Annotated in this window: 52 protein-coding genes (2 of these 52 running past the window's edge); 33 read left to right on the top strand and 19 right to left on the bottom strand. The window is 69.4% G+C overall.

All coding sequences use genetic code 11. The features are described from left to right. From AC0HS0_RS16830 to AC0HS0_RS16805, 6 genes are all read left to right on the top strand, one after another. Positions 1–579, top strand: the 3' portion of a protein-coding gene (locus AC0HS0_RS16830) for a hypothetical protein (RefSeq protein ID WP_472965287.1). 105 nt of this gene lie to the left of the window's left edge; only the last 579 of its 684 coding nucleotides appear in the window; its start codon lies off the left edge, out of view; its stop codon occupies positions 577–579. Further along, positions 579–6,755: an RHS repeat-associated core domain-containing protein gene (locus AC0HS0_RS16825; protein ID WP_472965286.1), complete on the top strand. Its 6,177-nt coding sequence runs from the start codon at positions 579–581 to the stop codon at positions 6,753–6,755. Before AC0HS0_RS16830 ends, AC0HS0_RS16825 begins: the two co-directional genes overlap by 1 nt. A gap of 3 nt (positions 6,756–6,758) precedes the next feature. Beyond that, positions 6,759–7,211: a hypothetical protein gene (locus tag AC0HS0_RS16820; RefSeq protein ID WP_472965285.1), complete on the top strand. Its 453-nt coding sequence runs from the start codon at positions 6,759–6,761 to the stop codon at positions 7,209–7,211. A gap of 44 nt (positions 7,212–7,255) precedes the next feature. After that, complete coding sequence (locus AC0HS0_RS16815; protein WP_472965284.1) at positions 7,256–7,888, top strand: hypothetical protein; 633 nt, start codon at positions 7,256–7,258, stop codon at positions 7,886–7,888. A gap of 338 nt (positions 7,889–8,226) precedes the next feature. After that, complete coding sequence (locus AC0HS0_RS16810) at positions 8,227–8,985, top strand: TM2 domain-containing protein (RefSeq protein WP_472965283.1); 759 nt, start codon at positions 8,227–8,229, stop codon at positions 8,983–8,985. Positions 8,986–9,782: 797 nt separating this feature from the next. Beyond that, on the top strand, positions 9,783–10,304 hold the full coding sequence (locus AC0HS0_RS16805) for a hypothetical protein (RefSeq protein ID WP_472965282.1): 522 nt from the start codon (positions 9,783–9,785) through the stop codon (positions 10,302–10,304). A gap of 174 nt (positions 10,305–10,478) precedes the next feature. On the opposite strand, the gene AC0HS0_RS16800 is transcribed toward AC0HS0_RS16805, so the two are convergent. Continuing rightward, positions 10,479–11,486: a glycosyltransferase family 2 protein gene (locus AC0HS0_RS16800; protein WP_472965281.1), complete on the bottom strand. Its 1,008-nt coding sequence runs from the start codon at positions 11,484–11,486 to the stop codon at positions 10,479–10,481. A gap of 84 nt (positions 11,487–11,570) precedes the next feature. On the opposite strand from AC0HS0_RS16800, the gene AC0HS0_RS16795 reads away from it, so the two are divergent. The 5 genes from AC0HS0_RS16795 (at position 11,571) to AC0HS0_RS16775 (ending at position 17,081) form a co-directional block, all read left to right on the top strand. Continuing rightward, positions 11,571–12,509 carry a glycosyltransferase gene (locus tag AC0HS0_RS16795; protein WP_472965280.1) on the top strand — a complete coding sequence of 313 codons (939 nt, stop codon included), beginning with the start codon at positions 11,571–11,573 and terminating at the stop codon, positions 12,507–12,509. 181 nt (positions 12,510–12,690) lie between these two features. After that, on the top strand, positions 12,691–13,911 hold the full coding sequence (locus AC0HS0_RS16790) for a DUF1972 domain-containing protein (RefSeq protein WP_472965279.1): 1,221 nt from the start codon (positions 12,691–12,693) through the stop codon (positions 13,909–13,911). Further along, positions 13,908–14,678, top strand: coding sequence for a CDP-alcohol phosphatidyltransferase family protein (locus AC0HS0_RS16785; RefSeq protein ID WP_472965278.1), 771 nt, complete (start codon positions 13,908–13,910; stop codon positions 14,676–14,678). The genes AC0HS0_RS16790 and AC0HS0_RS16785 overlap by 4 nt, the downstream gene beginning before the upstream one ends. Then, positions 14,675–15,409: a hypothetical protein gene (locus tag AC0HS0_RS16780; RefSeq protein WP_472965277.1), complete on the top strand. Its 735-nt coding sequence runs from the start codon at positions 14,675–14,677 to the stop codon at positions 15,407–15,409. Before AC0HS0_RS16785 ends, AC0HS0_RS16780 begins: the two co-directional genes overlap by 4 nt. A gap of 115 nt (positions 15,410–15,524) precedes the next feature. Further along, a complete protein-coding gene (locus AC0HS0_RS16775) occupies positions 15,525–17,081 on the top strand; it encodes a tyrosine-protein kinase domain-containing protein (protein ID WP_472965276.1) in 1,557 nt (518 codons plus the stop codon). A gap of 108 nt (positions 17,082–17,189) precedes the next feature. Here AC0HS0_RS16775 and AC0HS0_RS16770 read toward each other — a convergent pair whose 3' ends face one another. The 4 genes from AC0HS0_RS16770 to AC0HS0_RS16755 all read right to left on the bottom strand — a co-directional run bounded on the left by AC0HS0_RS16770 (position 17,190) and on the right by AC0HS0_RS16755 (position 26,043). Then, on the bottom strand, positions 17,190–18,536 hold the full coding sequence (locus AC0HS0_RS16770; protein WP_472965275.1) for a hypothetical protein: 1,347 nt from the start codon (positions 18,534–18,536) through the stop codon (positions 17,190–17,192). Between the two features lie 17 nt (positions 18,537–18,553). Next, positions 18,554–19,762: a glycosyltransferase gene (locus AC0HS0_RS16765; RefSeq protein ID WP_472965274.1), complete on the bottom strand. Its 1,209-nt coding sequence runs from the start codon at positions 19,760–19,762 to the stop codon at positions 18,554–18,556. Continuing rightward, positions 19,759–24,459, bottom strand: a complete 4,701-nt coding sequence (locus AC0HS0_RS16760; protein ID WP_472965273.1) for a PKD domain-containing protein — start codon at positions 24,457–24,459, stop codon at positions 19,759–19,761. The genes AC0HS0_RS16765 and AC0HS0_RS16760 overlap by 4 nt, the downstream gene beginning before the upstream one ends. Positions 24,460–24,525: 66 nt before the next feature. Next, the gene (locus tag AC0HS0_RS16755; RefSeq protein WP_472965272.1) at positions 24,526–26,043 is read right to left on the bottom strand and encodes a sugar transferase; all 1,518 of its coding nucleotides are present in this window, start codon (positions 26,041–26,043) and stop codon (positions 24,526–24,528) included. Positions 26,044–26,456: 413 nt separating this feature from the next. On the opposite strand from AC0HS0_RS16755, the gene AC0HS0_RS16750 reads away from it, so the two are divergent. Continuing rightward, positions 26,457–27,161, top strand: coding sequence for an SOS response-associated peptidase (locus tag AC0HS0_RS16750; RefSeq protein WP_472965271.1), 705 nt, complete (start codon positions 26,457–26,459; stop codon positions 27,159–27,161). A gap of 21 nt (positions 27,162–27,182) precedes the next feature. On the opposite strand, the gene AC0HS0_RS16745 is transcribed toward AC0HS0_RS16750, so the two are convergent. From AC0HS0_RS16745 to mgrA, 3 genes are all read right to left on the bottom strand, one after another. After that, the gene (locus tag AC0HS0_RS16745; RefSeq protein WP_472965270.1) at positions 27,183–28,277 is read right to left on the bottom strand and encodes a hypothetical protein; all 1,095 of its coding nucleotides are present in this window, start codon (positions 28,275–28,277) and stop codon (positions 27,183–27,185) included. 25 nt (positions 28,278–28,302) lie between these two features. Next, positions 28,303–29,898, bottom strand: a complete 1,596-nt coding sequence (locus AC0HS0_RS16740) for a hypothetical protein (protein WP_472965269.1) — start codon at positions 29,896–29,898, stop codon at positions 28,303–28,305. 332 nt (positions 29,899–30,230) lie between these two features. After that, entirely contained in the window at positions 30,231–31,268 is a 1,038-nt protein-coding gene (mgrA, locus tag AC0HS0_RS16735) for an L-glyceraldehyde 3-phosphate reductase (protein WP_472965268.1), read from the bottom strand. Between the two features lie 125 nt (positions 31,269–31,393). Between mgrA and AC0HS0_RS16730 the strand changes: the two genes are divergently transcribed. Further along, entirely contained in the window at positions 31,394–31,759 is a 366-nt protein-coding gene (locus tag AC0HS0_RS16730; protein WP_472965267.1) for a hypothetical protein, read from the top strand. Between the two features lie 15 nt (positions 31,760–31,774). Here AC0HS0_RS16730 and AC0HS0_RS16725 read toward each other — a convergent pair whose 3' ends face one another. After that, the gene (locus AC0HS0_RS16725; RefSeq protein ID WP_295122218.1) at positions 31,775–31,933 is read right to left on the bottom strand and encodes a hypothetical protein; all 159 of its coding nucleotides are present in this window, start codon (positions 31,931–31,933) and stop codon (positions 31,775–31,777) included. Between the two features lie 123 nt (positions 31,934–32,056). On the opposite strand from AC0HS0_RS16725, the gene AC0HS0_RS16720 reads away from it, so the two are divergent. Together AC0HS0_RS16720 and AC0HS0_RS16715 are read left to right on the top strand one after the other, a co-directional pair. After that, complete coding sequence (locus AC0HS0_RS16720; protein ID WP_472965266.1) at positions 32,057–32,278, top strand: hypothetical protein; 222 nt, start codon at positions 32,057–32,059, stop codon at positions 32,276–32,278. A 153-nt stretch (positions 32,279–32,431) separates the two neighbouring features. Next, a complete protein-coding gene (locus tag AC0HS0_RS16715; RefSeq protein ID WP_472965265.1) occupies positions 32,432–33,370 on the top strand; it encodes a helix-turn-helix domain-containing protein in 939 nt (312 codons plus the stop codon). Here AC0HS0_RS16715 and AC0HS0_RS16710 read toward each other — a convergent pair. The 4 genes from AC0HS0_RS16710 to AC0HS0_RS16695 form a co-directional block, all read right to left on the bottom strand. Continuing rightward, positions 33,360–34,097, bottom strand: a complete 738-nt coding sequence (locus AC0HS0_RS16710; protein ID WP_472965264.1) for a GAF and ANTAR domain-containing protein — start codon at positions 34,095–34,097, stop codon at positions 33,360–33,362. The genes AC0HS0_RS16715 and AC0HS0_RS16710 overlap by 11 nt on opposite strands. Then, entirely contained in the window at positions 34,094–34,813 is a 720-nt protein-coding gene (locus AC0HS0_RS16705) for a GAF and ANTAR domain-containing protein (protein ID WP_472965263.1), read from the bottom strand. Before AC0HS0_RS16705 ends, AC0HS0_RS16710 begins: the two co-directional genes overlap by 4 nt. Before the next feature lie 168 nt (positions 34,814–34,981). Next, on the bottom strand, positions 34,982–35,932 hold the full coding sequence (locus AC0HS0_RS16700; RefSeq protein WP_472965262.1) for a helix-turn-helix domain-containing protein: 951 nt from the start codon (positions 35,930–35,932) through the stop codon (positions 34,982–34,984). Positions 35,933–36,032: 100 nt separating this feature from the next. Then, positions 36,033–36,230: a hypothetical protein gene (locus tag AC0HS0_RS16695; protein WP_472965261.1), complete on the bottom strand. Its 198-nt coding sequence runs from the start codon at positions 36,228–36,230 to the stop codon at positions 36,033–36,035. Positions 36,231–36,438: 208 nt separating this feature from the next. On the opposite strand from AC0HS0_RS16695, the gene AC0HS0_RS16690 reads away from it, so the two are divergent. From AC0HS0_RS16690 to AC0HS0_RS16675, 4 genes are all read left to right on the top strand, one after another. Then, positions 36,439–37,206 carry a GntR family transcriptional regulator gene (locus AC0HS0_RS16690; RefSeq protein ID WP_472965260.1) on the top strand — a complete coding sequence of 256 codons (768 nt, stop codon included), beginning with the start codon at positions 36,439–36,441 and terminating at the stop codon, positions 37,204–37,206. Next, positions 37,203–37,865 carry a GntR family transcriptional regulator gene (locus tag AC0HS0_RS16685; protein ID WP_472965259.1) on the top strand — a complete coding sequence of 221 codons (663 nt, stop codon included), beginning with the start codon at positions 37,203–37,205 and terminating at the stop codon, positions 37,863–37,865. The genes AC0HS0_RS16690 and AC0HS0_RS16685 overlap by 4 nt, the downstream gene beginning before the upstream one ends. Positions 37,866–37,975: 110 nt before the next feature. Further along, the gene (locus AC0HS0_RS16680) at positions 37,976–38,419 is read left to right on the top strand and encodes a hypothetical protein (protein ID WP_472965258.1); all 444 of its coding nucleotides are present in this window, start codon (positions 37,976–37,978) and stop codon (positions 38,417–38,419) included. Next, positions 38,419–39,624, top strand: a complete 1,206-nt coding sequence (locus AC0HS0_RS16675) for a serine/threonine-protein kinase (RefSeq protein ID WP_472965257.1) — start codon at positions 38,419–38,421, stop codon at positions 39,622–39,624. Before AC0HS0_RS16680 ends, AC0HS0_RS16675 begins: the two co-directional genes overlap by 1 nt. A 10-nt stretch (positions 39,625–39,634) precedes the next feature. Here AC0HS0_RS16675 and AC0HS0_RS16670 read toward each other — a convergent pair whose 3' ends face one another. The 4 genes from AC0HS0_RS16670 to AC0HS0_RS16655 form a co-directional block, all read right to left on the bottom strand. Next, the gene (locus AC0HS0_RS16670; RefSeq protein ID WP_472965255.1) at positions 39,635–40,153 is read right to left on the bottom strand and encodes a DUF2127 domain-containing protein; all 519 of its coding nucleotides are present in this window, start codon (positions 40,151–40,153) and stop codon (positions 39,635–39,637) included. A gap of 88 nt (positions 40,154–40,241) precedes the next feature. Continuing rightward, a complete protein-coding gene (locus AC0HS0_RS16665) occupies positions 40,242–41,852 on the bottom strand; it encodes a glucoamylase family protein (protein WP_472965253.1) in 1,611 nt (536 codons plus the stop codon). Between the two features lie 122 nt (positions 41,853–41,974). Then, the gene (locus AC0HS0_RS16660; protein ID WP_472965252.1) at positions 41,975–42,997 is read right to left on the bottom strand and encodes an LCP family protein; all 1,023 of its coding nucleotides are present in this window, start codon (positions 42,995–42,997) and stop codon (positions 41,975–41,977) included. Positions 42,998–43,159: 162 nt separating this feature from the next. Beyond that, the gene (locus tag AC0HS0_RS16655; RefSeq protein ID WP_472965250.1) at positions 43,160–44,005 is read right to left on the bottom strand and encodes a hypothetical protein; all 846 of its coding nucleotides are present in this window, start codon (positions 44,003–44,005) and stop codon (positions 43,160–43,162) included. A 186-nt stretch (positions 44,006–44,191) separates the two neighbouring features. On the opposite strand from AC0HS0_RS16655, the gene AC0HS0_RS16650 reads away from it, so the two are divergent. The 12 genes from AC0HS0_RS16650 (at position 44,192) to AC0HS0_RS16595 (ending at position 54,617) form a co-directional block, all read left to right on the top strand. After that, positions 44,192–44,902, top strand: coding sequence for an alpha/beta fold hydrolase (locus tag AC0HS0_RS16650; protein ID WP_472965249.1), 711 nt, complete (start codon positions 44,192–44,194; stop codon positions 44,900–44,902). 100 nt (positions 44,903–45,002) lie between these two features. Continuing rightward, positions 45,003–45,794, top strand: coding sequence for an EAL domain-containing protein (locus tag AC0HS0_RS16645; RefSeq protein ID WP_472965248.1), 792 nt, complete (start codon positions 45,003–45,005; stop codon positions 45,792–45,794). Between the two features lie 86 nt (positions 45,795–45,880). Next, positions 45,881–47,218 carry a GGDEF domain-containing protein gene (locus AC0HS0_RS16640; protein ID WP_472965247.1) on the top strand — a complete coding sequence of 446 codons (1,338 nt, stop codon included), beginning with the start codon at positions 45,881–45,883 and terminating at the stop codon, positions 47,216–47,218. 96 nt (positions 47,219–47,314) lie between these two features. Further along, entirely contained in the window at positions 47,315–48,169 is an 855-nt protein-coding gene (locus tag AC0HS0_RS16635; RefSeq protein ID WP_472965246.1) for a serine/threonine-protein kinase, read from the top strand. A 94-nt stretch (positions 48,170–48,263) separates the two neighbouring features. After that, positions 48,264–48,566 carry a DUF7882 family protein gene (locus AC0HS0_RS16630; RefSeq protein ID WP_472965245.1) on the top strand — a complete coding sequence of 101 codons (303 nt, stop codon included), beginning with the start codon at positions 48,264–48,266 and terminating at the stop codon, positions 48,564–48,566. After that, on the top strand, positions 48,566–48,922 hold the full coding sequence (locus AC0HS0_RS16625; protein WP_472965244.1) for a DUF7882 family protein: 357 nt from the start codon (positions 48,566–48,568) through the stop codon (positions 48,920–48,922). The genes AC0HS0_RS16630 and AC0HS0_RS16625 overlap by 1 nt, the downstream gene beginning before the upstream one ends. Continuing rightward, positions 48,919–49,194, top strand: coding sequence for a hypothetical protein (locus AC0HS0_RS16620; protein ID WP_472965243.1), 276 nt, complete (start codon positions 48,919–48,921; stop codon positions 49,192–49,194). The genes AC0HS0_RS16625 and AC0HS0_RS16620 overlap by 4 nt, the downstream gene beginning before the upstream one ends. A gap of 96 nt (positions 49,195–49,290) precedes the next feature. Then, entirely contained in the window at positions 49,291–50,709 is a 1,419-nt protein-coding gene (locus AC0HS0_RS16615; protein ID WP_472965242.1) for a GMC family oxidoreductase, read from the top strand. After that, positions 50,706–52,055: an FAD-binding oxidoreductase gene (locus AC0HS0_RS16610; protein WP_472965241.1), complete on the top strand. Its 1,350-nt coding sequence runs from the start codon at positions 50,706–50,708 to the stop codon at positions 52,053–52,055. The genes AC0HS0_RS16615 and AC0HS0_RS16610 overlap by 4 nt, the downstream gene beginning before the upstream one ends. A 1-nt stretch (position 52,056) precedes the next feature. Further along, positions 52,057–52,770, top strand: coding sequence for a winged helix-turn-helix transcriptional regulator (locus AC0HS0_RS16605; RefSeq protein WP_472965239.1), 714 nt, complete (start codon positions 52,057–52,059; stop codon positions 52,768–52,770). A 109-nt stretch (positions 52,771–52,879) separates the two neighbouring features. Next, positions 52,880–54,028, top strand: coding sequence for a zinc-dependent alcohol dehydrogenase (locus tag AC0HS0_RS16600; protein WP_472965237.1), 1,149 nt, complete (start codon positions 52,880–52,882; stop codon positions 54,026–54,028). 10 nt (positions 54,029–54,038) lie between these two features. Beyond that, on the top strand, positions 54,039–54,617 hold the full coding sequence (locus tag AC0HS0_RS16595) for a hypothetical protein (RefSeq protein ID WP_472965235.1): 579 nt from the start codon (positions 54,039–54,041) through the stop codon (positions 54,615–54,617). Here AC0HS0_RS16595 and AC0HS0_RS16590 read toward each other — a convergent pair. Continuing rightward, positions 54,603–55,658 carry a carboxylate-amine ligase gene (locus AC0HS0_RS16590; RefSeq protein ID WP_472965234.1) on the bottom strand — a complete coding sequence of 352 codons (1,056 nt, stop codon included), beginning with the start codon at positions 55,656–55,658 and terminating at the stop codon, positions 54,603–54,605. The two genes, AC0HS0_RS16595 and AC0HS0_RS16590, sit on opposite strands and share 15 nt — an antisense overlap. Before the next feature lie 92 nt (positions 55,659–55,750). Between AC0HS0_RS16590 and AC0HS0_RS16585 the strand changes: the two genes are divergently transcribed. Together AC0HS0_RS16585 and AC0HS0_RS16580 are read left to right on the top strand one after the other, a co-directional pair. After that, a complete protein-coding gene (locus AC0HS0_RS16585; protein WP_472965233.1) occupies positions 55,751–56,788 on the top strand; it encodes an iron-containing redox enzyme family protein in 1,038 nt (345 codons plus the stop codon). Continuing rightward, a complete protein-coding gene (locus AC0HS0_RS16580) occupies positions 56,785–57,012 on the top strand; it encodes a CDGSH iron-sulfur domain-containing protein (RefSeq protein ID WP_472965232.1) in 228 nt (75 codons plus the stop codon). The genes AC0HS0_RS16585 and AC0HS0_RS16580 overlap by 4 nt, the downstream gene beginning before the upstream one ends. Before the next feature lie 34 nt (positions 57,013–57,046). On the opposite strand, the gene AC0HS0_RS16575 is transcribed toward AC0HS0_RS16580, so the two are convergent. After that, on the bottom strand, positions 57,047–57,175 hold the final stretch of the coding sequence (locus tag AC0HS0_RS16575) for a low affinity iron permease family protein (protein WP_472965231.1). The gene runs 243 nt beyond the window's last position; the window shows 129 of its 372 coding nt (coding positions 244–372); the start codon falls outside the window, past its right edge; it ends in the stop codon at positions 57,047–57,049.

Below are 57,175 nucleotides of genomic sequence, written 5' to 3'. Positions count from 1 at the left end.
ACCGCGGCCTCGGACGCCGAGCCCGGATTTGCACCGTGCCCCGCCCGAGACGACGTCACCACGTGCGACGCCGACGGAGACGCGATCCCGGATGCGGTCGAGCGCGTCGTGTCCGGCACAGCGACGGGCGCAACGGGTCGAGAGGACAGCGACCGGGACGGCATCCCCGACTGGACCGAGGTCATGGCCTGCGGAGCGCTTCGATGCGCGTCACCCACAACCGACACCGTCGGCGACGGCATCCCGGACTACGCGCGCATCCTGACGTGCGGATCGACGACCTGCTACACGGACAATTCCGACACCAATGGCAACGGCGTTCCGCGATGGGCGAGCGTCGTCATCTGCGGGACGACGACGTGCGCCACCGGCCACGAAGACTACGACGCGGATGGTGTGTCCGACGCCGTCCAACTGGCAGCATGCGTGAAACCGCACGCCGACCTCGCAGCCACCGGCCAGCAGCTGGCCGTGGGCCTCCTCGTTGCACTGAGCGTCGGCTTACTCGCGGTCGGTACAGTGCTGGCGCGCAAGCGCAGCCTGTTCCAGGCGGCTCTGCAGTCGAGCGCGGCCGCCTGATGCGGGGCTGGATCGCGCGCCACCGGCGGGTGGCGCAGGGTGTCGTCGCGTCTGCGGCGATCGTCGGCCTGTCGCTGATGGGCACGGTGACTCCGGCGGAGGCGTCGCCGGCGCAGAAGGCACGCCGCCTCGCTGCGGCGACGCTAGCAGAGGTGCGGGCAGCCGCATCCGCCCAGGACGCGCGAGTGCGCACCGAGACAGAGTCGCCTCGCCCGAAAGTCGAAGGACGCGTACGGCCGGAAAAGTCCTCCTCGGTCTCGTCGGAGGAGCTCGGCGCCGCTGTGACCTTCTCGGGCAACGAAGTGACGTCCGAGCTCCGCGTGACGGTAGGAGCGGCTGCCCCGACGGCACTCCGTGCGGCCCGTTCCGAATTCTCGGGACAGGGCGCGGTGGTCTCCGACCCTGTGGAGATCACCGCGAGAGACGGGGAGGGGAGACCCGTCACGCAGTTTCCGGCGAAAGCCGTCAACACCCGAGGCGGTGGAGACAAGGGTCCGATCGTCTCTGATGTCGTGCCGGGCGTGACGCTGGCGCTCGAGCCCGATCTGGCGTTGGTGGAGGCAGGCGGACTCGACCCGGCGACCCTCCAGGTCTACACGCGGGAGAGCAGCGGTGAACCGTGGACCGCGCTCCCGTCGTACTTCGATGCGAAAGACGGCGTCGTGCGGGCGGAGTGGTCCCATCTGTCGCAGTTCGTCGTCATCGGAATCCCGTTCCCAGTTCCGCGCGGGCCGGTCGTCGTGCTCGACCCGGACAACGACGAAGGTCACGTCTCGACGCCGGCGCCGCCGGTGACCGAGCTCGGATACAACTTCGATCTCGCGACGCGGCTGCAGACGCTGCTCCAGAACGACTGCCGGGCCGATGTCGTCATCACGCGCGACGCCTCGAACCCGATGGTCTCCCGCGAACTGCGCGCGGGCATCGCGGCGGCGCGCAACCCCGATGTGACACTCGGAATCGGTTTCAACACCAACCAGGGCACGGCGTGGGGCGACCCGACCAACGGCGGCTCGCAGGTCTACTCCCGCGGCAGTGCGCTCGACGATGCTGTGTCCGGGTCGCTGGTCGGGGTGATGCCGTCATATACGGGGCGCCCGGCCAAGAACATGGGGAACAACGGCGACTTTCCGGGTGACGAGTTCGCCGGCCTCCCGAACGCCTTCACCCACCTCGAAGCGCTGTTCATGGACCACAACTACGATCGGCCGGTCATCGACGGCGGCATGACGCACATCGCCGATGGCGTACTCACCGGTCTCGGCCTCTATCTGGAGTCCCAGGGTTTCGACTGCTCCGATCCGGTGACGGGCGGCTGGCCGACCCCGCCCACGCAGGCGGAGCTTCAGCGCTGGCGGGATCTCGGCCACCAGAACTACCTCACCTACGGCGGCGACCCCGTCGCGTTCTCGACAGGCAACCTGGTGGAGGACGAGAAGCTCTTCACCCTCCCGGGCCGCGGTGGTCAGTCCACCGATCTCACGCTGACGTACAACTCGCAGGACGGCCGGCTCTCCCGGGTCGGCGCCGGCTGGTCGTTCGCGCTGGGCGCGCGGGCGCAGCGGTTCATCGACGGCAGCGTGCTCGTCGTCCGCGGCGATGGCGCGAGTTACGTGTTCGCCTCCGACGGCCACGGCGGCTACGTCGGCGAGGCAGGACTGCACCAGTCGCTCGCCGAGTCGGGCGACGGCAGCCTGACGCTGACGGCAGCCTCTGGCGAGTCGTGGACGTTTGCCGCCGGTGACGTCGAGGGCATCGGCGAGCTCATCGAGCACCGGGACGCACTCGGCAACATCACCACTTTCGGCTACGGGCCCACGAACCCGGACGTGAACCAGTTCGTCCCGCTCGCCTCGATCACCGACGCCTCCGGCCGGACCATCGACGTGTCATCGGACGCGCTGGGACGGGTGACGGGATTCACCCGCCCTGGCGGTGATCAGTGGAAGCTCGCCTATGACGATGCCGGCGATCTCACCGTGATCACCCTGCCGGACGACCGCACGAAGTCGTTCACCTACGACGGCGAACACCGGCTGCTCACTGCCACGGACCCCACCGGAGCGGTGTACCTGAAGAACGAGTACGACAGTGCAGGACGCGTCGCCAAGCAGTGGGACGTGGAGGGCAACCAGCGCACGTTCGACTACTCGACAGCCGGACAGACGACGTATACCGACAACCTGGGCCGCGCGAGCGTGTTCGCGTTCGACGACAGCAACCGCATCACGAAGGTGACCCACCCGGACGGCACGTCGGCGTCGTTCACCTTCGACGATCAGAACAACGTCACGTCGGCGACCGACGAGAACGGCGAGGAGACCAGGTACGACTACGACGTCGCCGGCAATCTCGTCACCGAGGAGGCGCCAGGCGGTCAGGTCACCCGTTATACGTACACCGCAGCCGGTGATGTGGCGACCAAGACCGATCAGGGCGGGGCGAAGGGAGCCGAGCGCATCTGGTCGTACGACTACGACGCGTCGGGCCGCCTCGTGGGCATCCACCAGCCCGACGGTACGACGATCGCGCAGCGGTACGACGACGCAGGGAACCTCATCGCCACGGAGCAACCCTCTGGCGCTACGACGACGTACGGGTACGACGCTGCGGGCAACCTGACCACCCGTACCGATCCGCTCGGGGGTGTGACGACCTACGCGTACGACGCGGCCGGACGGATGGTGTCGCAGACCGACCCGAACGGTCGTACGGCCTCCTACGCGTGGGACGCCGGCGACCGGCTCGTGACCGTGACCGATCCAGCGGGAGGCGCTACCTCCTACGGCTGGGAGCCGAACGACCATGTCGCGTCGATCACCGACCCGACCGGGGCGGTGTCGACCTTCTCGTGGGACGCGATGTTCCACCTCACGAGCAGCACGAGCCCGACGGGCGGACTCACGGCCTACGCGTATTCGGCGGAGGACGCCCTGGAGTCCGTGACGGATCCTCTCGGCAACACCACCGCCTACCGGACCGACGGGCGCGGCCGGGTGGTCGCCACCACCGACCCGAACGGCGGCGTATGGAGGTCGACCTACGACGCGGTCGGCAACCTCCGTAGCACGACGTCGCCCTCCGGTGCGAAGACCGCCTATCGGTACGACACTCGCGGCAACCTCGTGAAGGAGACCGACGCGACCGGAGCGTCGACCACTTACACGTACGACGCGGTGGATCGTCTGATCGCACGCACGGACGCCGACGGCGTGAAGACGAAGTACGGCTACGATCTCCTCGACCGGATCACCAGCGTCACCGACGGTCTCGGAAAGCGGACCACGCTCGGGTACGACATCGACGGCAACCTGATCGCGGTGACCGATCGAACCGGTGCTGTCACCGCTTATCAGTACGACGCCGCCGGCCGGGTGATCGCTGTGACGACCCCGCTCGGTGAACGGACCTCGTACGGATACGACGCCGCCGGCGTGGTGATCAGCGTGACGGACCCGCTCGGTCGCGCGACCACGTACGAGTACACGCCGCTCGGACGGGTGTCGTCGGTGACGGATGCGGCCGGGGGCGCGACCTCCTACACGTATGACGCGAACGGGCGTCCGCTGACGGTGACGGACGCGAACGGCCACACGACCGCGTACACCTACGATGCGGGCGGAGCACAGACGTCGTCGAGGGATCCGATCGGCGGCGTGACCCGCTACGGCTGGGATCCGGCCGGCAACCAGACGTCACTGACCGATCCCGAGGGCCATCTCACCCGCTACGGCTACGACCCGGCCGGGCAGCTCACCAGTGTGGTCGAGAACGTCACCACGGCGCGCAAAGCGGCTGCCGATGCGAACACGAGATCCACGTACGCCTACGACGAGGAAGGCAACCTCGCGTCGGTCACGGACCCGAACGGCCACACCACCCGGTACACCGTCGACGCCGTCGGCCGGACGACTGCGGAGGTGAACGCGGTCGGGAACACCACGCGCACCGACTACACCCCGGCGGGCCGCGTCGCAGCCGTGATCAACGGCGTCGGCGCGACCACCCGGTACAGCTACGACGAGCGCGGTGACCTCGAGCGTCAGAATCAGGCGGGCGCGGTCGCCAGCTTCGAGTACGACGCCGAGCAGCGTCTGATCGCGATGACGGACCCGACGGGTGTCTCGGGCTGGATCTACGACGACAACGGTCGGGCGACCACGCAGATCGACCAGCGCGGCGGCCGGCTCGCAGCCGCGTTCGACGCGGCCGGCCAGCGGACCTCCCTCACCCTCCCGACCGGTGAGGAGCTCGGCTACACGTACGACAAGGGCGGCCGGATGACGTCGCAGACCTCCCCGTGGGGGGATCTGGCTTACCGATGGGATCCGGTGGGGAATCTGACCGGGCTGTCCCGGTCGACCGGGGTGGTGACGTCGTACTCGTATGATGCGGCCGATCGTGTGACCGGCATCGTTCATCAGACCCCGGAGCCGGCTCAGCCTGCGGTGGCGTCGCAGAACCCGACACCGGTGCCGTTCGCGGCGGCGGATGTCGCGCAGGCATGCACCACGGTGGCCGGGTACCTCGGCGCACGGACGGCTCCCGCTGCCGGCGAGAGCGAGCGGTGCAAACACGCGAACACCTACCTGAAGGGTCGGGCGCTGCCGGTGCCGGCGAATCCGGTCGCGGACGGCGGTGCGCTGGCGTACTCGTATGCGTACGACGCGGACGGGAACGTGACGAAGGCGACCAGGTCGATCCGCGACGGTGAGGGTTCGAAGGCGGGCTCTCGTGTTCGCTCGGTCGGTTACACCTATGACGGGTTGGACCGGTTGGTGTCCTCCACGACCTCGGCGGGCGAGAAGAACGCGTACGCGTACGACCCGGCCGGCAACCGTACGGGCTGGACGCGTTCGGGCGCGAAGGACGGGAACTTCACGCAGTCGGCGTCGTTCTCGGATGCGAACCAGCTCCTCCGTTCGGAGACGGCCGGGTCTGGGCGTGGGGTCGGCGGAGGCGTCGCGAACTACTCGTACGACGGCGCGGGGATGCGGACCTCGCAGTCCGTTGGTGGGGTCGGCACCTCCTTCGCGTATGACCCGACCGGTCGTACCGCGCGGGTCTCCCGCGATGGGCGTTCGACGTCGTATGCCTATGACGGGCTCGGTAGGCAGGCGTCGGTGACGGACCAGACCCGCTTCGGGACGCAGACCACCTCGGCAACGTTCGACGGTGCTGCTGCGGTGCAGCAGTCGGACGAGTTGCACGGTTCGACGAGTCTGTTGCGCGATGCGGCGGGGAACTTGGCCGCCCATGTGGCCGCGTCGGGTGAGGCGACGTGGGATCTGCTGGATGGTCTGGGGTCGGCGGTTGCTGGTGCTGTTGGGTCTGCGATCACGCAGTTGGGTCGGTATGAGGATTGGGGTGATCTGAACCCGGAGACTGACGGGTGGAGTTCCCCGGCCGGGTTCACCGGTCAGCCGCAGGATGCCACGCAGGCGCTGATCCATAACCAGGCGCGCAGCTACGACACGGGGACGGGTTCGTGGACGGCGGCGGACACGTGGGCGGGGTTGCTGGTGCAGCCGCAGAGCCTAGCCCGGTACGGGTACGTGTGGAACAACCCGGCCACCTACCTGGACCCGGACGGTCACCTGTGCGCCAAGCGGGGCCCCGGCGACGCCCTCCCGGTGGGCTGCGGTGCCCCACCGCACCAGGCCTACGAGAACGTGACCATGCCGCCGGCGGCCGCGCCGTATGTACCCGCGAAACCCAGTAAGCCGAAGCCGACCGGGCCGACGTCGCAGGACAAGAGTTCCGAGCGGCACGATTGTCCTGCCGGACAGGGTGTCCATGCAAGTGCCTTCAGAAGCATCCAGTGTTCGACCGACGTCGCGTTGGCAAACGAGGCTGAGATGCTCGACCGTCTTTTCGATTTCCTTGGCTTCATCGGTGCAGTCGCGGGCATCGGCTCGCTTCTCTTTCCATGGCTAGCGCCCATTGCGTTCGTCGCCAGCTCGGCCAGCACGATCTACAACTGCATCAAGGGAGGCGAGAGGCTGGCCAGTTGCATAATCGGGATCATCACGACGCTAGTACCAGGCGGGGGCCAGATCGTTGGCAAACTCATTAGGAAGGACGCGGAAGATTGGGTTGCCGATGCAATCGTTCAAGCGTCCAAGGCTCTTGGCATATCGGGAGATGCGTTTGGCGTCGCGCGAGGCTGGGGATAACTGATGGCGCAAACAAATTGGGAGCAGCGTGAGCTTCTCCCCGGACCCACCACGAAACAATGGGCGCGCGTAGGCATCTGGAGCATTGGGGTAAGCGGTGTCAGTGCCGTAGGCGGTGTCGCCTGCGCGTTGACAATCGTGGCTAGAACGCAAGTTCTGGATCCAGTTACCGCAGCCTTCCTTGCACTGGTGGTTGGCGGCGTCGGCGGCGGCTGGTTCTGCGGCTGGATGTCCGATCGCAAGGAGCGCGCAGAGCTGGCCGCCGGGTACACCACTTCCGCACAGGGCAACAATGAGGTCGTCCGCCTGCACTCCCCCACCGGCGTCGTTATGCGGGAGGCGGGAGAGCCAAACCTCACCAAGCCGCAATGGGAGGCGGCAATGGCGCGTGTCCGTGCGTATGAAGCCTCCATTGGACAGACGAAACCACAGAAGAACGGACGAGAGCATTCGTGAATACTGTTGAGTCAGCGACGACGGACGACCCGTGGGAGTCGTCGATGCTCGACTCGCGCCCTCGGTGGTGGCGCGAGTGGCCGGTTCTGGCTGGAGTGTTTCCCGCTTCCGTCATCGTTGCGGCCGTCACGAGTATTCGGGTGCCGGAATGGTCGTTCTGGCCACTGGTCTTCGTTTCTGCCGCGATATTTGCAACGATGTTCGGTGGTCTGGTCGTATATAGGGCCTTCATCGGTGCACGCTTCCGGCGCGTCAGAACGCTCCGGCCTGATGCGCTGGTGTTCGAGGCCACACGCTGTCCGCAGGCCGATGCGGTGGTTCGCGGGTTGAGCACCTCCAGGGCTCGACCGGCCTACTGGTCGGTGATCGCCGTGGATGCGACCGGTTTGTACTGGTACCTGGGCGATCCTGGACTCTCTGACTGCGTGTTCATCTCAGGGGGCGACATCGTGGGCGTGAAGCCGACGTCCGCGCTGGTTCGCGACGGCTACGGGGGCAGACGCCTTCCAGCGATCCTCGTCGAGGTCGGCGGTTCAGAGCCTTGGAGCGTGCCGATCGTGCCCCGCTCGGTGCGATGGAATGCCCCGTTCCGGTACGCCGCTTCAGCAACAGATCGAGACCTGTTGTTGACGCGACTTCGGCGGCGGCTGGACGTCCGAGAGGTAAGCGCTCCGTGAGGCGCAGAAGACGTGGCGCCCAGATAGCTCTCAGCTGCTCCAACGCCCGAGAGGCTGTCCCGCCCTGCCGAACTCAAACTCAAGGACCACCAATGCTGCCCCTGCGACCCGCCCGCCATCTCCGTTGGGCAGCAACAGCCACCATGCTGCCCGGCGTCGTCACCGCCGGGCTGAGTGGGTGCACTCCACCCGTTGACGGCCGCCCCACGCAGATTGTCGCCAACCGCAAAACGGCCTGTGTCCAGCTGGGCAAGTTGTTGTAACGGCCCCGACATTAGTCCGCCTCTTCACGAGATTGGCGGCGACGAGAGAGGCAGGACATCGGTGGGAGGGGCGGAATGGGAAGTCTGGTCACGGAGATACGGGTGGAGTTGAGGTTGTTCTTGCGCAGGACCGAGGCGCCAGTCGCCGTTGTCTGGGCGGCGCTGGGCTTGATAACCCTTGCTGCCGTCAATGCAGTCATCATTGCGGTCACAACCGTGACCTTTGATTGGGTTGGTTACGTTCACTCGCTAGGTCGGGAAGCGGCGATCCGGGACGCTAGTTGGAACGCCGTTGTCGGTCTTGCTTTGATGCAGGCTGTGTGCTTTCGCGCGATGGCTGTCGGCGTGTTGGTGGCGTTCCCGGTTAATGCGGCCCTCCGAACTCTCCATAGGGCACGTTGGGGATGGGCGGCGGGTGCGTTCATCCTGCTGAGTTGGATTGGTGGTTGGCCGTACTTCGGACTGTGGGTAGTCCCGGGTTCTATCCTCAGCATTGCGGTCGTAATCCTGCTTCTCAGCCCTTCGGCGCGGGGATTTGTGCGGCCCTCGCCATCGCCCGTGCGGCTTCGTACCCGGCATTTCGGCAGCGCTGTGGTGTTGTTGATCGGATTCGGCTTTCTTGGCGGCCACAACTATTACCTCAAGCGCGCCTGGGCTGGCGTGATCCAGCTTGGACTTTTGCTCTTTGGAACAATTGCGTGGGGCGGTCTCATTTCGTGGGCGACCTTGGGAGGCTTGGCTGCCACGCTAGTAGTTGACGCCTTTCATCTACGTGAACGCGTGGCCGAGCTCAATTCACGATACGGATCGCCTGTCCGGCGGAGGCGAGGCTGAGCGAAATGCGAGCAATCCGACGAGCTTCGCACACACTCGGCATCTCTGGCGACGCGTTCAGCGTAGCTCAGGGTTTGGGGTGAGGAGGCCTGGGAAAGAAGAGAACTCGTACGCGTGCGACGGGGCGGGCAACCGTACCGGCTGGACGCGTTCGGGCGCGAAGGACGGGAACTTCACGCAGTCGGCGTCGTTCTCGGATGCGAACCAGCTCCTCCGTTCGGAGGCGGCCGGGTCTGGGCGTGGGGTCGGCGGAGGCGTCGCGAACTACTCGTATGACGGCGCGGGGATGCGGACCTCGCAGTCCGTGGGCGGGTCGGCACCTCCTTCGCGTATGACCCGACCGGTCGCACGGCGTGAAAGCTGTGGTCCACGCGCTAGGTGCCTCCGGAAATGCATTCGGCCTAGTTGTCGGCGGAGGTGATCTCTATCTCGAACTCCAGGGGTAGTCATCTCGTCGCACCGAAGCAGGTGTCAGGGCCTAGTGCACTGAGGTTGCAGTCTGATTGCCTAGTCGCTTCATGCATTTGCCTCCTCGGCCTGGTGCCCGGAGTGGTGGCTGTGGTTGCTCACGCTTCCGAGACACTCAAGATCGTGGTCGTCTGGGTGATGTTGCTGAGCTTCTTCGCAATGCTCGCAACACTCGGTGCGTGGGTTTTCGTCATTTGGCGCGAGGCTCGCGCCGGCTACACCACCTTGCGGAACCAGTTGCGTCACCTACCGCAGCTCGATCACCGTTCGGGACGCGTCGTTCGTGAGGCCGGTGAGGCTTTCCTTCCACCGAGTCGAAAGAGAGCTCGATGACGGACGCTGCTCTTGTTGCAGCCGGTGGTGGCTTTCTTGTCGTGTTCGGGTTGGCTTTATGGGCGTACTACGTGGTTCTGAAGCGGCTGCTCCGTGGTCAGCATGCGGTCATCTCCGCTCAGATTCCTGACGCCATCATTACTCCGTGCTCCGCTGCATTCGTCACGCGTCTGGCCCTGCAGCGGATTGGCAAAGCTGCAGGAGCCTCTATCGGCTCGCCTGGACCTGCCTATTCCGTCGCGGCGTCGCCCGGGCACCTTCGCGTTTTTCGCGGACGGGCCGCCACGGTCATCGCGGATTTTGAGACAGCTCAGATTGCTGATGTTCGAGTAGGCACCACATCGTTCCTATTGGCCGAATTCACGACGCTCTTCGTCGGTATCAGGGCGGCCGGGACGACGTATGAGCTTCCCATTCGGGTCAATGGTCCGCACCCGACGTCGATATATACGGCACGAAGAGAATGGGCAGCCGACCGCGGCAACGCCATGTTGAGGCTCATCGGGGTCCTCACGTGACCGAGTTCCCCTGCGCGAGCTTGGGGATAACTGATGGCGCAAACAAATTGGGAGTAGCGTGAGCTTCTTCCCGACCCACCACGAAACAGTGCAAGTGACCCATCACAGGAGACGCAGCCGAGCCGAGTTCGATCGTTGCGTCAATAAGGGCCCCCGAAGGGCACGTAAACGCCCCTATTCCGCGGTTTTAGGGGCGTTTACGTGCCCCTCGGCTGAGGCCGGCCGCGCGTACTCCTGCACCACGCCTCCCACCGCAGCCAGGATCATGCCGACCCCGCGGTATGCGGCACGCGACCCGCGGGCCTGGTGCACCTCCGACCGTGTCACGACGCCGAGCGCACAGCGCAGCACACCGCCCGCGACCCGCACGGCACCGCCGACCACCGACGCCGCCCGCGCAGCAACCGCGCGCAGCGGGCTGCCCGCGAGCCGGATGCGCACCACGGCCGCCGAGTTGCCGTGGCTCAGCGCTCGCCGCAGCACCCACCGGCGGCTGATCCGGGAGGCCGGCACCAGATCGGTCACCACCGACTCCGCGCACCAGACCAGCCGGTAGCCGCGCGCGGCGAGCTGGCTGGTGAACAGGGTGTCCTCGCCGCCGCTGAGACCCAGGTCGAGTGCGAACCGGAGGCCGCTCTCGCGCACCTGGTCGACGTCGAGCAGCACGTTGTTCGACGCCGACACCGTGAGCGACGTGCCGGTCGGCCAGCTGCGGCGCACAAAGAAGCGTCCGGCCAGGATCCACGACGAGGGCTGCACCTCGTACTCGGGGTCGACCCAGCCCTGGACGAGCGCCGCGCCGGTTTCGCGCTGCACGCGCACCAGTTCGCGCAGCCAGCCGGGGTGCGGCCGCTCGTCGTCGTCGATGAATGCGAGCAGCCGCGCGCCGGCAGCCTCGTCGAGAGCGCGGTTGCGGGCGGCCGCGATTCCGGGTTGCGGCTCGTGGGCGTAGCGGAGAACGATGGGCACGGCACCGGCCGCGGCCTGCGCGGCCGCCGCCTCCACGACATCGCGGGCGCTGCCGTCGGGGTCGTTGTCGATCGCCACGATCTCGGTCCGCGTCGCCTCCGTCGCGTCGAGTTCTCGCGCCTGCTCGATGAGCAGGGGGAGGAGCGCCGAAAGCTTCTCGGGACGGCGGAACGTCGGCACGGCGATGGTGACGGGGACGCGCTGCTCGGCCATGGAGGGTCCTCACGGGCTTCGGTGGGTCTCCATGCTCACACAGGTATAGGCTTCACGCCAGCGTGGCGAGCGGGAGGAGACTCGATGGCGGGGGCCGGCGACGGGGAGGGGCGCGAGCGCTTCGCCGGGCTTGCGGTCGTGGTCGTCGGCTATGGTTCGTCCGGCCTCCTGAGCGCCAACCTCGCGCCGCTGACCCGCACCCTCCCGGGTGCGATCGCGGTCGTGGTCGACAACCGCACGACCGATGACGAGCGCGACCGGATGCGGGCGCTCGCCGCGGCCGAAGACTGGCTGCTGGTCGAGCCCGACGCCAACCTCGGCTTCGGCCCGGGGATGAACGCCGGCGCGGCAGCCGCACTGGAGGCCGGCGCCGACGCGCTGCTGCTGCTCAACCCCGACGCCACCATCGAGCCCGACGAGGTGGCGACGCTGCTCGCCGTCGTGCGGGCGGACCCGGAGGCGCTCGTCGCGCCGCGCATCCTGCGCCCCGACGGCAGCGTCTGGTTCGACGGCTCCGACCTCCACCTCGGTGACGGCCGGATCTCGGCGACGCGCAAGCGTGCCGAGCTGGGGGTGCGCGACGCCGAGCTCTGGTTGAGCGGCGCCTGCCTGCTGCTGTCGAGCGCGCTCTGGCAGCGCGTCGGCGGCTTCGGCGACGGGTACTTCCTGTACTGGGAGGACGTGGAGCTGTCGTACCGGGCGCGGCGGGCGGGCGCGCGCGTGCTCGTGGTCCCGGAGGCGACTGCGGTGCACGCCGAGGGCGGCACCCAAGGCGAGGGCCACGAGCGCAGCGGTGAGGCGAAGTCGGAGACCTACTACTACTTCAACATCCGCAACCGGCTGGTGTTCGCCGCGCGCAACCTCGACTCTTCGAGCGTGCGGCGCTGGCGTCGGGCGAGCCTCCCGATCGCCTACGAGGTGCTGCTGCAGGGCGGCCGCCGCCAGTTCCTGCGGCCGGTCGTGCCGCTGCGGGCCGCGTTCCGCGGGGTGCGCGACGGTCTGCGCCTGTCGCGCCGAACGTGAACGCCCCCCTAACGGGGGAGCAACAATTGAGGATTTCTCGTCATAGACTGGGCGGGCAACAGAGACCCGACCCTGATGCTCCCGACAGCCCCTCCGACGAGGAACTCGCCCCCGTCCGACCGGCTGTCCCGCTCGTCGCGTCGGGCCACCCGAGACGACCGACGAGAACGAGAGAAGTCCGATGCACAGTGGGGGAACTGAGCTCAGCATCGCGCTGGTGGGCACGCGCGGCGTCCCGGCCCGCTACGGCGGGTTCGAGACCTGCGTCGACGAGGTCGGCACCCGGCTCGCCGAACGCGGCCACCGCGTCCGCGTGTACTGCCGGTCGCAGGAGGCCGACCGCCAGGCGGCGTACCACGGCATGGAGCTCGTCCATCGCGGCGCCGTGCACCGCCGCTCCCTCGAGACGCTCAGCCACAGCGGGCTCTCCGTCGCGCACCTGATGACCCACCGCACCGACGTCGCCATCGTCTTCAATGCGGCGAACTCCCCGTACCTCCCGCTGATCCGCGCGGCGCGCATCCCGGTCGCCACCCACGTCGACGGCCTCGAGTGGAGGCGCGACAAGTGGAAGGGCGCCGGCCGCCGGTACTACCGGATGGCGGAGTCGGCCGCCGTCCGCTGGTCGGACGCCCTCATCGCCGACGCGCAGGGCATCGCCGACTACTACCGCGACGAGTTCCACGCCGACACCCGGCTCATCGCCTACGGGGCGCCGCACGTCGCCGGCGGCGACGACCTCCTCGCCACGGCGGACCTGGCCCCGCGCGGCTACCACCTCGTGGTCGCCCGCTTCGAGCCGGAGAACCACGTGCACACCATCGTCGACGGTTACCGGCGCAGCAAGGCGATCCTCCCGCTCGTGGTGGTCGGATCGGCACCGTACGCCGACGAGTACACCGCGCGGGTGCACGCGCTCGCCGACGACCGCGTGCGATTCCTCGGCGGCGTCTGGGACCAGCAGCTGCTCGACCAGCTCTACGCCAACGCCCGCACCTACCTGCACGGCCACTCGGTGGGCGGCACCAACCCGTCGCTGCTGCGCGCGATCGGCGCCGGAACGCCGACGATCGCCTACGACGTCGTGTTCAACCGCGAGGTGCTCGGGCAGGCCGGCGCCTACTTCGACACGGAGGACGAGCTCGCCCGGCGACTGGAGGACGCGGAGGCCGTCGCTGACGACACCGCGCTGCGCGACGAGACCCGGGCGCGCTCCCTCGCCTACGACTGGGACGACGTCGCCGACCGCTACGAGTCCCTCTGCCACGACCTGGCCGACCACGTGCAGGTGCGCACGCACCGGCCCTTCACCACGCAGCGCGTCGGCGCGGAGCCGTCGCGGACGCGCAAGGCGAAAGCCGCGAGCGCCGCAACCACTCCTACAGAGACGGCGCGGCCATGAGCGGCTCCGCGATCGACAGCCCGGCCCCCGCGCCGCGGGAGTCGTACGGCTCGGTGCTCCGGAGGCTGTCCGCGGCGCAGAAGCCGGCCGCCCGCAGCGCGCCCGCCTACTCCCGTTACGTCAACCGCCGCCTCGGGCGGTACATCACGGCGTGGGCGTACCTTGCCCGCTTGACGCCGAACGCGGTCACTGCGATCAGCGCGGTGTGGACGTTCGCCGCCATCGTCCTCCTGATCGTTCTGCCGGCGTCGTGGGGCCTCGGCATCGCCGTCGCGGTCCTCCTGCTCGTCGGCTACGCGTTCGACAGCGCGGACGGGCAGCTCTCCCGGCTCACCGGGAGCAGCAGCCCGGCGGGCGAGTGGCTCGACCACATGGTCGACGCCACCAAAGTGGTCAGCATGCCGCTCGCGCTGCTCGTCGGCTTCTACCTGCACCGCACGGTCGCCGTCGGCTGGCTCGTGGTGCCCCTGATCTCCGCCGTGGTGGCGTCGGTGCTGTTCTTCGGGATGATCCTGACCGAGCAGCTGCGACGCCGTTCCGGAGCGGTGCCGCTGGCGGAGGACCTCCCCGGACGGCCGTCCTGGCTGCGCGCCGTGCTGGTGCTGCCGATGGACTACGGGGTGCTGTGCGTCTCGTTCATCCTGCTGGGCTGGCTGCCCGGCTTCCTCGTGGTGTACACGCTCATCGTGATCGCCACCGCACTCTTCCTCCTGGCCGCCGCGGTCAGGTGGTTCCGCGAGCTCCGCACCGAAGGGAGTCCATCATGACGCAGGGACACGAGCCGGAGGACACGCCTGGCGTCGCCGAGCCCTCCTCCCGGAACGCAGCGGGCTCGAAGCGACGGCGCGGCTGGCTCATCGCCGGCGGCAGTGTCGTCGCCGCCGCCATCGTCGCGGCGATCGTCGTCGCGGCGATCCACGGCGCGACCCCGCAGCCCGGCAAGGGCGTCGCGAACGCGCTCGACCCGGCCGCGTCGCAGCTGCCGCGGCCCACGGACGCCCCGGCCGCGTCGCCGACCCCCGGCGCGACGGGCGCGCCGTCCACGCCCGCGCCGGAAACCGCCGCGCCGAAAGCGGGCAGCGGCAAGCTCGACTCCCGTTACGGCGGCGTCGTCGCGAGCACCGCAGAGGTGTCGCAGAACGTCAAGACCCCCGGCGGCCTGACGGCCAACGTGACGTCGGTGGAGGCCTACACCGCCACCGCCACGCGCCCGGGCGAGGTCAGCGGGCCGGCCGTCAAGGTCACGCTGAAGCTCGTCAACGACACCGGAGCGGACGTCCCGGTCTCGACAGCGACGGTCAACGCGTACTACGGCTCGGCCTCCACCCCGGCCTCCTCGGTCGAGGGCGACAGCGCAGCGAAGCCGTTCACCGGCACCCTGAAGCCCGGCGCGACGGCGACCGCGGTCTACGTCTTCACGGTGCCCGCCGCCGACTCCGGCGACGTCACCCTCACGCTCAGCGACCAGGCGGGTGCGCAGCTCGTGGTCTTCAAGTGACGCCTGTGGGCGCGAAACGACTGGCAGAGGGGACGGCGATCGAGCCTAGGATGTCCTCGACACCGCGTGTCGGCTGCAGGGGGCCGGTGCCACGGAACGAGCGGGAGGGGTTCCGATGAACTCCAAGAAGTACGGACAGGCGTTCCGGCGGTTCTGGTACGTCGTGGTGATCGCCACGATCGTCGGCGCCATCGCCGGGTACGGGCTCTCGCAGCTGGCCACGCCGGTCTACACCGCGACCTCCTCGCTGTACTTCTCGCTGAGCTTCGCCGGCACCGCGACCGATCTGAGCCAGGGCGCCACCTACACGCAGAACCAGATGCTCTCGTTCGCGCAGCTGGCCGAGTCGCCGGCGGTCCTCCAGCCGGTGATCGACGACCTGAACCTCGCCGAGACGCCGAACCAGCTCGCGAACGCGATCACGGTGAGCACCCCGCAGAACACGGTGATCCTCCAGATCGCCGTCGCGGACACCAGCCCGAAGCAGGCGGCCGCCATCGCGAACGCCGTCGCCGCGAACCTCAGCAGTACAGTCGAGCAGATCGCGCCGAAGGGCGCGACGGGCAAGACGACCGTGACGGTCCGCGTCATCGCGCGCGCCGCCGTTCCGCAGTTCGCGTCGGCGCCCAACACCCGGCTCAACGTGCTCTCCGGCCTCCTGCTCGGCCTCATCGTCGGCGCCCTGATCGTCGTACTGCGCGAGACGTTCGACACGCGCGTCCACAACGCCGAGACTGCCGTGGAGGTGGCCAAGGCCCCGCTCGTCGGCTCCATCCCGCGGGAGCGCGGCAGCCACCCAGGACTCGTGCTCGTCGAAGCGCCGCTCTCGGTCGGCGCGGAGGCGTACCGGCAACTGCGCTCGAACCTCGAGTTCGTCACGCTGGGCTCCCCGAACCGTGCCATCGTCGTGACCTCGTCGGTGCCGGGCGAGGGCAAGTCGATGATCTCGTCGAACGTCGCGCTGGCGCTCGCCGAGACCGGACAGCGCGTGCTGCTGATCGATGCCGACCTGCGCCGGCCGACGATCGCGTCGTACAGCGGGCTCGCCGGCGGTGCCGGCCTGACGTCGGTGCTGGCCGGCCGGGCGGAGTTCGACGAGGTCGTGCAGCACTGGGGCGAGGGCGACCTCCACGTGCTGGCGGCCGGGCCGATCCCCCCGAACCCGAGCGAACTGCTCTCGTCGCGCAAGATGGCCGACCTGGTGGCCCGGCTGCGCACCGAGTACGACACCGTGGTGATCGACACGGCGCCGCTCGGCTCCGTCGCCGACGCCTCCATCCTGGCGCGCCAGGTCGACGGAGCGCTGGTCGTGGTCGACCGCACGCAGGTGCGCAGGCAGCAACTCGCCCAGACGATGGACTCGCTCGAGAAGTCGGGTGCCGCAGTTCTCGGCATCGTGCTCAACCGCATCCACACGCGCGCGCAGCGCGGCGCGTACTACGTGACCGAGACGCCGTCGCGGCGCATCGGCCTTCCCGCGCGCAAGAGCGGCGAGCACGAGGCGGCCAAGTCGCCGGTGGAGCGGACGAAGGACTCGCGTACGAAGCCGACGCAGCCGGACGACGAGCAGCTCGAGCCGGCCGCGGTCGACGAACCCGACGTCGTGGAGGTCGCCTCCGACACGGCGCCCGAGCCCGAGCCTGCCTCGGACCGCGCCCGCTCGACCTCCTGAGGCCGACACATTCGTCACGAATCGCGACATTCGTGCCACGAATGTCGGCATTCGTCACGAATCTTGCTTCTGCGAACCCTACGCATTCGTCACGAATGTGCGTGGAGGTCAGCGCAGCGGCGCGAGCGACGCGGTGGGTTGGTCGGCGCGCTTCGGGATGCCCATGACGCCGATCTTCATCGCCTCGGGCATCAGCTGAGATGTCGCGGCGAGGCCGGCGACGAACCACACGAAGATCGAGTACTGCGTGATGAGCGCCACCGTGGCGAAGGCCGGGATCTGCGCGACCAGAGCGACGGTCGCCGCCGTCGCCTTGCCGCGCAGCACCAGCAGCACGCCGAACACCAGCGCCACGACGACGGCGGCGAGCACGATCACGCCGTTGGTCAGCCCGGTGAGGATGAGCTGGCTGTCGATCGATCGGAAGTTGCCGAAGTACAGCGTGCCCGCCGAGTTCTTCTCGGCCGAGCTCGCCACCCCGATCGGGTTCATCGTGCCGAAGAGCTGGGTGAGGTCGCCGCGGTAGTCGGCGCTGTCTGTGGCCTCCGAGCCGGCGTCGTCGAAGACCGAGATGACCAGAGGGAACAGCGCGGCGGACGCGATGACGACGATCGTGACGAGCGTGATCCGCGCGCGCCGGGAGATCGCATCGCGCATGAACAGGATGGAGAGCATCACACCGAGCAGTGCGCACACCATCCCGATGCGGCTGAACGTGAAGACCGTCGCGACCAGCATCGTCAGGGTCATCCCGACGCGGATCCAGAATCGGAACGGCGACGCCAGCGTGATCGGGATCGCCATCGCGAGGCTCGCGCCCAGGGCGATCGAGTGCCCGAACGCGCCCTCGGCACGGGGGACGCCTCCCCGGGACTGGATGGAGCCCCAGGCGGCGTAGAGCGAGTTCGGCGCCTTGACCAGCACGAACGGGTTGAAGTGCGTGAGGCCCTCCACGATCGCCAGCAGCGCGACGAGCGTGAAGCAGACCGCGATCGCGCCGTGGATCCAGAGCGGGTCCACCTTCAGGGGCGCCACCCGGCCGACGATGTAGCCGGCGACGAAGTAGGTGACCACGATGATCGCGGCACCCAGCGCGATACCCGCGTTTCCGGTGAACAGCGAGCAGATCGCGCAGACGACGACCAGCGTCATCAGGCCGTCCAGCCAGCTCAGCCGGAAACGGCGGACCGGCAGCAGCGCGGCCACGACGAGGAACGCGGCGGCCGTCGCGGGCGGGAGGTAGTAGTTGCCGTTGAAGCCGACCCCGAAGCCCAGCCAGATCGGCACGAAGCAGATCGAGACGATCCAGGAGGCCACGGCCAGCTTGGGGTACCGGCGCAGCACCACGAAGCCGAGGGCCGCCACCGCGACCGCCACGGCGAGCAGCAGCGTCTTGTCGACCGAAGGAGCATCGAGCGGGCCGCTCGCGAGCAGGCCATTGGCGAGTGTGGGCACGACGCACCCCCTCCCGGTCAGCGTTCGCGCGGGCTCAGCCTCAGACGGCTCAGCGAGCGTGGGCTCAGTTTAGGCGCGCGTGCGGTCGTCGCGCGGACGAGCTCCGCGATGCGTCTCTGGTACGACTCCGGGCTGTGCCGTTCCTCGGCCGCCCGCACATCGCCGTCCAGCAGGGCGGAGGCGTCGGCCCAGTGCTCGAGCGTCACCTGGAGGGCGTCCGCGATGGACTCCGCGTCGCCCGGGCGCACGGTGACGGCCGTGCGGTACCCGTCAGTGGCCTCCAGCAGGCCGCTGGTCGCGCTGGCGATCACCGGGCGGCCGCTCAGGATGCCCTCCACCGCCGTGTTGCCGAACGGCTCGTCGGCGACCGACGGCACCAGCACGACGTCGCCGGCGCTCAGGTAGTCCCACACCGACGGCTGGAAGCCGAGGAACGAGACCCGGGATCGCAACCGCTTCTCGTCGACCTGGCGGCGGAGGTCGCGCTCGTACCACTCGTAGCCGGGGAACACCGCGCCGACCAGGTCGAGCCGGGCCGGCACGCCACGGCGCTCGAGCTCGGCGATCGCGTCGATCGCGACGTCGACGCCCTTGCGCGGCGAGAGCCGCCCGATGTAGGTGACCCGCAGGTCGCCGTCGATGGCGGCACGGGCGGGCTGCCGATGCTCGGGGCCGGGCACGGCGTTGTAGACGACGGTCGTGCGGCGGGCGACGGACGGGAAGGCGCTGCGGAGCACCTCCATGCTGAAGGCGCTGTTGGCGATCACCGTCTGCGCGAGCAGCAGTGGCGCCGCGAGCACCTTCTTGACGATCGGGGAGGCCGTGCCCTCGCCCTCGTGCACGTGCACGACGACGGGGATGCGGGCGAGCCGCGCCAGGCCGATCCAGAGCGGGATGGTCACGGTGTTCACGAACACCGCCGCCGGCCGCTCCCGGCGGAGCAGCGCCCCGCCGCGCCGCAGCCCGCGGAGGGTCGTGGCGGCGAAGCGCACGAACCCCCGCGGGCGGAGGACGCTCTTGCGGACGACCGGGGCGGGGCACAGCTCCACCCGGGCCCCCCGCCCCCGCAGCTCGGCGATCAGGGGGCCGTCGGCCGGGACGGTGACCAGCACGTCCCAGCCGTCGGAGAGGAGTCCGCTGACCGTCTCGAGGAGCACCCGGTCGGAGCCGTACAGCTCCGAACCGGGGTGCGCCACGAGGATGGCCGCGCGAGGCGACCGGGTCACGGTACCGGGACCACCGCGAAGTTGTCCCAGCGCGTGACCACCGGGGTGGTGGTCGCGCTGCCCGACAGGTACGAGCGGAGGCCGACCGTGCCGGCGACCTGGAGGGCCGCTGTCGAGTCGGTCGTGCTCAGCGTCCAGGCGGTCGGCTCGGTGCCGGTGGCCGACCAGACCTTCGCGCGGATGGTGGTCGGCGAGGTGCCGAACACCTGGACCCGCAGCTTCAGCTGGTCGGTGGCGTTGACCACGGTGAGACCCGTGATGTTCGCCGCCGAGAGCGTCGTCGAGCCCTGCAGCAGTTGCAGCTGCACCGCGCCTCCCGCCTTCACCCAGACGCGGGCCTCATAGTCGGCGCTGCCGACCATGCGGCCGATGCCCGAGTAGTAGAGGCCGCCGCCGCTCGCTGCCGAGTCACCGGAGAGGGTGACCGTCAGGTCGCTGCGTGTGGAGGTGACGGACGGCAGGGTCGCCGTCTTGGTCGTGCCGGCCGCGACGGTCTGCTGGCCCCACCCGTTGGCGGTGCTGAAGCTGGCCGCGCCGCCCGAGAGCGTCCACGCCCCGCCGGTGTCGGCGTTGCCCCAGCCGCTGGCCGTCGTCCGTTCGAACGCGTCCTGCGCGAGGGCGGTCGTGACGGTGACCGACTTGGTCGCCGTCGCGGTCGCGCCCTGGTTGTCCGTCACGGTCAGGGTGACCGTGTAGGTGCCGGACGTCGCGTAGGTGTGGTTCGCCGTGGCTCCGGTCGCCGTTCCTCCGTCACCGAAGTTCCAGGCGTAGGAGGCGATGGTGCCGTCGGGGTCGGACGATGCCGAGCCGTTGACCGCGACTCCGAGACCCGTCGGGGTCGCCGTGAACGAGGCGACCGGCGGCTGGTTCGGCGGCAGGGTCGTGGTGACCTGGTGCTGGACCTGGTTGGTCGCGCCCGCGTTGTCCGTCACGGTGAGCGTCACGGTGAACGTTCCCGCCGTGGCGTACGTGTGGCTCGCCGTCGCTCCCGTTCCCGTCGCTCCGTCTCCGAAGTCCCAGGCGTAGGAGGCCACGGTGCCGTCCGGGTCGGACGACGTCGAGCCGTCGAACGTCGCGGCCAGGTTGGTCGCGTTCGAGGTGAACGCGGCCACCGGGGGCTGATTCGCCACCACCGTGATCGGGTTGGTCACGCTGGTCTGGGCGCCCTTGTCATCCGTCACCGTGAGCGTGACCTGGTAGGTGCCGGCCGCAGCGTAGGTGTGGGTGGCAGTGGAACCGGTGCCGTTCGAGCCGTCCCCGAAGTCCCAGGCCCACGAGGCGACCGTTCCGTCGGGATCGGACGACGTGGTTCCGTCGAACGAGGCCGCGAGATACGTCGCACCCGAGGTGAATGCGGCCACCGGGGGCTGGTTCGGCGGCGGTGCGACCACGCTCACGCCCTGGCTGGTCGTGTTGGTCGCGCCCTGGTTGTCGGTCACCGTGAGGGTGACGTTGTAGCTGCCGCCCTGCAGATAGGTGTGGCTGGCCGTCGGGCCGGTCGCGAGCGATCCGTCACCGAAGTCCCACGCGTAGGAGGCGATCGTGCCGTCGGGGTCGGAGGAGCCCGATCCGTCGACGTTGACCGTCAGCTGCGCCGTGGACTGCGTGAACGAGGCCACCGGGGTCTGGTTCGGCAGCGTGCCGCTGGTCGCCAGGCTGTAGTGGTTGATCACGTCCTGGGCCGAGAGCACCGACGGGTAGACCGCGGCCTCGTCCAGCGTCCCTCTGAAGTAGGGTCCGGTGGAGCCCCAGGTGTTGTCGCCGCCGATCCTCCAGTAGCCCGTGTAGGACTGAGCCTGGGTCTGCGGGTTCGTGCCGACCAGCTGGCCGTCGACGAACAGCTGCATGCCGTTCGGGCCTTGGGTCGCCACCACCTGGTGCCACTGGTTGTTGTTCAGCGGGTTCGGCGAGGTGATGGTGTTCGCCTGGCCGGTCCAGGTGCCGAACACGATGCGTCCGTCGTCCTGCATGTAGACGTGCCGGTCGTAGTTGCCCGACAGGCCGGTCTGGGCGTCGCCGAACCCGATGAGCTTGCCGCCCCTCGTGGTGGTCGTCTTGAACCAGACCTCCTCGGAGTAGACACTCGGGTTGGTGACCGGGGTGTTGCTCACCACGATGCCGCCGGACGAGCCGGACAGGTTGGTGTTGAACAGCCACGCCTTGTCGGTCGTGCCCGGGAGCACGCCCTGCTGGTTCTTGGTCGTGGACGTCCCGGAGGCCGTTCCGGTGGTGCTGTACGCGTCGGAGCCGGTCACCGTGGTGCCGGACGTCTGCTCGAGCCGCCAGTAGATGTCGGGCGAGTCGTTGTAGACCGCCTGGCCGTAAGCGTCGGACGGAGCCGGGTTCAGCGGGGACGGCCGACCGGACGCGATGTACTGGTTCGTCACCGTCGTCTTGTCGAGCACCGTCGGATACATCGACACCTGGCCGATGTCGCCGGCGAAGTAGTTGCTCGACGGCTGGTTCGGCCAGCCGCCCAGGTTGTCTCCGCCGATGCGCCAGTAGCCCATGTAACTCTGACCGCTGGTGACGTCGGTGCGGGCCCCGGCCGGCTTGCCGTCGAGGTAGAGCCGCATACCGTTCGCGCCGAGGGACGCGACGACCTGGTGCCAGTTGCCGTCGTTGTAGCCCGGGGCGGTGTTCAGGGTGGCGACGCCTCCCGGGTACACGCCGAAGTAGATACGGCCGGAGTTGTCCATGTAGACGTGCCGGTCGTAGCTGCCGGAGAGCCCGGTGTTGGCCGCACCGAATCCGAGGATCTTGCCTCCCGAGGTCGACGTGGTACGGAACCAGGCCGAGACCGTGAAGGTGTCGGGGCCCTGGATCGCCGTCGGTGTGACCGCGAGGCTGGTCGATCCGTTGAACGTGGTCGCGTTGACTCCGGCCACCGGTCCCGCCGCGCCCTGCGTGGTCGCGGTCTCCTGCAGGTCGGTGAACCCGACGTGGTCGAAGGCGACGGTTCCGCTGGACTCGTCGAGCGGCCAGTACGACGAGGCGCCCGCCTGCGTCACCGAGTCGGAGTACGCGCCTCCGCTGTTGGTGGCCGCGACCGTCACCGCGTTCGTATCACGCGAGGTCATGTTGCCGACCGGGTCGTACACCTTCACGTGGTAGATCGGATGGCTTCCCGGTGTGAGCCCGGAGTCCACGAACCCGATCATCGGCCGCGTGTAGAAGTTCGACCGTACGGTGGTCTGGTAGATCGGCGTGGTGCCGGCGTCGCGGTAGACCTTGTAGGTCAGGTAGCCGTTGTCCCGGTCGTACGTGGCCGCGAAGCTGACGCGCACCTGGCCGGCGTTGAACGACGCCGCCGTCGGGGTGAGCGGGATGCCCTGCGGGGCGACCTTGTTGGGCGCATACGCCGTCAGCGCGAACCGGGCGAGGCCCTGCGTCGCGACGCCGTTCACCGACGGGAACTCGCCGCCGTAGACGACGTACTTGCTGTTGCCGTTGACGCTCCAGGTCGCCTGGCCCTGGCCGGTGAAGGTGCCGGTCGTCCAGTCGGGGAACCAGTCCAGCAGCGACGGGGAGGGGTTGCCCGCCCAGTTGAAGTAGCCGTACGGGTCGTTCGTGATCGTACCGGTCGCCGCCTTGCTGAACGCGAGGGAGTGGTGGAACGTCCACGTCGGGCTGGTCTGCGGGAAGCCGCCGATGTTGCCGCAATAGTGGATGTGCCCTGCGATGTACAGCGCGTTGTCTGCCTGCGGGAACACGGAGTACGTGTCGCCGTGGCAGTCCTCGATCCAGTTGATCGCGCCGGTGTTCGGGTCGGCCGAGAAGCTGCCCTCGAGGTTGCCTCCGGAGCCGAACACGTAGCCGGAGCCGTACACGCGGTCGTTGGTCGTCGCCAGCGAGTAGATGCTCGCCTGCGACCCGGCGTCGCGCACCGTCTGGTTGGCTGCGAACGGCAGGATCGCCGCGGTGTTCGCGTCGACCGCGACGAGACCGTAGTTGGCGAGGCCTCCCACGTTCTGGAACCGGCCGCCGGCGATCACCTTGGAGCCGTCCTTGGTGAGTGCGGTGGCATACACCGAGTCGTCGGCGTCCGCCTGCCAGTTGAGCGTCGAGCCGTCGGTCGAGCTCACCGCGGCGAGGTACTTGCGGGCCACGCCGTTGACGGTCGTGAAGTCACCGCCAACGTAGGCCGCGGTGTTCGACGCCGTGACCGCGCGTCCCGTCGTCGACAGGATCGGTTTGAACGTGCTGACGATCGTGTTGGTGGCGGTGGAGAACGCGGCGAGGCGGTAGTAGCCCTTGCCGTCGATGGAGGTGAAGTCGCCCGCCACGTAGATGCGGGTGCCGTCCGGCGACGCCGCTATGGAGAGCGCCTGCGCGTTCAGGTTCGGTGCGAACGGAAGCAGGGTGCCCGTCGTGATGTCGTACGCCAGCAGGTTGTTGCGCGGCGTCTCGTTGGTCCCCGCGGGCGAGCCGGCCGGCCGCGCCGACGTGAACTTGCCTGCGACGTAGACCGTGTTGCCGACGACCACCTGCGACCAGACGACTCCGTTGATCTGCGGGGTGGGCAGCACGTCGGCGGTGACGGTCGGCGGAGTCGAGGGGTTCGTGGGATCGGGGGGATTGCTGTCGGCCGCGGCGGGCTGCGCGATGGCGAGCCCTCCGAAGATGAGGCCGACGGCCGTCAGGATCGCGGTCAGTATGCCCAACGAGCGAGCGCGTGGGACTTTCTCTGTACTCATGACAACCTCGGTGTCTGTTCGGTCGGGAAGGTGCTCGGGATTGCGGTGCGAATACCGGGGGCGCACTTAGTACGCCCCCACGGGATGTGTCAGCACCTTGACGGTGCGCCACATGATGACGAGGTCGCCGGTGAGCGACCAGTTCTCCACGTAGTAGAGATCCAGGCGGACGCTCTCCTGCCAGGAGAGGTCCGATCGTCCGTTGACCTGCCACATCCCGGTGAGTCCCGGCTTGATGTAGAGGCGTCTGTGCACGTGGTTCTCGTAGCCGTCGACCTCCGCGGGGAGGGGCGGCCGGGGTCCGACGAGACTCATCTCGCCGAGGAAGACGTTGAGGATCTGCGGCAGCTCGTCGAGCGAGTACTTGCGCAGCACTCGGCCGACGCGCGTCACCCGCGGGTCGTCGTGGAGCTTGAAGAGGAGGCCGTTGCCCTCGTTCTTGTCCTGGAGCTCGGCGAGCCGCGCCTCCGCGTCGACGCACATCGACCGGAACTTCAGCATCCGGAACCGCTCCCCTCCGCGGCCCACGCGCTCCTGCGAGAAGATGACCGGCCCGCCGTCGTCGAGCTTGATGGCGATGGTGACGGCAAGGAACACCGGAGCAAGGAACAGCAGGGCGAAGCTGGACGCGAAGAAGTCGAACGCGCGCTTGAGCACGTGCTTGCCGCCCTCGAACTGCGGGATCTCCACGTGGATGAGCGGGAGGCCCTCGACCGGGCGGAAGTGGATGCGCGGGCCGGCGATGTCGGTGAGGGGCGCCGCGAGCACGAGCTCGGTCGCGGTGCCTTCGAGTTTCCAGGCCAGCCTGCGGACGAAGTCGCCCCCGCTGAGCGCCCGGCCGGCGACGATCACAGTGTCGGCGCCGAGCCGGGCGGCCGCCTCCGCGACCCCCGACAGGTCCGAGACGACGGGCACCTCCCGCTCCGGGGAGGCGATGCGGCGGCTCAGCTCCGCATCCTTCTTGGCGCCTTTCCGCTTCCCCGTGTCGAGAGCGGCACCCACGACGTTGTAGGCCGCTCCCGACTTCTGGTGGATCTGGCGCACCACGGTGTCCACGTCGTCGTACCGGCCGACGACGAGGGCCCGCGAGAGATAGTGGTCGAACGAGCGCTGCCTGATCAGCCAGTGCCGCCACAGCCAGCGCGAGAACAGCACGCCGCCCATCCCGAGCGGGAGGGCGAGCACGAAGTAGCCGCGGGCGATGTCGACCTTGCCGACGAGGAAGAAGATGGCGAGCAGGCCGAAGGTGATGGCCGTCGCGGCGACGACCCTCCGGTACTCGACGACGCCGACTCCGACGACCCGGGCGTCACGGGTGTGATAGGCCGCGAGGGTGAACATCCAGGTCACGGCGATCAGCAGCGAGACGGTGAGGTAGTCGACGCGGAGGCCGTCGCCGGTGGTGGTCTGGGTGTCATCGAAGCCGAAGCGCACGAAGATCGCGCCGATGGTGCTCACCAGGATGATGAGCGTGTCGGTCGCGATCAGACGGAAGCGGTAGTGGCGGGCCCAGCTGCGCTCGGAGGTGAGCGGGCGCGCGTGCGCGTGGCCGAGGGTGGCGAGGCGGGGGCGCAGGACGGTCATCGCAGCGCCTCCGTCCTCGCGCGCCGCGTGGAAGAGCCGACGGCGGCTTGGGGGAAACCGTGGTCTCGAACGGATTCACCGCCGCCGGCTCCGTTCCGCGAGGGACGACCGGTGCCCGCCACGCGCCGGGCACCCCGGATGGGGTCGAGTGCGTGAGGCGCTCGGTGCGATCGTGTCGGGTTCACGGGTCGTCCCTGGGGTTCGGGTTGGTGCGTTCTCGGGTTGGTGTGCTCCGGTGCGGTCGCTTCGAGCGGGGTTCGGGTCGTTCTCCCGCTATAAAGTGATTGTTCCTCACCAATTCACAAAGGTGAGAATACATCGTTTTCTCAGGTCGGCGCTCCCCGCATTTGGGGGGTGTGCGCGAACGAGCAGCGTCTCCCGTGGCCGTCGGAGGTCAGGCCTAAGCTGGCGGCATGTGCGGACGCTTCGCGTTGGACAAAGAGACCGACGACATGATCCAGGAGTTCGTGGCCGAGGGCGGCGACTTCCGCGACTGGCGGCCGAGCTGGAACATCGCGCCGACCGACCCCATCCCGGTGTTCCTGGAGAGCAAGAGGGGAGAGGAGCCGAGTGTGCGCCGGCTCGAGCTCGCGCGCTGGTCGCTCGTCCCGTCGTGGTCGAAGGAGCTCAAGACCAAGGTGCCCACGTTCAACGCGCGTGCGGAGACCGCGGCCGAGAAGCCGATGTTCAAAGCCTCCGTGGCCTCCCGGCGCGCGATCATTCCGGCTCGCGGCTACTACGAGTGGCAGACCGACCCCGAGACCAAGAAGAAGACGCCGTACTTCATCCACTCGGCCGACGGCGAGCTGCTCGGCTTCGCCGGCCTGTACGCCTGGTGGGCCGACCCGGCGCTCTCGCGCGACGACCCCGAGCGCTGGCACCTCACGGCGACCATCCTCACGTCGGACGCCGTGCAGACCCTGTCCGACATCCACGACCGCAACCCGGTGCCGCTGCCGCGCGAGCTGTGGGACCACTGGATCGACCCGACGGTGGTCGGCGACCAGGCGCTCGTCGACGAGGCCGTGCGCGCCGCGCTGCCGGTGGCGGATGCGCTCGTGTTCGACCGGGTCGGCCCGGTCGTCGGCGACGGGCCCGAGCTGATCACGCCGGTCTGAGTAGCCCGGCGAGGCGGTCGCTCACGCTGAGCGGTCTCCGCTGGCCGCCTCCGTGATGCGCAGGAACACGATGATCCAGCTGAAGATGAGCACGGCCGCCACGAGCTCGACCGCCGTCAGGTTGTAGTAACCCACCGCGAAGAACAGCGCCACCAGCACGATGACGGCGATGAACACCCAGCCGAGCACGTAGAACGCTCGCGGGAGGTGCGGCATCATCCAGCGGATGCCGATGGCGAGGATGCAGAAGACGACGGCCATCCCGGTCGCGGCGGTGTTGTGCAGCAGGAAGAAGCGGTCGACGGGGAACAGCCCGACGCACGCGAGCATCGCGCCCACGATGATGAGCCCGGTGCGCACCTGCAGCTCGCCGCGGGTCGGGCGGCGCTCGAGGCTGCCGCTGTCGGTGGCGTACCGGGCGATGGCCGTCACGATGACGCCTCCCACGATCACCGTGATGTTGAATGTCGCGGCCGACCAGTCGTCGCTGATGCCCAGCACGCTGAGGTTCTGCTTCCACCAGTGCGGGTTGGAGGCGGTGAGCATGCTGGTCAGGGCTCCCACGACCAGGAAGATCGCGACCACGGCCGACAGCAGCAGCGGGTTCATGTTCGCGGCCGACAGGAACACGTAGTACCCGGTGACGGCCGCCGCCGTGCCCACCAGAAGGGTGGCCGGGAGGGCGAACACCTGCGCGTCCTGGAAGCTGCGCGAGAGCACGTCGCTCAGCACCGTCCAGAGCAGGAGGACGACCACGGCGTGCGCGACCGAGATCGCGAGCGAGTCGAACACCTCGACCGCTGCCCCGAGCCGCGAGCGGTGCTCCTTCGGGCGGCTGAACCAGGGGATGCTCCAGGTCGTCACGCGCCCGCCGCCATAGGAGGCGAGGGCCACGATGCAGCACGCGATCGCCGCGAACTGGCCGACCGAGCCGGCGCCGGCGATCGAGAGGTCGTGACCGGCGAAGACGATGAACGCCACCACCCCGACGGCGACGAACGCGAGCGCCCCCATGCCGAGCGCGAGCGACTCGACGGACGCGGCCTGCAGGCGGCGCGAGATCCGCTCGGCGCCCCGGTGTTCGCCGACCCCGTCCTCCGACACCGCCGTGTTCATGCTCCGAGCTTAGGCGGCGCGGGCGTCAGCGGGTGAGCTCGATCAGCATCGTCCGGTGGGTCGGGATGCTGCGCCCGGTCTCCTCGAAGCCGAGAGCCTGCAGTTCTGCCAGCCCGTAGTGGTCGAGGCTGCCGTCCACGTCGTTCTCGACCAGCCAGACCCGCTGGACGCTGTCGAAACGGCCGAGTTCCGCGGCCTTCGGAATCGAGTAGACGCGGTCAGCCCAGCCGATGTTGCGATCGTAGGGCGTGCGCAGGGTGGGGTCGCTGACCGCGGTGAAGCCGGCCGGGTAGGTGTGCATCGCGAGCCGAGGGCGCTGCGACGGCTTGGTGGACTCGTCGAAGACCACCGCGTCGCCGGGCGCCGCGGCGGTGCCCATCGCCGCACTGATCTCGGCCCAGTCCGAGTTGTTCTTGGAGTACGGGCCGCGCTGCGACAGGTACACGGGGGTGCAGACGGCGACGAAGGCGAGCAGGCCGGCCCCGGTCACGGCGATGGCGGGAACGCCGGCGCGGCGCGACACCAGGCGGCCGAGCACCAGCAGCCCCTCGGCGACGAGAAGCGCGGCCGCGGGGGCGGCGAACGTGGAGTACCGCGCTGCGTACATCGGGAAGGCCAGGTTGATCAGCAGCAGGGTCCCGGTCGGCAGGATCAGCCAGCATGCGCCGACCAGCGTGGCCGAGATCGGCAGCGGAGCCCGCGCCGCCGCAGCCTGTTTCGGCGCCGCCTCCCGCCCGGACCGGCCCCAGCGCGCGGAGGCCGCCGCGCCGACCGCGAGCGCGATGCACGCCCAGGCCGCGAGCGCGACCCAGCCGTTGCCGAACCACGGCATCCACAGCAGGGTCGACGGGTCGAGCGTCTGGTTGCCCAGGTAGCCGATCTGGCTGCGCTCGAGGTAAGCCAGCAGCACGAGTGGGGTGAGAGCGAGGAGGGCGCATCCGGTCGCCACGGCCCAGGCGCGCAGGGCAGGGCGCGAGGCCCGCGAGAGCAGCAGGATGGCGAGGTGGGCGACCGCGATCGAGGCCGTGTAGAGAAAGAGGTACGAGGTGAGCGCGAGCCCGGCGGCGTAGACGGTCCAGCAGCTGCGGCGCACGGAGGCCGGAGCCGATCGTCCACCGCCGTCGACCAGCCAGAGCAGCAGCACCGTCAGCCAGGCGGCGGCGGCCGCGGTGAAGGCGAACGAGCGCGCCTCCTCGCCGGCGTAGGTCATCCGGGGGAGGACGCACGCCACGATGCCGGCGACGAGGGCGGCCTTCGGGCCTCCCCGGCGGCCCGCGAGCAGGGTGACCGCCGCGACCGCGAAGCCGATCGCGACGGCGCTCGGGAACCGCAGCGCGAACGGGCTCTCACCCGCCAGCCGGATCCAGCCGTGCATGCCGAGGTAGTAGAGGCCGTGCACGGCGTCGACGTGGAAGAGCATCGGCAGGAGCGTGGTGACGGGGCGCCGGGCGGACATCAGCGTCGTGGCCTCGTCGCCCCAGAGCGAGGGGATCCAGCTGCCGGCGGCGCACACGACCGTCGCGACCAGGCCGAAGGTGATCGCGAGCGTCCACGGCCGGACCGCCCTCAGCGGCTCGGTGCCGACCTGGCGATCGCTTCCGGTCAGCGTGCTCACTGCCATCGAAGTCGCATCCCCCGATCTCGCTTCGCATACCCGAACGGCGTCCAGCCAATCAGACGACTCCGATGAGTCCCTGAGGAAGTACTGCGGAAGCACACAATCTACGGATATTTCACCCGCCGGTAGGCCGCGATTCACCGCATCGTCGATTGCTCGGACCCCGGGAGGCCGGCCTGAAGCCCTGCCGCCCGGGATCCGCCCCACACACATCGGGAAGACGCCGTGTCCGTGATCCACGCGACGTCGCATCCGACGTGATGGCACCACGGTACGTTCGCCCGCGAACCCCGGGGAGGGGATTTACGAGCGATTCGAGAGGTGGTAACCGCTGGTCAGAGTTCGCCGCGACGGGCGCCGGCCCAGAGGTCGACGCCGGCGTCGACGGCGAACCCGTCGATCGCCGCCAGCTCCTCGGCCGAGAACTCGAGGTCGTCGAGCGCCCCGATGTTCTGCTCCAGCTGGGCGACGCTGCTGGCGCCCATCACCAGCGACGTGACACGCGGATCGCGCAACGCCCACGCGAGCGCGAGCTGCGCCAGCGTCTGCCCGCGAGCCGAGGCGATCGCGTCGAGCCCGCGCAGGCGCTCGACCGCCTCGTCGGTCAGCCACCCGGCGTCGAACGATGTCCCTGCGGCGGCACGCGAGCCCTCCGGGACGCCGTTCAGGTATTTGCCGGTCAGCATGCCCTGCGCCAGCGCGGTGAACCCGATGACGCCCACGCCGAGCTCGCCCGTCGCCTCCAGCAGTCCCTCGGTCTCGATCCACCGGTTGAGCATCGAGTACGAGGGCTGGTGGATGAGGAGCGGGGTGCCCAGCTCGCGCAGGATCTGCGCGGCCCGGCGGGTCTCGTCCGCACCGTACGACGAGATTCCCACGTAGAGCGCCTTGCCGCTGCGCACGGCGGTGTCGAGCGCCTGCATCGTCTCCTCCAGCGGGGTGCTGGGGTCGGGCCGGTGCGAATAGAAGATGTCGACGTAGTCGAGTCCGAGCCGGGCGAGCGACTGGTCGAGGCTGGCGAGCAGGTACTTGCGGCTGCCTCCACCCTGCCCGTACGGCCCGGGCCACATGTCCCAACCGGCCTTCGACGACACGATCAGCTCGTCGCGGAAGGGGCGCAGGTCCTCGCGGAGGATGCGGCCGAAGTTGATCTCGGCCGCGCCGTAGGGGGGCCCGTAGTTGTTGGCGAGATCGAAGTGGGTGACGCCGAGGTCGAAGGCGCGGCGGACGATGGCGCGCTGGGTCTCGAGGGGGCGGTCGTCGCCGAAGTTGTGCCAGAGGCCGAGCGACAGCGCGGGGAGGTCGAGACCGCTGCGGCCGGTGCGGCGATACGGCATCCGGTCGTAGCGGGAGGGGTTCGGTACGTAGGTCATGCCACCAGCCTCCCCGCTGCGCGGGCGTTCGTCCAACAGCGCTCGCCGATGCGATTGTGTCCCTGCACGGATGAATCGGTTGTCAAGGCCTGGCAGGGCTTTCTCAGCCGCGGACAGTCGGGGACATGCAGCAGACCAGCAGCAGCACCCGCCGCCCCGACTCCACCCTGGACGATCCCACCGGGCTCGACTCCACCCGGGTCGGCGACCAGCCCGCCTTGACGACCTCCCGGGGCCGAGAATGGCTGGTGCTCGGAGTTCTGCTCGCCGTCGTGGCGCTCGCCGTCCTCCTCCCGCTCAGCGGGATGCACGTGGGCGTCGCGCTGGCGGCCTCCGGGCTGGTGCTGCTGTGCCTCATCGCCATGGGAGTCGTGCGCGCGGCGGTCCCCTCCCGCCGCGCGCGCCTGATCGCGATGGCCGTGCTGTTCTGCGCGATGGCTCTCACCGCGCTCGCCGGAACGGTGATGGCCGCGGTCGAGGCCATTCGCTGAGCGGGTCGTGCCCGCTCAGCTGCGGGAGGCGCCCCGGCGCAACCAGCCCACGATCGCCGTGATGACGAAGAACACGATGCCGAGGATCGCGAGCCACAGCAGGCCCTTCACGGCGAACCCGAGGATCGCCAGGATGAGCCAGATCACGAGCAGGATGATGATGAGAGCTACCATGCCGCCAGGGAACGCCACTCAAGCGGGCTCGTCAATGGGGTGGACGACCTGGCCGGGTCGATCGTGGCTCTGGCGCGTCGCCTCGCCCGTGTTGCAGGATCGTCTGCAGACGGAGGGAGACCCATGGACATGTCGAACACCGGAGGAGCCGAATACCCCGACGAGGCCGGCTATCCCGACGGGGAGGGGACGCTCGACGAGGGCACGGGCGCGTTCCACGACGAGGAGCGCGGGGCCGAGCCGCAGGGCGGCGTCGAGGTGGAAGGCGTCGAGGTGGAGGTCGAGGAGCCGCAGGGCATCGACCAGCTCGAGGAGTTCGATCGGCCGGATGCACGCGACGAGTAGACCAGAGCCCGCCCGATCGCTCGGACGGGCTCTGGCATTGTTCCCCATACCCGTAGCTACAGGGACCACCACAGTACCTCCGCGTGGGCCGCGCCTCCAGCAGTGGAACCCGGGATATGGGCGGCGACACCATCCGGGGGTACTGTTCGGTCTGTGAGCGACCTCAGGCGCGTGCGGAGCAGCACTGCGGACCCGACCGAGGCCGATGTCCTGTTGCGGGAGGCGGACGGGCGGTTCGCGTTCTCGCGGGATCCCGGCGCCGACTTCTCGTTCCGTGTCGAGCAGGCCGGCGACGACGGCCTGTCGGTCGGCCTCTACCGGATCGGCGGCGAGTGGCAGTCCGACGGCGAGTTCGACCAGTTCAGCGTCTCCGGCGTCTTCTCGGGCGACTATCGCTGGGAGATCGACGGAGAGCGCGACTCGTCGTACGCTGCGCCGTTCCTGGCTCGTCCGGGACACGACCTGTTCGGACACGGCGAGAACCTGACGATCGTCAACGTCTACATCGCACCCGGCCTGCTCCGCGATGTCTCACGCGTGGTCTTCGCCGACGACCGCGTCGTGCCGGAGTTCGCCTCGCCGCGACCCGTCGACCTGCGCCGGAGCTATCGGATGCTCCAATCGATCCAGCTCGCCGCGGAGTTCCTCCGATCGGGCACGTTCGACAACCCTCTGGTCCGCGCCGGCCTCTTCCACGAGCTCGCCGTGGACGTCCTCGAGACGTTCCCGCTGGTGGGAGATCGCCGCATCCGGCCGGCGACGAACCGCACCGAGCGCACGATCTTCCGGCGGGCGACCGCCTTCGTGGACGACCACCTCTCGCTGCCGATCACCGTCGGCGACATCGCGTCGGCGGCGGGTGCGAGCCGCTACGACCTCGATCTGGCGTTCCGGTCGCGCACAGGGACGAGCGCGGGGCGGTATCTGCGTGCTGCGCGGCTCTCGGCTGCGCGCTCGGATCGGGAGCGCGACCCGGCGACCAGCGACGACGACCTCGCCTTCCGGTGGGGCTTCGCCTCCGGTGACCGCTTCCGCAGGGTCTACATCGCGGAGTTCGGGGCACCGGAGGCGCCGCCGGCGATCAAGCCGTAGCGGGTTCAGCGCCCGGCGGGACGAGCGTCCGGTCGACGATCGCCGTCGCGACCGCCGTCAGCCCCAGCTGGTGGCTCCGGGCGTAGCCGCGGATGACGGCGAAAGCCTCGTCGATGCTGATCTTCTGCAGCTGGGCGACCACGCCTTTCGCCTGCTCGATCACGATCCGGCTGTTGAGCGCGGTCTGCAACTGCAGGCGGATCATCTCGCTCTCGTGCAGCGTGCGCTGATGGAGGATGCCGATCGTCGCGACGTCGGCGAACGCCTGGGCGGCGACGAGATCGTCCTCGGCCAGCTCGCCGGCGGCCTCCCCGAGCAGGTTGAGTGTGCCGATGGTGGTGTCGCGCAGCCGCAGCGGGATGGCGTGGATCGACTCGAAGCCGTGGCCGAGCGCCTTGTCGCGGAATTGCTGCCAGCGCGCCGGAGCGAGGGCGATGTCCGGCAGCGACACGATCCGGCCCGTCGTGTAGCTCTCGATGCACGGGCCCGAGTAGGCGCTGAGCTGGAACACCTCCACGAGGCGGCTGGCTTCGCTGGTGGAGGCGAGGAGGTCGAGCTCGCCGGTGTCGTCGGCGAGGAGGACGCCGGAGGCCGTGACCGCCAGGAGGTCGCTGCAGGTGTCGACGAGCCGCTGCATCAGGTCGACGACGTCATAATCCGCGACCAGCGTGTCCGCGAGTCCCACAAAGGCACGGAGGAGTTCCAGCTCGCGCGTCTTGTCCGTCATCGCGGACCCTCGTCGGCCGGAGCATCCTCTGCGAAGTCGAGCTCCCCGGCGACGACGTCGCGCGAGACGTCCATCATGGAGCGGCCCGTCGCGAACGCGTGGCCCTGGATCACGAGCCGCGCGTCGTCTGCGCTGATGTCGAGCTGGGCGAGGACCATGCCCGTCGCCTGGTGCACGAGGCGCCGCGAGAACGGGCTCTCCGGCTCGTCCGGGTCGTCCTCGCTCGACCGCACGAGCGCTCGCCGCAGCACCAGGCGCCCGACCTCGTCGGCGAGGGAGGCCGCCTGCCGGGTCTGAACCCGGTCGAGTGTCAGCGCGGCGCGGGAGTACATGTCGATCGCGCCGATCCGCAGAGAGCCGACCAGCATCGGGAAGGCGAACAGCGAACCGACCCCATCGGCGACGGCGGCCTCGCTGAACGCGGGCCAGTTCGTGCGCGGGTCATGCCGCAGGTCCGGCTCCAGCACCGGCCGGGAGGTGCTGAGGGCGTCCCAGCACGGGCCGATCCCCAGATCGAGCTGCAGCTCGTCGAGCCGGGCCGCCTGGGCATCGCTGGCGAAGACGGTCTCGGAGCCGAGGAGGTCGCCCAGCGTCGAGATGGCGGTGCCCTCGACCGGGAAGAGGTCGACGAAAGGCCTGCCGAGCGCCCGGTTCGACGGCAGCTCGTCGCGCAACTCGCGAATCGCCCGCGAGAATCGTTCGTCTTCGTTGGCCATCGCCTCAATTATGGCCGAATCGCCGCCCTCGGCCGCGTCGGCTTTCCGGCGTCCCGGCTCGCGCACCTCCCACTCCGGCATCGACCGTCTCCGCTTCCGGGCCGGGCTCGGGCCCACCACGGACTGTCCACCTGTCCCGTCCGGATTACAACCGGGCGCCTGACTCTCTCACCAACGATGGAGGGTCTCCTTGGGGTTCTCGCCGTACTGCTCCCGGTAGGCGGCGGCAAAGCGGGGCACGTGCGCGAACCCCCAGCGCTGCGCGATCTCCGCCACGGTCGCGCCGTCGGTCGGATCAGCCGCGCGGAGGTCGTCCCTGGCCGCCTCGAGCCGGAGCAGCCGGAGCTGCTGGGTCGGGCTGCGACCGAGCCGGCGCAGGAACGCGTCCTGGAGGCCGCGGGGTGAGAGCCGGGCGGCCTCGGCGATGTCGGCGACGGTGACGGGCTCGGCCAGGTGCCCCTCCATGTAGGCGATCGCCCTGCGCACCGAGCCGGGCAGCGCGTCATCGCCCTGTTCGGCGTCGTCCCATCCGGACGTCGAGTTGGGGAACGCGGTCAGCACGGTCGCCACGAGGTGCCGTGCAGTGGCCTCCCAGAGCAGGTCGTTGTGCAGCAGTTCCGGATGCCCGGCCACGTCTGTGCGCGCGTGATGCTCCGCAGACCTCCACAGCGCCTCGTGCACCGGGCTGAGGGCGTTGGCGGCCCGGAAGGCGGTGACGGCGCGCCAGGGGCCGAAGTGGTCGCGGACATACGCGTCGATGGCCGAGCGCCCGAACCGCACGGCGCGCAGCCGATACGGAGCCGACCAGTCGACCTCGAAGTCGCCCGGCGGGATCAGCACAGGGCTCGACGTGTCGAGCGTCGTGCCGCCCGCTCTGATGGTCGCCGAGCCGGAGTGGACGTCGGCGACGACGACCGGGGCGGCGTCGCGGATCCGGACGTGGCCGCTCGCTCCCCACTCCAGGGAGATGAGCGACACGAAGGCGTCGCCGTACTCGACGGCGGACACGTGGAAGCCGCGCGCGTCGTCCGTCTCGATCCGGATGCCGGGGTAGACCGGCTCCAGCGCCTCGGCGGCGTCGTCCGGGCGTGTGGCCGTCCACGCCAGGCTGTACTGCATCGCCACTCACCCCCAGCGATCGGGAGTTCCGATCCGGTGTCGCCGGGGTCCGGGGTGACAGTGAGAATGCTAGGCCCGGTCGGAGACCGGGTCCAGGGGACTAGGAGGTCGGATCCTGCCCTGGGGCTTCCGACCGGGGCAGGAGCATCGCGCAGCCGTAGGCGTCGCGCGTGAGCCGCTCGACGAACGCCTCCGGCGTCAAGCCGTGCTCCGCGGCGCGGCGCAGCAGCCGAAGATAGGCGTCGTGCTCGACGGTGACGGTGAGCTCGCCGGGGTCCGTGCTTCGATCGAGGTACATCGCTGCGGTGACTCCCGTCGCACTGGAGGTGCTTCGTCAGAAGGTGGTCGGGGTCCTGCGCACCCGAAGCGCAGGACCCCGACTGAGCCTCGAGATCAGAACTCGGTCGGCTCAGGGGCGGAGAGCGGCGTCGGGGGAAACGAAGCTCTCCAAGGCGGTATTCGCACTGTGAGTGCAGTGTACGCGCCAACTGGAACTTTAATCCAGATTGAAGTTCCAGTTCGCCGGCATCCGTCAGTACGATGAACTCGGGGGCTACACGGATCGCGAGGAGGTGGGGATGCCGGTTCCGGGTTCACCGAGCGGCGCGCCCGTGCGCCTGCTCGCGCGCGACCGCGCCTACGAGGCCCTGAAGAACGCCATCCTCACCCGCACCATCCTCCCGGGCGAGCGTCTCGACGACGACCGCCTGCAAGCCTGGCTCGGGATGTCGAAGACGCCCATCCGGCAGGCCCTCCACGCCCTCACCGTCGAAGGTTTCGTCGAGACGGTCGCCCAGTCGCACACGCGCGTCGTCGAGCCGCGACTGGAGGACGCGGTGGCGAACCTCCAGACGATCGGGGTGGTCGTCCTCGGCATCCTCGACCTCGTCTTCGACGAACTCGGCGAGACAGGCCGGCGCGATGTGGCCGGCGACATCGACCGACTCGTGGATGCGTTGGACCGTGAGGACATCGACGGCTCCATCGCAGCGTCGGCGGCGTATTACGCGCGCCTGATGACGTATTGCCGCAACCGCGTGCTGGTCGAATTCTCGGCGCGCGCCCTCGCTGCGCGGGCGTACTACGTGACCACCGCGTACCGCGCCCTCGATGTGCAGTGGGACGAGGCGGCGACGGCGTACCGGAGGCTCCGCGACGCCGTCGAGACCGGCGACGCGCAGGGCGCCGCCGATGCGACGAAAGCCGTGTTCCGCATCGAGCTGCCCGACCTCCGGCCCCCGCGGACGTCCATGACACCGGGGAGGAAGTCGTGACGCCGATCCCCGAGGCAGCAGGGGTCTCCGGTGCGCCCCGCGAGCTCGTGCGCGATCGGGTCTACGGCCGGCTGAAGGATGCCATCCTCTCGGGTGTGCTCCTGCCCGGCGAGCGCCTCGACGAGGCCGAACTGCGCGCCTGGCTCGGGGTCTCCGGCACTCCGATCCGTCAGGCGCTTCACACGCTCAGCCTGGAAGGCCTGGTGCAGACGGCCCCGCAATCGCACTCGGCGGTCATCGCCCCGCGGCCGGAGCAGGCCCAGGAGACCCTGCAGACGATCGGCGTGCTGCTGGCGGGCGCGACCCTCCTGGCCCTTCCCCACCTCGACGCGGAGGCGCGCGCCGCGATGGGCGCGGGGATCGACGACGTCATCGCGGCGCTCGGGGCCGGCGACGTGCCCGCGATCACCCGCTCGGCCGAGTCGCTGTTCACGACGGTGCTGCGATCGTGCCCGAACCTGGTCCTGGTCGAGCTCATCGAGCGTGCAGCCCCCTCGCTCGGCTACCACGTGAGCGTGGCCTCGCAGGGCCTGCGCACAGACCTGGACGACCTGGCGCGCGGGTACGAAGCGCTGAAGGACGCTCTCGACCGCGGAGACGACCGCGAGGCGGTCATCGCCACGAAGCGGGTGTTCGGCGTCCCGCACCCGACGGCCTGACCCACGAGCTCCAGCTCGTTCGCTGAGGATCCCCGGTGTGCCCGCGCATCCGCCTCGACACCGCTCCGATCTGCGGCTACCGTGCTTGAGGCCGTGAGGAGGTGGCGCGTATGAGGTCAGCCGGAGGACCCGTCCGGCGTGCCGTCGTCGCCGCTGCCCTCGCGCTCGCGCTCGGCCTCACCGGCTGCGCCGCGGGATACTCCGCCGAGACCGCGAGCACCCTCCAGCACGGTGTGCTCGAGGTGGCGACGGCAGCCCACGCAAACGACCTCGCAGGCGCGCAGACCAAGCTCGCCGCGCTGGCGAAACTGAACGACGCCGCCCTGGCGAAGGGCGAGATCAGCAGCGCGCGGCACGCCGCGATCGCCACGTCCATCGGGGCCGTGCGCGCCGACCTGACGCAGCTGCAGGATCAGGCCGAGAAGGCTCGGCTGCAGCAGCAGCTCCAGCAGCTCCAGCAACAGCAACAGCAGCAGCAGCAACAGCAGGACCAGAAGGACAAAGGCCACGGCAAGGGCAAGACCGGCACCGGCGGCGACGGCGGTGACGGGTGATGTCGACGACGAACGAGACCCCGCGGCAGCTGACCGGCGAGACCGGCAGGCTGATCGCCGACCGCTACCGCATCCTCGACAGGATCGGCCGCGGAGGCCTGGCCGACGTCTACAGCGCGACCGACGAGGCGCTCGGGCGGGAGGTCGCGCTGAAGATCTTCCGCCCGGAGTTCGCGTCGGCGGCCGACCTCCGGCGACAGCAGGACGAGGTGCGCATCCTCGCGACCCGGTCGCATCCGTCGCTTGTCACGCTCTTCGACGCGATCTCGGACGCCGAGGGCCGTGGTGTGCTGGTGCTGGAGTACGTGAAGGGCACCGACGTGCGGGAGCGCCTGCGTTCCGGCGCGCTCGCCGCGCCGGCCGTCGCCGCGATCGGCGCCGATATCGCGCGGGCGCTCGCGTACCTCCACGGAGCGGGTGTCGTGCACAGGGACGTCTCGCCCGCGAACATCCTGCTGCCGGAGTCCACCGCCTCCGGGGTCGCAGCGAAGCTGACCGACCTGGGCATCGCCCGCCTGGTGGACGATGCGAAGGTCACGGCGACCGGCACGGTCATCGGCACGGCCAGCTACCTGAGCCCCGAGCAGGCCGCCGGCCGGCCGCTGACCGCGGCGACCGACGTCTATTCGCTGGGGCTCGTGCTGCTTGAGTGTCTGACGGGCCGGCGGGAGTTCCCCGGCAACGCGGTGGAATCCGCCACGGCCCGGCTCTCCCGCGACCCGGCGATCCCGGAGTCGCTGGGCGCCGGGTGGGTGGAGCTTCTGCGCGGGATGACGGCGCGCGAGCCCGGCGACCGTCTGACCGCCGGGGAGGCCGCCTCGCGAGTGAGCGCACTTCTGGCCGACGAGGCCAGGACCGCGGTGCTCCCCGGGCCGGACGAGGTGCCGACGGCGCCCATAGCGGCACGGGACGTGACGACGACCCTTCCGCCGACGCTGCTGCTCCCGACGCCGGACGCGCGGGCGACGCAGGCGGTGCCGACCTCCGCGAGGCCGGAGTCGGGCCGCCGCCGGACGGCTCTCGCCGTCATCCTGGCCCTCGACGCCGTCGCGGCCGTGGTCGCTGTGATCCTGACGATCGGAGCGCTCGGCGCCGCCTCCCACCCGGCTCCCGACCCGGTCGGCAGCTACCCCGCCGTCGGCGGCACCCTCGGCACCCACCTGAAGCAGCTGGAGCACCAGGTGTCGACGTCGTACGCGCCGTGAGCCGGGCCGGTCATGCCGCCACCGGCCTCCGGAGCACCCACGCCACCGTCCCGCGCCAGGTCCCGCGCAGCTCGCGTCCACGGCGCCACTCCCGCCAGGTCAACCAGATGATGACCGCGTCGAAGACGGTCAGCACCGCGACGCCGATCGACGGAGCGGTCACCAGCTCGTAGACCTGGAAGACGAGGAACGCCCCGAGCGCCGCCATCGCCCACGGGTAGATGCGGCGCGACCCGACCAGCAGCGCGATCACGATCGCGAGCTTCACGATGCCGTGCACCAGCAGGTAGATCGCGGCGAAGACGATGCTGCCGTGCTGCAGGTGCGCCGCACCGTGCAGGATGAGGTGGGCGATGAGGTCGTGCGGGTCCTCGGCCAGCTCCCCCGATGTCGCACGGCGGGCCACGTGCTGCAGCTTCGCCGGGGTGGCGAAGAACAGCAGCACGCCGCCCACGACCTCGACCAGGCCGTCCAGCCCCTTGAAGAGCACGCCGAGGAGGAAGACGAGATCGAGTATCCGGTCCTTCATCGCACCTCCTGAGCCGGTGTCGCCGTGATGACGACGATAACCCCCGACTCCGCGAGGAGTCGGGGGTCATGTCGTCGAGCGACGCCGCCTACTTCAGCGTCATGGTCTCCATCGACAGGTAGGTCTTCGCCGCCCAGGAGGCCGGGTCGTCCGCGAAGTGGCCGCGCAGGGCGCCGTTCTGGAGGGCGTTGTCGATGGACATCATGATCATCGACTGATCGAGGACGAGCCGGCGATGCCCGATCGATCCGGTTGCCGGGTTCACGGCGTCGAAGAAGCCGCCGTCGGCGCTGTAGATGCCCGGGTAGAGCGACCGCAGCTTCGCGATGTTGGCGTACGAGTCCTGCGGCAGCACACCGAGCGTGGTGAAGGAGGCGTGCGGGGTGACCACATCCTCCGCCGAGCAGGTCGGGCACTGCGCGAGAGCCTGGCCGGCCGGGAACTTCTGGCCGGCGGCGCCGTACACGCCGTAGCCGCCCGTGTCATCGGCCGTGCTGGAGGGCGACATGCCCCAGACCGGGTAACCGAGCGTCTCAGTCGCGTACTTCTCCTGCACCTGGGCGGTGCGCACGTCGGCCAGACCGAAGCCCTTCTGACCCCACGTGGTCTCCGGCACGATCTCGTTGGCGAGCGTCGCCTCGAACATGCCGCCTCCCCAGGTCGGCAGGAACGTCAGCGACGTGCCGGGATAGGTGTAGTGACCCTCCCAGACGTTGAAGACCTTGCCGCTCTGCGGGTCGGTGTACTTCTGCCAGTCGCCGGCGACCGGCCACTGGCCCTGCCACGAGAAGTCCGGATCGGTGCTGCACTGCTGCGGCGGAAGGGTGCGCCAGGTACGCCACCAGACGTCGCCCGGCATCTGGTGGAGGCCCATGCCGATGTACATCGCGATGCGCGGGTCGCTGTAGATCGCGCCGTTGTGGTAGCCGGCGGGCCCCTGGTCGGCGTAGTAGCCGCCGTACATCTGGCCGGTGGGTTGATTGCCCGCGATGTCGGGGTTGGTGTTGCACGCGGTCTGCGCGCGGTCGTCGTAGAAGATCGAGAAGTCCATCGGCGCGATCAGCGCGTCGATCTGCTTCCGCAGCTCGGGCAGCGCCTGCCGGGCGACCAGCAGGCCGGACGCGTACCAGCCGTTGTCGACGGCCGACAGGAACGAGCAGTTGTCCTGCTGCGGTGCCGTCTCGGTCGAGCAGTCGGCGGCGCCGGGGTTCAGGATGGTGTGCCCAGTGCTGGTGTCGTACCACTGGAACAGGAAGCCGTGCGAAGAGTGCAGCGCGGCGACGCCGGTCAGAGTCGACGAGATCAACGCCCTCTCCTCGGGCCGCTTGATGATGCCCAGGTCGCCGGCCGAGACGACGGCCTCCAGATAGACGCCGATGTTGGCCGCTGAGGTGTAGCCGCCGCGGGTGGCGCCCGGCCCGAGGTTGTCGAGCGGCAGATGGGTGGTGGGGTCGACGTCCTTCTTGAAGAAGTTCCAGGTGTCTTTGGCGACCTGCAGGAGGTCGGCCTTCTGGGCCCGGGTGAGCGGCGGCTGGGCGCTCATCCCCTGCATGCCGGTCGGTCCGTGGCCGTCGGGGGCCGGCGCAGCGGTCGCGGTCTGGGCGGTGATGAGGGACCCGGCGGCGAGGCCGAGCGCGACGGACAGTCGCAGGATGACGGTTGCCCGGCGGGAGCGCCGGGCGGGGCGGGGTCTGGTCATGGACGGTCTCCGTTTCGTGTCGTCGTTGATCACTCCGCGGACCGTATGCGCATACATTCGATAGCGCAAGTGGGGTCGATCCTGACATTCGCGAAGCATTCGGCGGCGTGCAGACGGCCGGATCACGGACCGGGAGCGAACTGCGAGAGCGTGTCGGTGGCGAGCGCCGTGCGCAGGTGCGCGACCGCGGCCGGATCGACGTTCACGATGGACTGCCCGTCGGCGGAGGTGCCGGTTCCGGCGGTCGGCAGCGTGAAGGTGTGGATGCTCGACGCGCCGGAGAGGCGCAGGCTCGCCGTGAGCGCGAGCATGCTCGGCAGATCGAACGACGAGTCCACGCTGATGGCGGATCCGGTGGTTCGCGCGAAGGCGAGCAGGGCGGACGGGTCGGTGAGCACCGAGCGGTGGATCAAGGTGGTGGCGAACCCGGCCAGGAGGGCCTGCTGATCGGCCACGCGCTGATAGTCGGCCGTGGGAAAGGCGTAGCGCTCGCGAGCGAACGCGAGGGCCTCGTCGCCGTCGAGGTGGTTCATCCCCTTGACGAAGGTGTAGTGCGGCGCCTTGACGGTGGTGAATGCGACGGGGCTGTCGACGTCCACGCCGCCGATGGCGTTCGTGATGTCCTTGAGCCCGGCGAAGTCGAGGATCGCGACGTGGTCGATGCGCACCTGGAGCAGTTGCTCGACCGTCTGCACGGTCAGCGGTGTGCCGCCCCAGGCGAGGGCCGCGTTGATCTTCGCCGTGCCGTTCCCGGGGATGGGGACCCAGAGGTCGCGCATGATCGATATCACGTAGACGTTCCGGCGGTCGGCGTCGATGTGCACGAGCATCATCGTGTCGGAGCGCTGATTCGACCCTGCGGTGTCGCCGACGGCGGTCGGGTCGCCCCGGGAGTCGGAGCCGAGCAGCAGGATGTTCGTCGCGCCGGTGGACGAGACGGGAGGCCTCGGAACGGCAGTGGGCAGAGCGTTCGGTATTCGCGTCACGTGCGAGTCGAAGGTGCTGGCGACGCTGCCGGCGTAGAACGCCGCCGCGCCGAAGACCGTGCCCGCGACGAGCAGGACGATCGATGCGAGCACGATCGCGATGTGCAGCCGGCGTCCGGTGCGGCCGTGCGGATGTCTGCGCACGCTGTGGATGGCCATGCGGCTCGCCCCCTCGTGCCGGGGGTCGGGTGCCGGCACCTGAGACCAGTCGAGAAATCCTCAGTTCTCTATTGGTGCGGACAGTATAAGCAGTCTGTCCTCACTTCTGAGGACCCCCACTTCGTGGGACTCCTCTGCGCGGCGGTCAGCACCACGCGGCGGTCAGCGCCGCGCGGGGTCCAGATTGACGCCGATGCCGGACGTCAGTTGCGGCTCCGACGAGTGCACGAACAGTCCCGGGTTCAGCCAGACGAGCTGTGTCGGGGTCAAGCCGAAGCGGCGGGACACCTGATGGATCGTGTCGTCGGGGTCAGGGACGTAGTAAGCGAGCGTGCCTCCGTCGACGACCGTGCGACCGTGCGCGTACGTCTCCGCGCCACCGTCGACGGCGCTCAGGCCGGGGAACGCGGACGGCAGGGTCCAGGTGATCGTGGTCGCGGCGACGGCGCGTGCATCGCCGGAGGGCTTCTCTTCGATCGAGTGCAGGAACGTCGGGTCCCCGGCGAAGGGGGAGTCGAGCGCGAGCAGCAGGACCAGCTCGCCGTCGGCGTCGGTGCCCTTCTGCGCGGGTATCGTGCCGAAGCGCGCCTCGTTCTGGATGTTCTCCGGTTTGCCGTCGTACCGTTTGCCGGAGACGATCAGGTCCATCGCTGCGGGATCGACGGCGCTGGGATCGTCCGGCCGGATGTGGATCTCTATGCCGCGGTCCGCGCCGACGACGATGCGCACGGCGCCGGTCAGTGGATGGTCTGCGACGGGAGCAGCGATCGGCTCGTGGTCGATGACGCGAAGCTCACCCGTGCCGATGGTCCGGCCGGCGACCAGCAGGTTCGGCAGGGTCCGCTCGAGCGCTGCCGGATCCGCCGCGGCGCCGGCGCGCGGTTCCGAGACCGGTTGGGTCGAGACCGAGTGGGTCGGAGGAACGGCCAGGGCGCACCCCGCCATGAGCCCGACGACACCTGCTGCGACCACGGTCGCGACAACGCGACCCACCCCCCACTGGATCATGGACCGACACTACCGGACTCCGGCCCCCGGACTCGGGCCGGAACCGAGGCCGGCGACACAGCGGCGCGAGTCGGAGGGCTTGACAGCCGGCAGGTGCGGGCCGACGTTGCCAAGACGACGACGGGAGGGAGTCCGATGCGCGCAGGGCGGCCCGATGACCGGACGCACGATGAGCAGCCGCCCATCGTGGTGACATCGGACCGGGGCGGCCAGGGTCGTGAGGGCGAGCATGTCGACGAGGCGACCGTGCTCCTCCTGCATGGGATCGGTGTCAGTTCCCGGTACTTCCACAGGCTGGCCTCCGTGCTCGCCGAGCGTGGCCGCACGATCGCGGTCGACCTGCCGGGCTTCGGTCGAGCGCCGAAACCCGCGCGTCGGCTGACCGTCGAGGACTACGCCGACCTCGTCGCGGCGTTCCTCGATGGGCGCGCGCTCGGCGGCGTCGTGGTCGTCGGGCACTCGATGGGCGCACAGGTCGCTGTGTGCCTCGCCCGGCGCCGGCCGGACCTGGTGGCCGAGCTCGTGCTGCTCGGCCCGGTCATGGCACCGACCGACCGGACCCCGCTGCGCGCCGCGGGCAGGCTGGCTCTCGACATACTGCGCGAAAGTCCGCACAGCAACGCCCTCGTCTTCACCGACTACCTGCGCTGCGGACCGCGGTGGTACCTGGCTGTTCTGCCCTCCATGCTCGACTACCGCCTCGAAGACGACCTCCCGCTGATCGGGGTTCCCGTCACCGTGCTGCGAGGAGAGCGCGATCCGATCGCACGCGCCGGCTGGGCGCACGCGATCGCCTCGCTGGCGCCCCGCGGCCTGCTGGCGGAGGTGGAGAGGGCTCCGCACGTGGTCATGCTGAGCCACCCGCGCGAGGTCGCTCGCCACGTGGGTCGGCGGTGAATGAGGCAGTATAGGTGATCGCGGACGGTTTGCCAACGCCCCCGGCCTTTCGAGCGGATACGGGAAACTAGGACGATCGACGCAAGCTGGGAGGTCAATAGTGCGCTCTGACGATCGCCGCGCGCTGCTGGAGCGCGACCTTCCGCTCGCCGCGAGCCGAGGTGAGATCGTCGCCTACTTCCAGCCGCAGTTCTCGTTGGAGACCGGCGAGGTCGTCGGGGCGGAGGCGCTGAGCCGGTGGATCCATCCGCAGCTCGGCCTGATCGCCCCGGGCGAGTTCATCCCGATGGCCGAGCGCCTGGGACTCGTCGGCGGGATCGGGGACGTCATGCTGCGGCTCGGCTGCCACGCCGCCCGGGACTGGCAGGACCAGGGTCACCCGATCGAGGTCGCGGTCAATGTGTCGATCCTTCAGCTTCGGACGCCGGCGATCGTGGACGCGGTCGCCGGGCTGCTCGAGGAGTTCTCCCTCGCCCCGCATCTGTTGACGCTCGAAGTGACCGAGACCACCCCGGTGACCGAGGTTCCGGAGGCGATCGACGTCGTCCACCGGCTGAGCAAGCTCGGTGTGAACATCTCGGTCGATGACTTCGGCGCTGCGTATGCGTCGCGCGAGCAGGTCATCGCGCTGCAGGCGATCGAGTTGAAGGTCGACCAGTCCCTCGTGCAGGTGAACCAGGGCGCGCGCGCCGAGGATCTGGCGCGCGCGGTCGAGTTCGGCAAAGCACAGGGGATGCGCCTGGTCGCGGAGGGCATCGAGACGGAGGCGCAGCTCGCGCGCGTCCGCGAGCTCCACTGCGATCGTGGCCAGGGGTATCTGTTGTCGCGTCCGACGAGCAAGGCGGAGGTGGACGACCTCCTGGTCGGCGCCGGGCGGCCGCCGCACCGGTGAGCAAGGGCGCGCGAACTTGACGATTGCCTCATAAACCGTCACTCTCAACACATGTATTTCGACCGGTCATGCCCGTGAGGCCTGACGTGCGCGACGAAGTCGCGCGTATGCAGCCCTTCCCCCGAGCCCTTGTAGACCGATCCCATGTCATCATCGACGCCAACCTGGCGCTGGAGGTCTGGGCGAGCAGACCCTCCGGGGCGCTCGCCGGGATGCCGCTGGCCGAGGTCCTCGGCGTCGACGCCGAGGAGCTGGACGCCGCGCTGGCGACAGGCAACCCGGGCGGAATCCGCCTCGCCTCCACCGCGCACGGCTACCAGGGGACGCGGAGCTCGCTCGTCATCCGAGCCGTGCGGATCTCCGGCGGACGCACGATCGTCGCTTTCGACCCGGAGCTGGCCGCGGTCGGCGAGCGCACCGCTGCTCTCGGGCGTCGCGAGAGCGACCGCCTGCAGCTGCTGCTCTCGGCCTCCGTCGCGTTCGCGAAGACGCGAACCGAGGAGGAGCTCGGCGAGCTCCTGTCCGAGACGGCGCGCCGGGCGTTCAACGCGACCGCGTGCAGTGTGCACACCGGCGAGCCGGGAAGCTACACGCTGATTGCGGGCGAGAACATGCTGGCGGCGGAGTGGCCGAAAGATGCGCAAGGCAACTCGGTCCAGCTCGGCGGGGTGGTGACGATACAAACGCCCGCGGAGGCCGACGCCGTCGCTCCTGGCATCGGATTGAGCGGCGTCTTCGAACGGTCCGGGGTCTCAGCGCTCATCGCCGTGCCCATCATCGAAGACGACGTCCTCTACGGCGCCTTCGCCTGCTACTTCGACCAACCCCGCAACTTCGACGACCAGGCCGTGCCGCTGGCCGAGGCGCTGGCCCAGCTCGCCGGGCAGGTCCTCGTCCGCTTGCGGCTGGAGGCGCAGCTGCGCCGTGCGGCGATGCTCGACGAGGTCACGGGTCTGCCGAACCGGCGCCTGTTCGACGAGAACCTGCACCAGACCGAGCGGGCGCACGCCGACCAGGTCGCGGTGCTCTTCGTCGACCTCGACGGGTTCAAGGCCATCAACGACACCCTCGGGCACGCCGCGGGCGACACGGTGCTCAAGGAGGTGGCCGAGCGGCTGAGCAGCGTCTTCCGCCAGGACGACATGATCGCCCGCTACGGCGGCGACGAGTTCATCGCCGCCCTCCAGGTCGCCGATACGTCGGACGCGCTCGAATTGGCCGACAGGGCCCGAGCGGCCATCGCCCAAGAGTTCCCGGGCATCCCGGCCGAGCTCAGCATCACCGCGAGTGTCGGGATCGCCGTCGCCGGCGGCGACGTGGGCGAGCAGTCCATCGACCACCTCATCCGCCTCGCCGACCAGGCGATGTACGCCGCGAAGCGAGGCGGCGGCGATCAGGCGGTCGTCCACGAAGCCGTGCTGTAACCGCAGCTGTGAGGGGGGCCGTCGCCCTCATTACCGCATGCGCGCGTCGCCGTCTACGGGGAGACGGCGACGCCCGGAATGCCGGAAAATGTGTACGTGAACAACCCCGACATCCCGGTTCCGCTTCTACTCGAACGGTACCGGCCTACACGGCTGCTCGCTCGCGGCGGCTCCTCGATGGTCTTCCGTGCTCGCGATGAGAACCTCGGTCGCGACGTCGCCGTCAAGCTGTTCTCCTCGGGAAGCAAGAGCGACCTCGCACGGTTCCGGGCGGAGGTGGGCGTACTCGCGAGCCTCCGGCATCACGGCGTCGTGTCGATCCTCGATGCGGGCGTCGACGACTCGTCGCCCAAAGACCCTCGCCCCTTCCTGGTCATCGAGCTGGTCGAGGGCGACACGCTCCGCGCGGTCCTGAATGCGGATCCGCTGACCACGCGGCAGATCGGTGAGATCGCGTTCGAGGTCGCCGAGACGCTCGAGTACGTCCATGCGCGCGGTGTCATCCATCGCGACGTGACACCGACGAACATCATGGTCGTCGATTACGGCACGCGCTTCTCGCGTCCGCGGGCGAGGCTGACGGACTTCGGTATCGCGATCCATGCGACGCACCCCCAGGAGCTCGCGGAGGCGACGTTCGGAACCGCCGCTTATCTCAGCCCCGAGCAGGTGCGGAGCGAGACGCTGACGCCCGCGTCGGACATCTATTCGCTCGGCCTGGTCCTGCTGGAGTGCTTCACGCGGACCGTCGCGTTCCCGGGGTCGCCTGTGGAATCCGCACTCTCCCGTCTGGAACGCGATCCGGAGACTCCCGACGACGTCCCGGATCGCTGGCGGGAGCTCATCCGGTCCATGACGCACTCCGACGCGTGGCGGAGGCCGTCCGCTGCGGACGTCGCGACCGCGGCGCGAGGGGCACTGCGCGCCGACCGGGAACACGAATTCGCGTGAGCGCGTGCGACGCTCGACCGTCGGCTCAGGCAGCATATGATCGTCACGCCGGCGCGACTGCGCGCGGCGGCCGCCCTCGGAAGGAGAGCACCGGTTGGGCACTCTGATCTACGGTTCCGGCGCGAAGATCGACATCGACGATCGCCTGCTGGCCCACCTTCAGCTGGTCATCACGTCGAAGCTGCGACGGAACGAGCAGTTCCTCTTCGAATGGGACCACGACGAGGCCTACTCGCGCGGCCGGACCGCGATCTGGATCAACCCGTCCGTCCCTGTGCACTTCCAGTACGTCGGAAGCCGCCGGCCCGCGCTGAACCGTGCGTGGACGGAGGCGCTGATGGACGCCGCCAACAGCGTCGGCGGTCTTCGAGCGGTCCCCGAGCCTGCGGCGCGCTGATGGGAACGCTCTTCTACGGCGATGCTCTCTCTTCGGTGGAGTTCGACGATCGCCTGCTCGCGCACCTGCAGCTCGCGATCGTCACGAAGCTGAGGCGCAACGAGAGCTTTGTCTTCTCCTGGGACATCCCCGTCGCGGGCGGAAGCGGCTCCAACTCGATCTGGATCTCGCCGACCGTCGGCCTCCGCTTCACCTACCCGTCGCGTACTCGCGAGACGATCAACCGCGCGTGGGTGGAGGCGCTCGTCCGCACGGCGAACAGCGTCTCGGGCCTCCGCGTCATCGACGAACCCGACGCCGGAGCAGAGGCGCAGACGCGTGCACCGGACACGAACGACAGAACGGATGAACAGTGATCGTCAACAGGCTTACCGTGGACGGCAAGGACTACTTCCTGCCGGGTTCAGTGACGGAGCTGCGCGAGAAGATCAGGGCCGCGATCCAGGCGGGCGGCGACTACGTGAACATCCCGCCGCTGCGCTCCGGCCCCGGGATCGACATCCTGTTCTCGCCGGGCATGCCGGTGGTCTGGAGCCAGATCGACGTGGGAGGCGACCCGGGCGCGGAGGCGGACGACGCGGAGGTGTCGGAGTCGAGCATCGACGACGACACGTTCGACGGACTCTGAATCGCTGATCCGCTGATCGAAAGCAGCTAACCCTCCAACTCCGCAGTTCGAGATCCGAACTACCCACCGCCGTGGCTCACGCGCACAGTGGATCGCATGGACGAGAACTTCTACGACGTCGTCGTCGTCGGGGCGGGAACGGCGGGGTGCGTGCTGGCGGCCCGGCTGAGTCAGGAACCGAGTCGACGCGTCATGCTGCTGGAGGCCGGCCCGGACTTTGCGGCCGACCGGCTCCCTCCCGAACTGCTCGACGGAACGCGAGGAGCGAGCGTCGCGGGCTACGACTGGGGGATCGTCGGAAACGCGTGCGGTCGTGTGGTCGGCTTGCCGCGCGGGCGCGTGGTCGGCGGATCGTCCGCTGTGAACGCGACCTTCGCGCTTCGCGGGTCGCCGTGCGACTACGACCGCTGGGCGGTTCCCGGCTGGCGCTGGGCCGATCTGCTGCCGGAGTTCGTGCGACTCGAGCGCGACCTCGACTTCGGCGATGAGCCGTATCACGGGTCCGAGGGCCCGGTGCCGGTCCGCCGCTATCTCGGCGACGAGCGCTCGCCGCTCACGGTGGCGGTGACCGATGCGCTGGCGGCGGCGGGCCTCCCGGTCGTCCCGGACCACAACGCGCCGTATGCCGTCGGCGTCTCGGCACTTCCGGTCAACACGCTCGACGGGCGCCGCATGAGCATGGCGCTCACGCACCTCGAGCCGGCGCGCGAGCGCCCCAACCTCACCGTGCGCGGAGACACCGCGGTCGCGGCGATCGAGACGAAGGATGGTCGCGTGACGGGGGTCCGTGTCGCGGCAGGAGAGCTCATCGCGGCCGGGGAGGTCGTGGTCTGCTGCGGAACCTACGAGACGCCGCGACTGCTCCGTCGCTCCGGCATCGACCGCCCGGGCCTCGGCGACAACCTCTCCGATCACGCGGCGGTCAGCATCGACCTGCCCTACGCCGGGCCGCCGACGGACCGGCCGGCATTCCAGGTGGTCGCCACACTGCACTCGTCGTACGCGGATCCTGCTGTCGACCCACCGGACCTCCAGATACTCGCCGGCGGCCCGTGGCCCGGCGACGACGGCCCGGTCTGCTTCGTCAGCGCCGCGCTGCTCACCCCACGTTCCCGCGGCCAGGTGGGGGAGACGATCGACCTCGGCTACTTCACCGATCCTGCGGACCTCGTCCGGTTGCTCGAAGGCGTCGACCTCGCGGAGGAGGTCGTCGCTCGTCCCGAGGTCCAGGCGGTCGTCGGCGGAGGCCGGTTCAGCCCGCCGAGGACGACACGCTCCGAGACCGAGGAATGGATCCGATCGACGGTCTGGAGCTATCACCACCCGGTGGGCACGTGCGCGCTGGGACGCGTCGTGGATGCCGACTGCCGGGTCGACGGCATCGAAGGCCTGCGCGTGATGGACGCGTCCGTGCTCCCGGCGGTCCCTTCGGCGAACACGAACCTTCCCACGCTCGCGGCTGCGGAGCTGTTCGCGCGCCGCTGGGTCGGAGCGCCGGCTGTGGGAGTCCGATGAGCGCTCCGCTCGCACATCTCGGCGACCGGGTGCTCGCCCCCGGATCGTCGGGCTACGACGAGGCCCGCAGGGTCTGGAACGCCGAGATCGACCGGCGTCCCGCTCTGATCGTGCGCTGCAGCGGCGCGGACGATGTGGCGGCGTGCGTGCGATACGCCCGCGAGAATGCCTTCGAGCTGGCCGTCCGCGGAGGCGGTCACAGCGTCGGGGGTCTCTCGATGGCGGACGGCGCAGTGATCGTGGATCTCTCCGGCCTCCGTGGTGTCAGTGTCGCCGGCGACGTCGCTCACGTCGGTGGCGGTGCCCTGAACCGTGACCTCGACGCCTGCACGTCTCCGCTCGGCCTGGCGACCACCAGCGGCATCGTCACCCACACCGGTCTCGGCGGCCTGACACTCGGCGGGGGCATCGGCTGGCTGATGCGACGATATGGCGCGACCTGCGACAACCTCGTCGGGGCGCAGCTCGTCGACGCCGACGGCGAGACGCGGGAGGTCGGCCCGGATGACGAACTGCTCTGGGGGCTCCGCGGTGCCGGAGCGAACTTCGGGGTGGTCACCCGCTTCGACCTGCGCCTGCATCCCGTCGCGACGGAGCTCCCAGCGGGCGTGCTCGTCTTCCCGGCCGAGCGTGCCGAGGAGGTGCTCTCGGCCTACGCGGTTTTCGCTGAGGACGCACCCGCTGAGCTCACCACGATCGTGAACCTGCGTCACGCGCCTCCGCTGCCCTGGTTGCCGCCGGAGTTGCATGGGCGGCCGGTGATCCTGATCGCCTGCTGCTGGTGCGGCCGGCCCGCGGCCGTGGACACGATCCTCGCGCCGCTGCGCGAGCTTCACCCGCTGGTCGACACAGTGCGGCTCACTCCGTATGTCTCGCACCAGGCGCTCTTCGACGCGGCGGTTCCCCACGGGCTGCACTATCACTGGCGCTCCGATTACGTCGCCTCCTTCGACGAAGGTGTCCGCGCTGCCCTTGTGGAGAACGCATGGCGGATGACCTCGCTGCGCTCGTACACGATCCTCTTCCAGCTCGGCGGAGCGCTCGCCGATGTGGATCCGGACAGTGCGGCCTTCTCCGGGCGGCGCGGGTTCGCCGTCAACGTCAACGCCGTCTGGGCGGACGGCCAGGAGCCCGACCGCGCCTGGGTCGAGGGGACGTGGGCGGCGCTGCACCCGCATTCCACAGGTGTCTATCTGAACTTCCTCGACGCCGAGGGAGCCGATCGGGTGGCGGCAGCCTACGGGGACGCGGCGCCCAGGCTCCGCGAACTCAAGCGCAAGTGGGATCCTGAGAACGTCTTCTCCCACAACCACAACATCGACCTCGTTCGACCGAACGGAGGATGAAATGCGCAGCTACGGCCAGTACTGCCCGGTCGCCCGAGCGGCCGAGGTGCTCGGCGACCGGTGGACTGTCCTGATCGTCCGCGAAATGAGCTTCGGCGTCACCCGTTTCAACGAGCTGGAACGATGCCTGCCGGGCATCTCCCGCTCCGTCCTCGCCCAACGGCTGCGCCACCTCGAGTATGTCGGCCTGATCACGCGGTCTCTGATCTCCGACGGCCGCACGCACGAGTATCGGCTCACCGCAGCCGGTGACGACCTCAGGCCAGTGATCAGGGCGCTCGGCGACTGGGCGGCGTGCTGGGCCTTCGGCGACCCGGACCCGCGCGAACTCGACCCCGATCTCCTCATCCGCTGGATCAGCAGGCACGTCGATCCTGCGACCTTCCCTGCCCACCGGGTCGTCGTGCGCTTCGCCTTCCCGCAGCTCCGGAACCGCACGTACTGGCTGGTGCTCGAGCGGGAGGAAGTGTCGGTGTGTCTGAGCGACCCCGGCTTCGCGACCGGCGTCTTCGTCAACGCCGACATCGGGGCGCTCTACGACGTCTACCTCGGCCGGCGCACGCTTGCGGCGGCGATGTCCGCCGACCTGATCGAGCTCACTGGGGACCGCCTCCTGGTGCGGGCGTTCCCCGGATGGTTCACCTGGTCGGATTTCGCTCCGTCGGTCCGGCGCGGTCGCGACCGTGAACAGGCCGCCTTGGCCCGTAGCGCCTAGCATGCCGGCGAGCCGCGACCCTCGCATCCTCCTCACATGAGCTCCTGTCAACCGGTCGCGGTCCTTACTTTGCAGCGTTGAGTTGCGGTCACAGGAGGAAGGGTGACCGATGCTGGCGATGACCTATCGCGGTCCGTACAAGATCCGCGTCGAGGAGAAGGAGCGGCCGAAGATCGAGCATCCGGGCGATGCGATCGTCCGGGTGACTCTCGCGGCCATCTGCGGGTCCGACCTGCACCTCTATCACGGCATGATGCCCGACACCCGGATCGGGCACACGTTCGGCCATGAGTTCATCGGCGTCGTCGACGAGGTGGGTTCCGACGTGCAGAGTCTCTCGGTCGGCGACCGGGTGATGGTCCCCTTCAACGTGTACTGCGGCAGTTGCTACTTCTGTGTGCGCGGATTGTTCTCCAACTGCCACAACGTCAACCCCAACGCGACCGCCGTCGGCGGCATCTACGGCTACTCGCACACGTGCGGCGGTTACGACGGCGGCCAGGCGGAGTACGTGCGGGTGCCGTTCGCGGACGTCGGGCCGTCCGTCATCCCGGAGTGGATGTCGGATGAGGACGCCGTGCTGCTCACCGACGCCCTGCCGACCGGCTACTTCGGCGCCCAGCTCGGCGACATCGCAGAGGGCGACACCGTCGTGGTGTTCGGCGCCGGCCCGGTGGGGTTGTTCGCGGCGAAGTCCGCGTGGCTGATGGGCGCGGGCCGGGTCATCTCCGTGGATCACCTCGATTACCGGCTGCAGAAGGCGCGCGAATTCGCCCAGGCGGAGACCTACAACTTCGTGGAGGCCGGGGACATCGTCCTCGCGATGAAACGCGCCACCGACGGGCTCGGCGCCGACGTGGTGATCGACGCAGTCGGGGCGGAGGCCGACGGCGCCGTGCTGCAGCACATCACGGCGGCGAAGCTGAAGCTGCAAGGCGGCTCGCCCATCGCGTTGAACTGGGCGATCGACTCGGTTCGCAAAGGCGGGACGATCTCGGTCATGGGCGCCTACGGGCCGCTGTTCAGCGCGGTCAAGTTCGGCGACGCCATGAACAAAGGGCTCACCATCCGCACGAACCAGTGCCCGGTGAAGCGTCAGTGGCCGCGGCTGTTCGAGCATGTCCGCAACGGCTACCTGAAGCCGAGCGAGCTGATCACCCACCGAATCCCGCTCGAGCACATCGGCGAGGGCTATCACCTGTTCTCGGCCAAGCTCGACGGAATCATCAAGCCGCTCGTCGTGCCGGGCGCGGCGTAGAAGGAGGATCATGCCGTACATCGCAGGCGACCACGAGAAGCACATCGACCGGGAGGCGCTGCGCGCTCGGATCCCCGGCTGGGGCGTCGACAGCGACCCGGCCGATCGGCCCTCGTATCCCCGAGAGCGGTACGACGCCGAGGGCACGGGTGCGCATTGGACCTTCCCCCAGCGACAGGACTCGGCCGGGCGCCTCCGGGAGCGGTCGATCGAGCACACGATGCTGCCGCCCGTGTTCGGCACTGCCCAGCCGCTGCACGGCGTCGCCGGAGCGATTCGCGCTCTCGCCTACCGTCGGTACAGCGAGGGGCAGACCGCGCACTGGCTCCTCCTCGTCGCCGGAGACCGAGTGGATGCGATCACCGCGCACCTCCGTTCGCTCGCCTCGCGCAGGCCCGACGATCCGATCACCGAGTCCGGCGTGCGGAGCGAGTTCGGCCACCGGCCGCTTTCGTCGCGCTACGGCGTGCGCCGTGCGGACGTCAAGCACAGCTGGCTCGACCCGATACTCGTCGTCGGCCCGTGGGTGCTGGCCGTCGTCCTCGCCGGGCGACTGATCACGCGGCTTCGTCGTTCACCCGGTGAGTAGCTCCGCCAAGGCAGGCGGACCGCCTTCGCCATACGCCCGTCTCTGCCGGGTGGCCCCGTTACCGCGCTCGAGGATCCGTCCGACCACCGATCGGACGCGTTCCCGGTCGCCGTGCTGTTCGAGTCCAGGGCCGGCGGCGTCGAGGAGGGCCTCGACGACCTCGTCGGCTGGGCGCATCCGCCCGGCTCGGGGATCGAACAGATCGTGCTCGAGCCCGTATCGCGCCGCGTGCCAGTATGCGGCGTCCAGGAGTTCCGCCTCGTGGGGTCGTTCGTCTCGCTCTGCATCGACGATCCCGCGCACGAGGAGGGCGAGCGCGATGCTGGTCCGATCATCGAGCTGGGCGTCGAAGGCGCGCACCTCGAGCGTCGGGTACTTCTCGGACGGGCGGACGACCCAGTTGAGCGTTCCCGCGTCGGACGTGCCGCCGATCCCGCGGAGCGCTGCCGTGCGTCGCGCATAGTCTTCGGCGTCCCGGAAGGCGGGCGGGATCCCGTGGGTGGTCCAGCGGCGGCTGTGGATCGCGCGCCAGCTGTCGAACCCGGTATCTGCGCCTTCCCAGAACGGGGAGTTGGCGGAGAGCGCGAGCAGGGTCGGCAGCCAAGGCCGGAGTCGGTTGAGGGCGAGAACGGCGTCATCGCGATCGCGCATTCCGACGTGTACGTGCAGACCGTTGATCTGGTGGTCGGCGACGATGCGGCCGAAGTCATCCGCGATGTCTCGGTAGCGCGCGGAGTCGGTGACCTGCGCGCGACCGGTGACATGGAAGGGGACGCCGGTCCCCGCGGCGACCACCCCGTGCTCACGCGCCCACCGGCCGAGCTCATCCCGGAAGCCCGCCAGCGCGCTGCTCAGCTCGGCCGCCGTCGAGCAGACCGGGGAGGCGAACTCGAGCTGCGAGGGGAAGAACTCCGCCATCAACTCGCCGTCGCGATCGGTGTCGCTGAGGGCGGTTCGCGCTTCGGCGGCCCGATCGACCGGCGTCAGTGAGATCGGGTCGAGCAGGATGAACTCCTCTTCCGCCCCGATCGTCGTCGCCACCCACGCATCCCTTCTGCTGCCGCGAACGTAGCGGGGTAGAGACGGATGTTCAACGCCTTGACGGCGCGCCCGAATCGTCCGACCTTCGATGCATGACCGTATCGATCAGTGCGCGCGGACCCGTGAGCGCGCAATTCCTGGAAGCGCTGGGCACACCCGCCGAGCGCGAGGCGCCGGCGATGGCGAAAGCGCTCGAGCTCGCCGAGCGAGCGCTCGAAACGGAGCCGGACATCCTTTACGACGACGACCTCCAGGTCACTCTGCTGTTGAGCTACGGCCTGTCCTACGGCGGCGTGACAGACAGCGACGGTCGGTGGGAATGGAATCCGCTTCAGGTCGCCGTGCGCACCACGATCGAGGAGCGGTTCGAGCGCCGCCTGCGCGACCTCGTCGGAGACTGCGCGCTACCGGAGCCGGACGCCGACGCGGTGGCGTCGTACCTCTTCGCCGTGACGGCCGAAGACACCGGCCCGAGCCTCTCCCGGTATGTGGCGAAGAAGGCGACCCGGGAGCAGGCGATCGAGTTCGTGATCCAGCGCTCGATCTACACGCTGAAGGAGGCGGACCCGCACTCGTGGGCCATTCCTCGGCTGACCGGCCGAGCCAAGGCCGGACTGGTCGAGGTCCAGTCCGATGAGTACGGCGGCGGTCACCCCCACCGCATCCACGCGGCGATCTTCGCGCGGACCATGCGCGGCGTCGGCTTGGACGACCGGTACGGCGTCTACGTGGACCGGGTGCCGGCCATCACGTTGGCGTCGTTCAACATGATGTCGATGTTCGGGCTGAACGGACGCCTACGTGGCGCCATCGTCGGTCACCTGGCGGCGTTCGAGATGACATCGTCGGTCCCGAATCGCCTCTACGGCAACGGTTTCCGCCGATTGGGATTCGGCGAGGATGTGACCGAGTACTACGACGAGCACGTAGAAGCGGACGCGGTGCACGAGCAGATCGCCGGGCGCGACCTGGCTGGCGGCCTTGCCCAGGAGCATCCCGAGCTGCTGGAGGACATCGTGTTCGGGGCGAGATGCTGCCTGCTTGTGGATGGACTCGTCGGCGAGCACCTGCTGGACAGCTGGCAGGCGGGACGCAGCTCGCTGCGCGAAGAGGCAGGCGCTGCAGCGTGAGCGGGCACGCTGACGCCGAGGTGACGATCGTCGCCTGCCCGGATGGCCCTCTGCTGGTGCGCGGACCGGTCGCGATCGTGGACACCGAAGGCGAACCGATCGAGCAGCGTCGCCGCACGATCGCCCTGTGCCGCTGCGGGGTCTCCACGATCAAGCCGTACTGCGACGGAAGCCATAAACTCACCGGCTTCCGGACGGATCCGCCGTCTCCAGGAGACGAATAGGGCGACGGCGGACGGGCTCCATCGAGGGCCTGTGCTAGTGGCTATCGCTGCTCTCGTAGTTCTCCAAACCCACCGCTTCGCGCAGCTCTCGAGCATTGTTCGGCAGACCCTGTTCGTCCATGATGTCGGCCAACGAGTCGGCGATCGCGTTGAGCTTCTGTTG

The sequence above is a fragment of the Leifsonia sp. PARNA 1/14 genome, from assembly GCF_055720965.1.
This window is presented reverse-complemented; position numbering and strand designations above follow the sequence as displayed.

Coding starts and splice junctions, on each gene's coding strand:
- AC0HS0_RS16825 (WP_472965286.1), top strand. CDS start 579: ATGCGGGGCTGGATCGCGCGCCACCGGCGGGTGGCGCAGGGTGTCGTC.
- AC0HS0_RS16820 (WP_472965285.1), top strand. CDS start 6,759: ATGGCGCAAACAAATTGGGAGCAGCGTGAGCTTCTCCCCGGACCCACC.
- AC0HS0_RS16815 (WP_472965284.1), top strand. CDS start 7,256: ATGCTCGACTCGCGCCCTCGGTGGTGGCGCGAGTGGCCGGTTCTGGCT.
- AC0HS0_RS16810 (WP_472965283.1), top strand. CDS start 8,227: ATGGGAAGTCTGGTCACGGAGATACGGGTGGAGTTGAGGTTGTTCTTG.
- AC0HS0_RS16805 (WP_472965282.1), top strand. CDS start 9,783: ATGACGGACGCTGCTCTTGTTGCAGCCGGTGGTGGCTTTCTTGTCGTG.
- AC0HS0_RS16800 (WP_472965281.1), bottom strand. CDS start 11,486: ATGGCCGAGCAGCGCGTCCCCGTCACCATCGCCGTGCCGACGTTCCGC.
- AC0HS0_RS16795 (WP_472965280.1), top strand. CDS start 11,571: ATGGCGGGGGCCGGCGACGGGGAGGGGCGCGAGCGCTTCGCCGGGCTT.
- AC0HS0_RS16790 (WP_472965279.1), top strand. CDS start 12,691: ATGCACAGTGGGGGAACTGAGCTCAGCATCGCGCTGGTGGGCACGCGC.
- AC0HS0_RS16785 (WP_472965278.1), top strand. CDS start 13,908: ATGAGCGGCTCCGCGATCGACAGCCCGGCCCCCGCGCCGCGGGAGTCG.
- AC0HS0_RS16780 (WP_472965277.1), top strand. CDS start 14,675: ATGACGCAGGGACACGAGCCGGAGGACACGCCTGGCGTCGCCGAGCCC.
- AC0HS0_RS16775 (WP_472965276.1), top strand. CDS start 15,525: ATGAACTCCAAGAAGTACGGACAGGCGTTCCGGCGGTTCTGGTACGTC.
- AC0HS0_RS16760 (WP_472965273.1), bottom strand. CDS start 24,459: ATGAGTACAGAGAAAGTCCCACGCGCTCGCTCGTTGGGCATACTGACC.
- AC0HS0_RS16755 (WP_472965272.1), bottom strand. CDS start 26,043: ATGACCGTCCTGCGCCCCCGCCTCGCCACCCTCGGCCACGCGCACGCG.
- AC0HS0_RS16750 (WP_472965271.1), top strand. CDS start 26,457: ATGTGCGGACGCTTCGCGTTGGACAAAGAGACCGACGACATGATCCAG.
- AC0HS0_RS16745 (WP_472965270.1), bottom strand. CDS start 28,277: ATGAACACGGCGGTGTCGGAGGACGGGGTCGGCGAACACCGGGGCGCC.
- AC0HS0_RS16740 (WP_472965269.1), bottom strand. CDS start 29,898: ATGGCAGTGAGCACGCTGACCGGAAGCGATCGCCAGGTCGGCACCGAG.
- mgrA (WP_472965268.1), bottom strand. CDS start 31,268: ATGACCTACGTACCGAACCCCTCCCGCTACGACCGGATGCCGTATCGC.
- AC0HS0_RS16730 (WP_472965267.1), top strand. CDS start 31,394: ATGCAGCAGACCAGCAGCAGCACCCGCCGCCCCGACTCCACCCTGGAC.
- AC0HS0_RS16725 (WP_295122218.1), bottom strand. CDS start 31,933: ATGGTAGCTCTCATCATCATCCTGCTCGTGATCTGGCTCATCCTGGCG.
- AC0HS0_RS16720 (WP_472965266.1), top strand. CDS start 32,057: ATGGACATGTCGAACACCGGAGGAGCCGAATACCCCGACGAGGCCGGC.
- AC0HS0_RS16710 (WP_472965264.1), bottom strand. CDS start 34,097: ATGACGGACAAGACGCGCGAGCTGGAACTCCTCCGTGCCTTTGTGGGA.
- AC0HS0_RS16705 (WP_472965263.1), bottom strand. CDS start 34,813: ATGGCCAACGAAGACGAACGATTCTCGCGGGCGATTCGCGAGTTGCGC.
- AC0HS0_RS16700 (WP_472965262.1), bottom strand. CDS start 35,932: ATGCAGTACAGCCTGGCGTGGACGGCCACACGCCCGGACGACGCCGCC.
- AC0HS0_RS16695 (WP_472965261.1), bottom strand. CDS start 36,230: ATGTACCTCGATCGAAGCACGGACCCCGGCGAGCTCACCGTCACCGTC.
- AC0HS0_RS16680 (WP_472965258.1), top strand. CDS start 37,976: ATGAGGTCAGCCGGAGGACCCGTCCGGCGTGCCGTCGTCGCCGCTGCC.
- AC0HS0_RS16675 (WP_472965257.1), top strand. CDS start 38,419: ATGTCGACGACGAACGAGACCCCGCGGCAGCTGACCGGCGAGACCGGC.
- AC0HS0_RS16670 (WP_472965255.1), bottom strand. CDS start 40,153: ATGAAGGACCGGATACTCGATCTCGTCTTCCTCCTCGGCGTGCTCTTC.
- AC0HS0_RS16665 (WP_472965253.1), bottom strand. CDS start 41,852: ATGACCAGACCCCGCCCCGCCCGGCGCTCCCGCCGGGCAACCGTCATC.
- AC0HS0_RS16660 (WP_472965252.1), bottom strand. CDS start 42,997: ATGGCCATCCACAGCGTGCGCAGACATCCGCACGGCCGCACCGGACGC.
- AC0HS0_RS16655 (WP_472965250.1), bottom strand. CDS start 44,005: ATGATCCAGTGGGGGGTGGGTCGCGTTGTCGCGACCGTGGTCGCAGCA.
- AC0HS0_RS16625 (WP_472965244.1), top strand. CDS start 48,566: ATGGGAACGCTCTTCTACGGCGATGCTCTCTCTTCGGTGGAGTTCGAC.
- AC0HS0_RS16615 (WP_472965242.1), top strand. CDS start 49,291: ATGGACGAGAACTTCTACGACGTCGTCGTCGTCGGGGCGGGAACGGCG.
- AC0HS0_RS16610 (WP_472965241.1), top strand. CDS start 50,706: ATGAGCGCTCCGCTCGCACATCTCGGCGACCGGGTGCTCGCCCCCGGA.
- AC0HS0_RS16605 (WP_472965239.1), top strand. CDS start 52,057: ATGCGCAGCTACGGCCAGTACTGCCCGGTCGCCCGAGCGGCCGAGGTG.
- AC0HS0_RS16600 (WP_472965237.1), top strand. CDS start 52,880: ATGCTGGCGATGACCTATCGCGGTCCGTACAAGATCCGCGTCGAGGAG.
- AC0HS0_RS16595 (WP_472965235.1), top strand. CDS start 54,039: ATGCCGTACATCGCAGGCGACCACGAGAAGCACATCGACCGGGAGGCG.
- AC0HS0_RS16585 (WP_472965233.1), top strand. CDS start 55,751: ATGACCGTATCGATCAGTGCGCGCGGACCCGTGAGCGCGCAATTCCTG.